64 protein-coding genes, 3 pseudogenes and 1 other annotated feature (1 of these 68 cut by a window edge) are annotated in these 57086 nt (G+C 42.7%); of the genes and pseudogenes, 42 read left to right on the forward strand and 25 right to left on the reverse strand.

All coding sequences use genetic code 11. The features are described from left to right. Window positions 1-192: the end of a UDP-N-acetylmuramate dehydrogenase gene (murB, locus tag Len3610_RS17785; protein ID WP_255259678.1), read on the forward strand. It extends 735 nt beyond the left edge of the window; only the last 192 of its 927 coding nucleotides appear in the window; its start codon lies off the left edge, out of view; the stop codon is at window positions 190-192. A 67-nt stretch (window positions 193-259) separates the two neighbouring features. On the opposite strand, the gene ehuA is transcribed toward murB, so the two are convergent. The 6 genes and pseudogenes from ehuA to Len3610_RS17815 all read right to left on the reverse strand — a co-directional run bounded on the left by ehuA (window position 260) and on the right by Len3610_RS17815 (window position 5815). Next, a complete protein-coding gene (gene ehuA / locus Len3610_RS17790) occupies window positions 260-1030 on the reverse strand; it encodes an ectoine/hydroxyectoine ABC transporter ATP-binding protein EhuA (RefSeq protein ID WP_303699852.1) in 771 nt (256 codons plus the stop codon). Continuing rightward, window positions 1030-1768 (reverse strand): annotated as a pseudogene (ehuD, locus tag Len3610_RS17795) (ectoine/hydroxyectoine ABC transporter permease subunit EhuD). The gene ehuA and the pseudogene ehuD overlap by 1 nt, the downstream one beginning before the upstream one ends. Then, on the reverse strand, window positions 1768-2427 hold the full coding sequence (ehuC, locus tag Len3610_RS17800; protein ID WP_176449738.1) for an ectoine/hydroxyectoine ABC transporter permease subunit EhuC: 660 nt from the start codon (window positions 2425-2427) through the stop codon (window positions 1768-1770). Before ehuC ends, ehuD begins: the two are co-directional and overlap by 1 nt. A 107-nt stretch (window positions 2428-2534) precedes the next feature. Then, complete coding sequence (ehuB, locus tag Len3610_RS17805) at window positions 2535-3452, reverse strand: ectoine/hydroxyectoine ABC transporter substrate-binding protein EhuB (RefSeq protein ID WP_176449125.1); 918 nt, start codon at window positions 3450-3452, stop codon at window positions 2535-2537. A 706-nt stretch (window positions 3453-4158) separates the two neighbouring features. After that, the gene (locus Len3610_RS17810; protein WP_176449126.1) at window positions 4159-5139 is read right to left on the reverse strand and encodes a ring-cleaving dioxygenase; all 981 of its coding nucleotides are present in this window, start codon (window positions 5137-5139) and stop codon (window positions 4159-4161) included. Between the two features lie 106 nt (window positions 5140-5245). After that, on the reverse strand, window positions 5246-5815 hold the full coding sequence (locus Len3610_RS17815; RefSeq protein ID WP_176449127.1) for a M15 family metallopeptidase: 570 nt from the start codon (window positions 5813-5815) through the stop codon (window positions 5246-5248). Window positions 5816-5851: 36 nt separating this feature from the next. Here Len3610_RS17815 and Len3610_RS17820 point away from each other — a divergent pair, with 36 nt between their 5' ends. The 7 genes from Len3610_RS17820 to proS all read left to right on the forward strand — a co-directional run bounded on the left by Len3610_RS17820 (window position 5852) and on the right by proS (window position 11377). Further along, the gene (locus Len3610_RS17820) at window positions 5852-6091 is read left to right on the forward strand and encodes a hypothetical protein (protein WP_176449128.1); all 240 of its coding nucleotides are present in this window, start codon (window positions 5852-5854) and stop codon (window positions 6089-6091) included. 194 nt (window positions 6092-6285) lie between these two features. Beyond that, the gene (locus Len3610_RS17825; protein ID WP_176449739.1) at window positions 6286-6906 is read left to right on the forward strand and encodes a glycerol-3-phosphate acyltransferase; all 621 of its coding nucleotides are present in this window, start codon (window positions 6286-6288) and stop codon (window positions 6904-6906) included. A 15-nt stretch (window positions 6907-6921) separates the two neighbouring features. Then, window positions 6922-7407: a DUF456 domain-containing protein gene (locus Len3610_RS17830; RefSeq protein WP_176449129.1), complete on the forward strand. Its 486-nt coding sequence runs from the start codon at window positions 6922-6924 to the stop codon at window positions 7405-7407. Between the two features lie 21 nt (window positions 7408-7428). Continuing rightward, window positions 7429-8259, forward strand: a complete 831-nt coding sequence (gene thiD / locus Len3610_RS17835) for a bifunctional hydroxymethylpyrimidine kinase/phosphomethylpyrimidine kinase (protein ID WP_176449130.1) — start codon at window positions 7429-7431, stop codon at window positions 8257-8259. A 181-nt stretch (window positions 8260-8440) separates the two neighbouring features. Next, window positions 8441-8992: a cysteine hydrolase family protein gene (locus Len3610_RS17840; RefSeq protein ID WP_176449131.1), complete on the forward strand. Its 552-nt coding sequence runs from the start codon at window positions 8441-8443 to the stop codon at window positions 8990-8992. 97 nt (window positions 8993-9089) lie between these two features. Then, complete coding sequence (locus Len3610_RS17845) at window positions 9090-9623, forward strand: GNAT family N-acetyltransferase (RefSeq protein WP_176449132.1); 534 nt, start codon at window positions 9090-9092, stop codon at window positions 9621-9623. Window positions 9624-9661: 38 nt separating this feature from the next. Next, window positions 9662-9880, forward strand: a binding site (T-box leader). Between the two features lie 99 nt (window positions 9881-9979). Continuing rightward, entirely contained in the window at window positions 9980-11377 is a 1398-nt protein-coding gene (gene proS, locus Len3610_RS17850) for a proline--tRNA ligase (RefSeq protein ID WP_217994070.1), read from the forward strand. Window positions 11378-11823: 446 nt separating this feature from the next. On the opposite strand, the gene Len3610_RS17855 is transcribed toward proS, so the two are convergent. The 5 genes from Len3610_RS17855 to Len3610_RS17880 all read right to left on the reverse strand — a co-directional run bounded on the left by Len3610_RS17855 (window position 11824) and on the right by Len3610_RS17880 (window position 15381). After that, window positions 11824-12150 carry a type II toxin-antitoxin system PemK/MazF family toxin gene (locus Len3610_RS17855; protein ID WP_176449134.1) on the reverse strand — a complete coding sequence of 109 codons (327 nt, stop codon included), beginning with the start codon at window positions 12148-12150 and terminating at the stop codon, window positions 11824-11826. Continuing rightward, window positions 12150-12383, reverse strand: a complete 234-nt coding sequence (locus tag Len3610_RS17860; protein ID WP_176449135.1) for an AbrB/MazE/SpoVT family DNA-binding domain-containing protein — start codon at window positions 12381-12383, stop codon at window positions 12150-12152. The genes Len3610_RS17855 and Len3610_RS17860 overlap by 1 nt, the downstream gene beginning before the upstream one ends. Window positions 12384-12817: 434 nt before the next feature. Continuing rightward, a complete protein-coding gene (locus Len3610_RS17865; RefSeq protein WP_176449740.1) occupies window positions 12818-13297 on the reverse strand; it encodes a glutathione peroxidase in 480 nt (159 codons plus the stop codon). Between the two features lie 635 nt (window positions 13298-13932). Beyond that, the gene (locus tag Len3610_RS17875; protein ID WP_176449137.1) at window positions 13933-14154 is read right to left on the reverse strand and encodes a hypothetical protein; all 222 of its coding nucleotides are present in this window, start codon (window positions 14152-14154) and stop codon (window positions 13933-13935) included. A 240-nt stretch (window positions 14155-14394) separates the two neighbouring features. Then, window positions 14395-15381, reverse strand: a complete 987-nt coding sequence (locus Len3610_RS17880; protein WP_176449138.1) for an oxygen-dependent tRNA uridine(34) hydroxylase TrhO — start codon at window positions 15379-15381, stop codon at window positions 14395-14397. 285 nt (window positions 15382-15666) lie between these two features. Between Len3610_RS17880 and Len3610_RS17885 the strand changes: the two genes are divergently transcribed. The 6 genes from Len3610_RS17885 to Len3610_RS17910 all read left to right on the forward strand — a co-directional run bounded on the left by Len3610_RS17885 (window position 15667) and on the right by Len3610_RS17910 (window position 18491). Then, window positions 15667-15864 carry a cold shock domain-containing protein gene (locus Len3610_RS17885; RefSeq protein WP_303700421.1) on the forward strand — a complete coding sequence of 66 codons (198 nt, stop codon included), beginning with the start codon at window positions 15667-15669 and terminating at the stop codon, window positions 15862-15864. 94 nt (window positions 15865-15958) lie between these two features. Further along, window positions 15959-16648 (forward strand): class I SAM-dependent methyltransferase, encoded by a 690-nt coding sequence (locus tag Len3610_RS17890; RefSeq protein ID WP_176449140.1) that lies wholly within the window; start codon window positions 15959-15961, stop codon window positions 16646-16648. 1 nt (window position 16649) lies between these two features. After that, window positions 16650-16958 carry a hypothetical protein gene (locus tag Len3610_RS17895; RefSeq protein ID WP_176449141.1) on the forward strand — a complete coding sequence of 103 codons (309 nt, stop codon included), beginning with the start codon at window positions 16650-16652 and terminating at the stop codon, window positions 16956-16958. Between the two features lie 61 nt (window positions 16959-17019). Then, window positions 17020-17466 (forward strand): GNAT family N-acetyltransferase, encoded by a 447-nt coding sequence (locus Len3610_RS17900; RefSeq protein WP_176449142.1) that lies wholly within the window; start codon window positions 17020-17022, stop codon window positions 17464-17466. A gap of 70 nt (window positions 17467-17536) precedes the next feature. Continuing rightward, window positions 17537-18199, forward strand: a complete 663-nt coding sequence (locus Len3610_RS17905) for a TraR/DksA C4-type zinc finger protein (RefSeq protein WP_176449143.1) — start codon at window positions 17537-17539, stop codon at window positions 18197-18199. An 85-nt stretch (window positions 18200-18284) separates the two neighbouring features. Then, window positions 18285-18491, forward strand: coding sequence for a zinc ribbon domain-containing protein (locus Len3610_RS17910; RefSeq protein WP_176449144.1), 207 nt, complete (start codon window positions 18285-18287; stop codon window positions 18489-18491). A gap of 369 nt (window positions 18492-18860) precedes the next feature. On the opposite strand, the gene Len3610_RS17915 is transcribed toward Len3610_RS17910, so the two are convergent. Then, a complete protein-coding gene (locus Len3610_RS17915; protein ID WP_176449145.1) occupies window positions 18861-19673 on the reverse strand; it encodes a zinc ribbon domain-containing protein in 813 nt (270 codons plus the stop codon). Between the two features lie 271 nt (window positions 19674-19944). Continuing rightward, complete coding sequence (locus Len3610_RS17920) at window positions 19945-21267, reverse strand: S1C family serine protease (protein WP_176449146.1); 1323 nt, start codon at window positions 21265-21267, stop codon at window positions 19945-19947. A gap of 171 nt (window positions 21268-21438) precedes the next feature. Here Len3610_RS17920 and Len3610_RS17925 point away from each other — a divergent pair, with 171 nt between their 5' ends. From Len3610_RS17925 to Len3610_RS17940, 4 genes are all read left to right on the forward strand, one after another. Further along, window positions 21439-22131, forward strand: coding sequence for a response regulator transcription factor (locus Len3610_RS17925; protein WP_176449147.1), 693 nt, complete (start codon window positions 21439-21441; stop codon window positions 22129-22131). Continuing rightward, complete coding sequence (locus Len3610_RS17930; protein WP_176449148.1) at window positions 22128-23447, forward strand: sensor histidine kinase; 1320 nt, start codon at window positions 22128-22130, stop codon at window positions 23445-23447. The genes Len3610_RS17925 and Len3610_RS17930 overlap by 4 nt, the downstream gene beginning before the upstream one ends. Window positions 23448-23627: 180 nt before the next feature. Next, a complete protein-coding gene (gene typA, locus Len3610_RS17935; protein ID WP_176449149.1) occupies window positions 23628-25562 on the forward strand; it encodes a translational GTPase TypA in 1935 nt (644 codons plus the stop codon). A 232-nt stretch (window positions 25563-25794) separates the two neighbouring features. Continuing rightward, window positions 25795-26070 carry a YkvA family protein gene (locus Len3610_RS17940; RefSeq protein ID WP_176449150.1) on the forward strand — a complete coding sequence of 92 codons (276 nt, stop codon included), beginning with the start codon at window positions 25795-25797 and terminating at the stop codon, window positions 26068-26070. A gap of 112 nt (window positions 26071-26182) precedes the next feature. On the opposite strand, the gene Len3610_RS17945 is transcribed toward Len3610_RS17940, so the two are convergent. The 3 genes from Len3610_RS17945 to Len3610_RS17955 all read right to left on the reverse strand — a co-directional run bounded on the left by Len3610_RS17945 (window position 26183) and on the right by Len3610_RS17955 (window position 28309). Continuing rightward, entirely contained in the window at window positions 26183-26359 is a 177-nt protein-coding gene (locus Len3610_RS17945; protein ID WP_176446157.1) for a hypothetical protein, read from the reverse strand. A 77-nt stretch (window positions 26360-26436) separates the two neighbouring features. After that, window positions 26437-27396 carry an ABC transporter permease gene (locus Len3610_RS17950; protein WP_176449151.1) on the reverse strand — a complete coding sequence of 320 codons (960 nt, stop codon included), beginning with the start codon at window positions 27394-27396 and terminating at the stop codon, window positions 26437-26439. Further along, window positions 27389-28309 (reverse strand): ABC transporter ATP-binding protein, encoded by a 921-nt coding sequence (locus tag Len3610_RS17955; RefSeq protein ID WP_176449152.1) that lies wholly within the window; start codon window positions 28307-28309, stop codon window positions 27389-27391. Before Len3610_RS17955 ends, Len3610_RS17950 begins: the two co-directional genes overlap by 8 nt. Before the next feature lie 187 nt (window positions 28310-28496). On the opposite strand from Len3610_RS17955, the gene Len3610_RS17960 reads away from it, so the two are divergent. Further along, complete coding sequence (locus Len3610_RS17960; RefSeq protein WP_176449153.1) at window positions 28497-29216, forward strand: type II toxin-antitoxin system prevent-host-death family antitoxin; 720 nt, start codon at window positions 28497-28499, stop codon at window positions 29214-29216. A 193-nt stretch (window positions 29217-29409) separates the two neighbouring features. Here Len3610_RS17960 and Len3610_RS17965 read toward each other — a convergent pair whose 3' ends face one another. Continuing rightward, window positions 29410-29568: a YfhE family protein gene (locus Len3610_RS17965; RefSeq protein ID WP_176449154.1), complete on the reverse strand. Its 159-nt coding sequence runs from the start codon at window positions 29566-29568 to the stop codon at window positions 29410-29412. Between the two features lie 262 nt (window positions 29569-29830). Here Len3610_RS17965 and Len3610_RS17970 point away from each other — a divergent pair, with 262 nt between their 5' ends. The 5 genes from Len3610_RS17970 (at window position 29831) to Len3610_RS17990 (ending at window position 35550) form a co-directional block, all read left to right on the forward strand. Beyond that, entirely contained in the window at window positions 29831-30979 is a 1149-nt protein-coding gene (locus Len3610_RS17970) for a thiolase family protein (RefSeq protein ID WP_176449155.1), read from the forward strand. A 184-nt stretch (window positions 30980-31163) separates the two neighbouring features. Beyond that, window positions 31164-32027, forward strand: coding sequence for an SDR family oxidoreductase (locus Len3610_RS17975; RefSeq protein WP_176449156.1), 864 nt, complete (start codon window positions 31164-31166; stop codon window positions 32025-32027). Between the two features lie 175 nt (window positions 32028-32202). Next, entirely contained in the window at window positions 32203-32826 is a 624-nt protein-coding gene (locus Len3610_RS17980; RefSeq protein WP_176449157.1) for an NDxxF motif lipoprotein, read from the forward strand. 153 nt (window positions 32827-32979) lie between these two features. After that, window positions 32980-34266 carry an acyl-CoA thioester hydrolase/BAAT C-terminal domain-containing protein gene (locus tag Len3610_RS17985; RefSeq protein ID WP_176449158.1) on the forward strand — a complete coding sequence of 429 codons (1287 nt, stop codon included), beginning with the start codon at window positions 32980-32982 and terminating at the stop codon, window positions 34264-34266. 102 nt (window positions 34267-34368) lie between these two features. Then, window positions 34369-35550 (forward strand): CapA family protein, encoded by a 1182-nt coding sequence (locus tag Len3610_RS17990; protein ID WP_176449159.1) that lies wholly within the window; start codon window positions 34369-34371, stop codon window positions 35548-35550. A 57-nt stretch (window positions 35551-35607) separates the two neighbouring features. On the opposite strand, the gene Len3610_RS17995 is transcribed toward Len3610_RS17990, so the two are convergent. Both Len3610_RS17995 and Len3610_RS18000 read right to left on the reverse strand, forming a co-directional pair. Then, window positions 35608-36300, reverse strand: a complete 693-nt coding sequence (locus Len3610_RS17995; protein ID WP_176449160.1) for a DUF1129 family protein — start codon at window positions 36298-36300, stop codon at window positions 35608-35610. Beyond that, complete coding sequence (locus Len3610_RS18000) at window positions 36297-36632, reverse strand: PadR family transcriptional regulator (RefSeq protein ID WP_176449161.1); 336 nt, start codon at window positions 36630-36632, stop codon at window positions 36297-36299. Before Len3610_RS18000 ends, Len3610_RS17995 begins: the two co-directional genes overlap by 4 nt. Before the next feature lie 179 nt (window positions 36633-36811). Between Len3610_RS18000 and Len3610_RS18005 the strand changes: the two are divergent. Next, window positions 36812-37595, forward strand: a pseudogene (locus tag Len3610_RS18005) (DUF368 domain-containing protein). A gap of 69 nt (window positions 37596-37664) precedes the next feature. After that, window positions 37665-37985 carry a thioredoxin family protein gene (locus tag Len3610_RS18010; RefSeq protein ID WP_176449162.1) on the forward strand — a complete coding sequence of 107 codons (321 nt, stop codon included), beginning with the start codon at window positions 37665-37667 and terminating at the stop codon, window positions 37983-37985. A gap of 382 nt (window positions 37986-38367) precedes the next feature. Here the strand turns inward: Len3610_RS18010 and Len3610_RS18015 are convergent. From Len3610_RS18015 to Len3610_RS18025, 3 genes and pseudogenes are all read right to left on the reverse strand, one after another. Next, window positions 38368-40438: pseudogene (locus Len3610_RS18015) on the reverse strand (heavy metal translocating P-type ATPase). Beyond that, window positions 40428-40796, reverse strand: coding sequence for an ArsR/SmtB family transcription factor (locus tag Len3610_RS18020; protein WP_176449163.1), 369 nt, complete (start codon window positions 40794-40796; stop codon window positions 40428-40430). Before Len3610_RS18020 ends, Len3610_RS18015 begins: the two are co-directional and overlap by 11 nt. A 249-nt stretch (window positions 40797-41045) precedes the next feature. Next, window positions 41046-41672, reverse strand: a complete 627-nt coding sequence (locus Len3610_RS18025) for a VOC family protein (protein ID WP_176449164.1) — start codon at window positions 41670-41672, stop codon at window positions 41046-41048. Window positions 41673-42020: 348 nt separating this feature from the next. Here Len3610_RS18025 and Len3610_RS18030 point away from each other — a divergent pair, with 348 nt between their 5' ends. From Len3610_RS18030 to Len3610_RS18055, 6 genes are all read left to right on the forward strand, one after another. After that, window positions 42021-42713, forward strand: a complete 693-nt coding sequence (locus Len3610_RS18030) for a response regulator transcription factor (protein ID WP_176449165.1) — start codon at window positions 42021-42023, stop codon at window positions 42711-42713. Next, window positions 42713-44059 carry a HAMP domain-containing sensor histidine kinase gene (locus tag Len3610_RS18035; RefSeq protein ID WP_176449166.1) on the forward strand — a complete coding sequence of 449 codons (1347 nt, stop codon included), beginning with the start codon at window positions 42713-42715 and terminating at the stop codon, window positions 44057-44059. The genes Len3610_RS18030 and Len3610_RS18035 overlap by 1 nt, the downstream gene beginning before the upstream one ends. Before the next feature lie 93 nt (window positions 44060-44152). Beyond that, the gene (locus Len3610_RS18040) at window positions 44153-44896 is read left to right on the forward strand and encodes a PepSY domain-containing protein (RefSeq protein WP_176449167.1); all 744 of its coding nucleotides are present in this window, start codon (window positions 44153-44155) and stop codon (window positions 44894-44896) included. A 377-nt stretch (window positions 44897-45273) separates the two neighbouring features. Continuing rightward, the gene (locus Len3610_RS18045; RefSeq protein ID WP_176449168.1) at window positions 45274-45546 is read left to right on the forward strand and encodes a glutaredoxin family protein; all 273 of its coding nucleotides are present in this window, start codon (window positions 45274-45276) and stop codon (window positions 45544-45546) included. Between the two features lie 83 nt (window positions 45547-45629). Next, window positions 45630-45971 (forward strand): YppG family protein, encoded by a 342-nt coding sequence (locus tag Len3610_RS18050; RefSeq protein ID WP_176449169.1) that lies wholly within the window; start codon window positions 45630-45632, stop codon window positions 45969-45971. An 88-nt stretch (window positions 45972-46059) separates the two neighbouring features. Beyond that, window positions 46060-46770 carry an alpha/beta hydrolase gene (locus Len3610_RS18055; protein WP_176449170.1) on the forward strand — a complete coding sequence of 237 codons (711 nt, stop codon included), beginning with the start codon at window positions 46060-46062 and terminating at the stop codon, window positions 46768-46770. A gap of 98 nt (window positions 46771-46868) precedes the next feature. Here Len3610_RS18055 and Len3610_RS18060 read toward each other — a convergent pair whose 3' ends face one another. Further along, window positions 46869-47726, reverse strand: a complete 858-nt coding sequence (locus tag Len3610_RS18060) for a DegV family protein (RefSeq protein ID WP_176449741.1) — start codon at window positions 47724-47726, stop codon at window positions 46869-46871. Between the two features lie 268 nt (window positions 47727-47994). Beyond that, the gene (locus Len3610_RS18065) at window positions 47995-48900 is read right to left on the reverse strand and encodes a DMT family transporter (RefSeq protein WP_176449171.1); all 906 of its coding nucleotides are present in this window, start codon (window positions 48898-48900) and stop codon (window positions 47995-47997) included. 332 nt (window positions 48901-49232) lie between these two features. On the opposite strand from Len3610_RS18065, the gene Len3610_RS18070 reads away from it, so the two are divergent. The 3 genes from Len3610_RS18070 (at window position 49233) to Len3610_RS18080 (ending at window position 52625) form a co-directional block, all read left to right on the forward strand. Then, window positions 49233-50720 (forward strand): degradosome RNA helicase CshA, encoded by a 1488-nt coding sequence (locus Len3610_RS18070; protein ID WP_176449172.1) that lies wholly within the window; start codon window positions 49233-49235, stop codon window positions 50718-50720. Between the two features lie 191 nt (window positions 50721-50911). Beyond that, window positions 50912-51391 carry a PH domain-containing protein gene (locus tag Len3610_RS18075; RefSeq protein WP_176449173.1) on the forward strand — a complete coding sequence of 160 codons (480 nt, stop codon included), beginning with the start codon at window positions 50912-50914 and terminating at the stop codon, window positions 51389-51391. Beyond that, on the forward strand, window positions 51384-52625 hold the full coding sequence (locus tag Len3610_RS18080; RefSeq protein WP_176449174.1) for a PH domain-containing protein: 1242 nt from the start codon (window positions 51384-51386) through the stop codon (window positions 52623-52625). The genes Len3610_RS18075 and Len3610_RS18080 overlap by 8 nt, the downstream gene beginning before the upstream one ends. Window positions 52626-52811: 186 nt before the next feature. On the opposite strand, the gene Len3610_RS18085 is transcribed toward Len3610_RS18080, so the two are convergent. Next, entirely contained in the window at window positions 52812-53405 is a 594-nt protein-coding gene (locus tag Len3610_RS18085; protein ID WP_176449175.1) for a rhomboid family intramembrane serine protease, read from the reverse strand. A gap of 587 nt (window positions 53406-53992) precedes the next feature. On the opposite strand from Len3610_RS18085, the gene acpS reads away from it, so the two are divergent. The 7 genes from acpS (at window position 53993) to Len3610_RS18120 (ending at window position 57041) form a co-directional block, all read left to right on the forward strand. Beyond that, window positions 53993-54358 (forward strand): holo-ACP synthase, encoded by a 366-nt coding sequence (gene acpS, locus Len3610_RS18090; protein ID WP_176449176.1) that lies wholly within the window; start codon window positions 53993-53995, stop codon window positions 54356-54358. Window positions 54359-54422: 64 nt separating this feature from the next. Next, window positions 54423-54572 (forward strand): hypothetical protein, encoded by a 150-nt coding sequence (locus tag Len3610_RS18095; protein ID WP_176449177.1) that lies wholly within the window; start codon window positions 54423-54425, stop codon window positions 54570-54572. 168 nt (window positions 54573-54740) lie between these two features. After that, window positions 54741-54896 carry an NAD(P)H-hydrate epimerase gene (locus Len3610_RS18100; RefSeq protein WP_176449178.1) on the forward strand — a complete coding sequence of 52 codons (156 nt, stop codon included), beginning with the start codon at window positions 54741-54743 and terminating at the stop codon, window positions 54894-54896. Continuing rightward, the gene (locus Len3610_RS18105; protein ID WP_176449179.1) at window positions 54880-55128 is read left to right on the forward strand and encodes a hypothetical protein; all 249 of its coding nucleotides are present in this window, start codon (window positions 54880-54882) and stop codon (window positions 55126-55128) included. The genes Len3610_RS18100 and Len3610_RS18105 overlap by 17 nt, the downstream gene beginning before the upstream one ends. Before the next feature lie 977 nt (window positions 55129-56105). Next, window positions 56106-56252, forward strand: a complete 147-nt coding sequence (locus tag Len3610_RS18110; RefSeq protein WP_176449180.1) for a hypothetical protein — start codon at window positions 56106-56108, stop codon at window positions 56250-56252. 382 nt (window positions 56253-56634) lie between these two features. Next, window positions 56635-56796, forward strand: a complete 162-nt coding sequence (locus tag Len3610_RS18115) for a hypothetical protein (RefSeq protein ID WP_176449181.1) — start codon at window positions 56635-56637, stop codon at window positions 56794-56796. A gap of 59 nt (window positions 56797-56855) precedes the next feature. Then, window positions 56856-57041 (forward strand): hypothetical protein, encoded by a 186-nt coding sequence (locus Len3610_RS18120; protein ID WP_176449182.1) that lies wholly within the window; start codon window positions 56856-56858, stop codon window positions 57039-57041. Window positions 57042-57086 lie beyond the last annotated feature (45 nt).

Raw genomic sequence — 57086 nt, forward strand, 5'->3', positions numbered from 1 at the left:
CTGCAAGGCAAACAGATCGGTGGTGCACAAGTATCCTTGAAGCATGCAGGTTTTATCGTTAATCTCGATGGTGCATCGGCGACCGAATACATCAATCTGATCCACTATGTTCAGGATACTGTAATGGATAAGTTTGGTGTTACGCTCGAACGTGAAGTGAAAATTATCGGGGAAGAGCCGGTTAATGAATGAAACGGTAATTTTCTAAAACAGCAAAACAGCTGATTCGCCTGTTAAGGTGAATCAGCTGTTTTAATTGCTATGATCTGAAACGGTGCAGGAAGCTTTGCAGCCGTTCATTACTGGAGTTTTCCAATACGTCTGCCGGTGGGCCTTGTTCGGCAATTACACCGTTATCAAGGAATAGAACGCGATCCGCAATATCACGGGCAAATTCCATTTCGTGGGTGACAAGAACCATTGCCATTTCACCTTCTTGTGCGATGTCACGGATAACTTCCAGGACTTCCCCGACCAGTTCAGGGTCAAGCGCCGATGTTACTTCATCAAACAACATGACTTTCGGCCGCATCACCAATGCACGGGCCATTGCCACACGCTGCTTTTGCCCGCCTGACAGCTGACTTGGATAACTATCCAGTTTATCGCCAAGCCCCACTTTCTCCAGCATTTCAATGGAGCGCTGTTTTGCCTCTTTCTTATCCACTTTCTGTACATGTATTGGTGCTGACATACAGTTATCAAGAATTGTCATATGTGGAAACAGGTTAAAATGCTGAAAAACCATTCCAATATCACCGCGCACCTGTCGCAAATGTTTTTCATTAGCCGGTACAAGTTCGCCGTTCTTTTCCATATGCCATAAATTTTTACCGTCGACAATGATGTCACCTGCTGTTGGCTCTTCCAGCGTCATCAGCATGCGAATGATGGTTGTTTTGCCGGATCCGCTGGGCCCGATAACGGCTACTTTTTCAGCCGGTTTGATATCCAGGTCAATCCCTGTCAAAACTTCTGTATCACCAAACGATTTATGCACATCCTGATAACTTACAATGGCTTCAGTCACTATGATACAGCTCCTTCCTTTTCTTCTTCATTGATTTGTTTACTGCCGCTCGGTTCTTTTTTATCAAAACGACGGTTCATTTTACGCTCCAGTTTATTGATCAGTATAGCGGACGGATAACTTAATACAAGGAACAGAATCGCCACAATGGTTAAAGGTTCCAGATATCTGAAGTTTGCAGCACCATACGAGTTTGCCAGATTCAATATGCCGGCAACCCCAATCGTTGATGCCAAAGGAATTTCTTTGAACATGATAATCAAATAATTTCCAAGCATAGGGATGGTCGGTGGAATGGCTTGCGGTAAAATGATTTTGCTCCATTTATGTCCTGTTGAAAAATTAAGTGCCCCGGGCAGCTTCCCACTGCCCTTTGTCCACCGCTTCAATACCGGAGCGATACACCTCACCGATATAGGTGCTGAAATGTATCCCCAGACCAAGAATAGCACTCGTGAATGGATCCAGAGCGAACCCGACAACCGGTACCATTGGCCAGGCATAGAAAATGAAAAATAGCTGTACAAGTGGCGGTGTTGACCGGATAAATTCCATAATCCATCTGAACAGCCACCTTAATGGCTTAATCGGGATGGCACTCAAGAGCGTCCAGACAAAGCCGAATATGAGCGCGAATAAATACGTTGCAACAGTCAGTCCTAACGTGATTCCAAGTCCTTCTAATACCATCGGGAAGGCTTCAAAGAATGTATCCCATTGCCAGTTGCCGCTATTCATCAGCTAGCCACCCCTTTCTTCGACACATCTTCCATTTTCCTGGTCAGCCATATTAATGGCAGTGCCATGATAAAGTAGAATACAAGTACCAGGAAATAGACCGTTGGTGCCAGAGACAGATTACCGCTGCGTAAAATGTCACCATAATATAGAATATCGGTCATACCGATCAGTGAAACAAGCGAAGTCGCTTTAAGCATTTGGATAAGGTAGTTGCCGAATTCCGGAAGCATCATACGTACGGCCTGCGGGAAAACGACCAGCCGCATCCGCTGAAAACTTGACATATTAAGTGCTGTCGCGGCTTCTGTCTGGCCCTTTGCAACAGATAATATTGAGCCCCGTACAATTTCCGACATGTAGGCACCATAGTTCAGGGCAATCGCAAGGACACCAGCGAGGTAATCACTTCCCAAATCAATGCCAAATAGGATCGGCAATGCATAATACAGCCAGAATAATTGTACGATTAAGGATGTCCCACGGAAGACTTCAACATAAAATGTGGTTATAGCCTTAATGATCGGATTTTTTGATAAACGGCAAAAGCCGGCAATGAAAGCCATTAAATATCCGAGAATAATGGAACCAACCAATACCTGGATTGTTATCCCAATTCCTTGCATCAGAACAGGGAATATTTCACTGATTGCGTTAATGTTAATCACTCCTTATTTAAAATAAAAGGGTCAGACCCCCTGGGTGAGGGAGCCGGACCCTATGGAGTCGTTGCAGGGATATTTAAAAGTATATTCTTATGCTTGGCTTAATATTTTTCACCACTGCAGATTTCTTCAGTCGTGATATCTTCCGGTGGTGCGTTATTCTCAGGATCAAAGCCGTTCTGTTCCAGAATTTCAGCCACGGTTCCATCGTCAATCAGCTTTTGCAGTTCTTCATTATATGCTTCACGCAGTTCATCGTTATCCTGATGGAAAGCGGCAGCACCATAGCTTGGGACACCTTCAATATCCGGCTGCTCGAAGTCTTCTACAAATTCGACATCGTCACTGGCTGTTTCCATGGCCATTCGCAATGTCATTTCCGTACCCGTTGTTACGTCAGCACGGCCGGATTGAACGGCTGAAAATGTAGAAGGGATATCGGAAGCTTCCTGTATCTGGTCTTCAGATACACCCATCTCCTGTACATACCCGATTTCAGTTGCACCGGACATGATGGATACGGTGGCACCTGATTCGGCTATATCACTATAGCTTTGCAGATCCATCGGGTTGCCCGCAGGTACAACCAGACCTTCCCCATACGTCATTTCCGGTTCGCCGAAATCTGCGTTTTCACACCGATCCGGATTTATAGCCATTCCCGAAGTAATGACGTCAAAATTACCTGCATTCAGACCCGGAATTAATTGACTGTAGTCTGACAGTTTACTTTCAACATTATCCACTCCCAGTTCTGCAAATACCGCTGCCGTAATCTCCGGTGATGCACCTGTCAGTTCCCCATCTTCCCCCTGATAACCGTATGGTTCTTCATTCGCAAATCCAACTGTAACGGTTCCTGCTTCCTGAATTTCGGCAAGCCTTGAATCGCCGCCTGATTCGCCTTCACTTCCGCCATCTCCATTGTCACTGCCGCTTGCATCATCAGAACCTCCGCCGCACGCAGCAAGCACAACAAGAAAGATACCGAAAATCGAAGTAAGTAATAGTTTTTTCATCTCCTAAATGACCTCCCGTAAATTTTTTAAGTATAAAGGGTTACGTTGACGCTGGGTGAAAAGCCCATATACTTGTTTCTCTTTCCTTAATGAAAATAACCCGTTAGGTAGTAGCTGTGTTCAATATCCGTTAATAAGAAAACGTATGTCCACTACTTTTTTACTAGTTATTGAACAACAAAACTGCGGGGAAAGTTTGTAAAAAAGTTATATTATAATGGTATAAGGTATCGTTCATTGATTCAAATGCGATAAATTTTGATAATTAGGAATTTAACCGCGTAAATTTCGCTCAAACATATAAAAATTGAATATACCGTAATATGCTTTAAAATAGCTTTCATTTCTTGTATATGCTCAAATTTCACAATTATTACAGAAAATTCAAATAAATTTTTGTCGAGATAGAGGCCTACAAATGAATTATGTTTGTAACCAGGAAATATGTCATGTATCGGAAAAACGCTGACGCGTCTTTTCAGATACATGAGGTCAGAAGTCGGATTGGAAGAAATCGGCGAGTTAGCCGATTTCCATATTGAAAACATCATCCGAAATTTTATGTTTTCTTTTCGATTTTTAAAACCGGATTGATTAGACGACATCACCATATCATTTTATCTGTGAATTTCTGTGAAGCTATTAGCCTTGCAAAAGAAACAAAATGCGTGAAGGAACCAATATAATAGTAAAAGACCGCACTTCTTCAGTGCGGTCTGCTTGTATCAAGCGGATTTAATCTGGCTTCAATTTCCTCGCGCCGATCTTCAAAAAAAGGTGGAAGTGCCAGTGATTCACCGAGATGTTCGATCTCTTCATCTGTCGTAAATCCGGGACCATCTGTTGCCAATTCGAACAAGATGCCATTTGGCTCCCTGAAATAAAGCGATTTAAAATAAAAGCGATCCACTAATCCGGAATTGGGAATGCGTTCTGCCTGAATGCGATCCTTCCATTTTGCCAATTCCACTTCATTATCGACACGAAATGCTACATGATGAACACTTCCACGGCCGGGCCGTTCTCTTTCCGGGAGGTCGTCACGCACTTCCAGGTGAATTTCTGCACCTGTTCCGCCCTCGCCAGTTGTGAAAACACGTATGTCAGCCTGGCCGTTGACCGGTGATGGATAGCTTCCGGTTTGGGAGAACGTTAAAAGATCCGTCAGCACCTTGATGGTTGGCTCAGGATCGCGCACTGTCAGTTTTACAGGCCCGAGACCGATGATGCCTTTATCACCTGGGACAGTGCTATCATCCCAAACTTTTCCACCTTTCACCCCTGAGTTTGTTTCATCAGAAATAAGTGTTAATCGCTGGTTTTCAGGGTCGCGGAAATGAATGACGTTGCGCTCACCCTGTTTGGTAATCCCATCATGGTCTACGTTATATTCGTTCAATCGTTTTTCCCAATATGTCAGTGCGTCATCAGTTGGAACACGCAGAGAGGTTCCGGATATGCTGCTGATTCCATGGTAAGTTGTGCCTGCCCGTGGTATTTCAAAAAAAGTTAAATCCGTTCCTGGGTTACCGATCTCATCAGCATAAAAAAGATGATAAACAGATGGATCGTCCTGGTTGATTGTTTTTTTGACCAAGCGCATACCTAAAACATGGGTGTAGAAATGGTAATTATTTGCAGCATTTGCTGTAAGGGCTGATACATGATGGATGCCTTTTAGTTCCATGGAAATGACCTCTTTTCAATTATGAAATTTAGTTTGAATTAAACTAATTTGAATTCAAACTAATTATAGTATAAATCGATTTTGACACCATGTACAGAATGTTGCCTCATTCATCGGATTCTTCATGCTTCGGGCGGAGTCCCCGTTTTAATTGTTCGATGCTTAACCCGAAGTCCATTTGTAAATGCGGATAATCTTTGAAATTTTCCCAGTCTCCACCCCATTCGAATCCCAGTTCTTTTGCCAGATCGGCAACTTCAAACCAGTCCGACTCACCGTTGTTATTGCCATCATAATGAATGTCCCAAATCATGTCGCCATTATTATTGTACAAAGCATAATCGACTGCAAGCCCATAGTTATGGTAAGATTCGCCGCCTTGTGCGTAGGTGACAATATTCCCATCATCTGCTCGGCCTTGCTCATATAATGCATCTTGCTCGTCGATGCTGCGTACGGTTTCTGTAATGGCAACATCAATATCTTTTTCGGCAGCTTGTTCAACCAGCTCCTTTGTTTTTTTGGTGACGACCGGATCAAGGTTTTCCGGGAGTGAAGCATCCTCTCCTTGGTCAAGATATCGGTCTGTTTGGAATTGGTTATATAGGAAGAGCAATGCTATTAAAACTAATATAATAATGATCCATGCAGAGATGTCTTTCCGGTACCGTTTCAAAATTTGCAGTCTCCTTGAGAATAGATTTCCACTGAAATGATAACATATACAGCCAGCAATTATGGGCGTGAATGCAACATGGGCGCGTTAGCAGTCAATATGGGCTTGAAACCAAAAACATGGGCGAGTTGGCAGCTAATATGTGCCCAAAAGCGAAAACATGGGCTGGTTGGCAGTCAATATGGGCCCGAAACCGGAAATATGGGCGCATCGGCAGCCAATATGGGCCGTAGAACGAAAACATGGGCTCATCGCAGTCAACATGGGCCCGAATAACAAAACATGAGTCATCCTTCTCCATCATGGGTTTGAAACACTGCAAAACACGCTAAGAACGAATATCCGGTAATTATCCCTTCTATCATTACAATCGAAAGAAATCGGAAAAAAGGGGCATGATTTTCAAAAATAATTGTCTTGAAGTTACAGATGTCTGAATATAAGATAAGATAAAGGGGAGGGGATATATGGTGTACGTATTGATTGTAAGTTTGATTGGTTACTTGTTTGGCTGTGTTCACGGTTCGCAGCTTGTTGGTAAATATAAAAAAATGGATATTAAGAAGACAGGTGTCAAAAATTCCGGCGCATCCAATACAACGATATTATTGGGCTGGAAATATGGTATTCTGGTTGCGCTTATCGATATTTTTAAGGCGACATTATCAATATTACTGGTATTATATATTCTGGAAAGCCAGGGGATCACCGGGCCGGAACAAACATTATTGGTATATATTAATGCTTTGTTCATCATTATCGGTCATAATTTTCCCGTTACCATGAAGTTCAGCGGCGGCAAAGGTACGGCATCGTTGATCGGTGTGCTGCTTGCTGTTGATTGGCAGATAGCAGTCATTGGAATCGGAATTTTACTTTTATTCACATTGGCAACCGATTATTTGGTTGTTGGCGTTTCATTCATGTATGTTTCATTTTTGGTAACGACTTTTCTGTTCTTTGGAATCGAACCGACGATGGTTGTTGTGCTATTATCGGTCATGAGTATTATGAAACATATGGAGAATTATAAACGTATCATCAATAAGGAAGAAACAAAAATATCAAGTATGTTTCGAAAACAGCCTTAGAACCAGGAGGCCGCAATGCTGGACATTATCGTTTGGATTATTATCGTTGTACTATTTATCGCAAGCTTTGCAGGTGTTATTTTTCCGATTATTCCATCCCCGTTAGTGCTTTGGGTTGGTTTCCTGCTTTATCATTTTGTCATTAATGCCGATGAATTGACTTGGTTTTTTTGGATAGCAATGGCTGTATTAACGGTTATTCTGATCGTATCGGATATCATCGCCAACAGCTATTTTGTCAAAAAATACGGCGGCAGCAAGTGGGGTGAGCGCGGTGCTGCCATTGCTGTCATCATCGGTTCATTTATTATGCCGCCCTTTGGCATTCTGATCATTCCATTTATAACCGTTCTTGTCATTGAATTAACGCAGGCGAAAACATTTGATGAAGCTGTACGTGCTTCCATCGGATCATTAATTGGATTTTTGGGTGGTGCAATCGCCAAGGTCGTTATCCAATTGGTGATGATTGTATGGTTCTTTATCGTTATCATATTCTAACAGCAGAAAGGATTTTTCAGAATGAATCTACCATCACGCGTTATCACAATTGCCGGTTCTGCAGCTGGTGGAAGCGCCGGCATCCAGGCAGATCTGAAGACATTCCAGGAATTGGACGTTTACGGGATGAGTGTTGTGACAGCTATTGTTGCGCGGCATCCTGAAACAGATAAAAACGTTCACTTGCAAACACTGGAAGCTATCGAGGCACAATTTGCCACAGCGATGAAGCAGGTTGGTGCTGATGCACTCAAAACAGGCATGTTGTTTTCCAGGGAAATTATTGAAAAAGCAGCAGATTTGATTGCCGCTTCAGATAAGAAAACAGTGGTAGTCGATCCGGTCATGGTGGGGAAACTTGATTCGAAATTGCTCGCAGATGATGCCATTGATGTTTTGAAGTCACGATTGGTGCCAATGGCTGATGTTATTACACCAAATGTACCTGAAGCATCGTATCTGTTGGATGGACGGAACTTAAAAACAGTTGATGATATGAAACAAGCCGCCATCGATTTGTACGATCTGGGACCACAATATGTACTGGTTAAGGGCGGCAGGTTGAAAGGTGAAGCGGTTGATGTCCTGTACGATGGTGAGACACTGACCGCATTTGAAGCACCGCGGGTTGATACGGAAAACACGAGTGGGGCAGGCTGTTCGTATTCGGCGGCGATTACAGCCTATATGACAAAAGGTTATTCGATGCCGGAAGCGGTTCGTCTGGCGAAAAGCTTTGTCACGACGGCGATTGAATATGGTTTCACTTATACTGATATGGTAGGGCCGACGTATCATGCGGCAGAGCGCATGAAAGGTGAAGCACATAAGATTAAAGTGGAAAAGCTTTGATTGAATTAACTGTTCCGAGTACTTGTGAGCGAAGTGCCTAAGCGTGCGATGGGTCCCAAACCGTGCGAGGAGCTGCTGAAACGTTCGGGATGGAATCAAAATTGTGCGGGGAGCATCACTGACGCGTGCAAGAGAAATATCAAAACAGTACAGCAAAAATTGATAAAGGGGAGAGGGATGGATGGGAAAGCGAGCGTTAGTCAATGTGGATTATACGGTTGATTTTGTGGCGGATGAAGGACGGTTAACGTGTGGTAAACCGGGACAGGCTATTGAGGAAAATATCGTTTCGATTACGAGGGATTTTATTCATGCAGGGGATTTTGTCGTTTTTGCAATTGATGCACATGAGGAAGGTGACACCTTACATCCTGAGACAGAACTGTTCCCGCCGCACAATATTATTGGTACAGAGGGACAGGAGCTGTATGGATCGCTAGCATCCGTTTATGCGGAACATAAGGACAAAAGCAATGTCTATTACTTCGACAAAACACGCTACAGTGCTTTCGCCGGTACCGATCTGGAGATTAAACTTCGTGAACGGGGAATTGAGGAAATCCATCTCGTCGGTGTTTGTACTGATATTTGTGTGTTGCATACCGCCATCGATGCGTACAATAAGGGCTTTAACATTGTCGTGCATAAGGATGCTGTTGCAAGCTTTAACGCGGTGGGGCATGACTGGGCACTCGGCCATTTTACAGATACATTGGGTGCGAAAGTGGTATAAGGTTAAGGAGAAGCCAGGCGACGTGAAGCCTGGCTTTTCCGGTTGATAAATCCATCTTCCTTTCAAATAATTACATGTTGTAAATGGGGGATTACTGATGGGATCAGTTTTTAAAAGCAAGTACTTTAACAATTTTACAGTCAGACAGGCTGACGAAAGCGATGCACATTCCATCATCAGAATTCTGCGTGATGCGGCCGGCTGGCTGATTGAGAAAGGCATTCATCAGTGGGATGTTTATTTGACGGATGAAGCAGCTGCGGAGATCAACAAAGACATCACAAAAGGGACAACCTATATTGTAGAAGATAGTCAGTTCAATGCCATTGCGACATTCAATCTTTCAAAAGAACAGAACGATCTGGACAAAAGCGTATGGGGAAACCGTGACGATAACGCCCTTTATTTGCACCGGTTGGCTATTGATAAACACTATCGTCACCTGAATTTAGGCAGGGAGTTATTAAATTGGATTTTAGCTAATGCTGCGGGCAGCGTGCTTCGTTTGGACTGTATTGCAGACAATCCGCGACTGAATCAATTTTATCGTGATACAGGTTTCACGTTTGTAGGCTATGCCGAGGCAAAGTCGATCATGTTTTCCAAATATGAAAAACCTGTTAATGCTTGACTTTGCAAGGGTATCCTTTTATATTTAAACATATAATATATGAAACGTTGATGAGGATAAGTCAGCTTGTATGTCTTTGACAGAGAGGAAATGGCTGGTGTGAATTTCCAAGACATAACTGGAACCTGCCTCTGAGTTCGCCGTCAGGATGGCTTTTGCCAAAAGATGTGCGCGGTTTAAACCGTTATGTCATGAAGTGTGCAGTACGTTTGGTCGGCTGCAAACAAGGGTGGTACCACCAGGCCTCGGTCCCTTATTTCAGGACGGAGGATTTTTTAACATAGAAATTCCACATATTTTTTGAAGGAGTGTCTTAGTTGGCTAAAAACAAACAATTTGTTGAAAAAATTACCGCGATGGAAGACGATTTCGCGCAGTGGTATACAGACGTTGTCAAACAGGCGGAATTGGTGGACTATGGAACAGTACGCGGAACGATGATTATTAAGCCATACGGTTTTGGCATCTGGGAAAATATCCGTGATGAACTGGACAGGAAGTTTAAGGAAACCGGCCATTCCAATGTATACTTCCCATTGTTCATTCCGGAAAGCTTGCTGCAAAAGGAAAAAGACCACATTGAAGGGTTTGCTCCCGAAGTTGCCTGGGTAACCCATGGCGGCGATGAAGAGCTGGCGGAGCGGATTTGTGTCCGGCCGACATCTGAAGTACTGTTCGGCGAATATTACTCGAAAAACATCCATTCCTATCGTGACTTGCCGAAATTGTACAACCAGTGGAGCAATGTCGTCCGCTGGGAAAAAACAACCCGTCCTTTCCTGCGTTCGCTTGAATTTTTATGGCAGGAAGGGCATACAGCGCACGCGACACGTGAAGATGCAGAAGAGGAAACAGCGCGCATGCTGCAGATTTACGCGGATGTTGCTGAGGATTATCTGGCTATACCTGTTTTGCACGGTAAAAAGACCGAAAATGAGAAATTTGCCGGCGCGAATTATACCTTAACAATTGAAAGCCTGATGCACGACGGCAAAGCGTTACAGTCCGGGACGTCGCATTATTTTGGAACAGGTTTTGCTGAAGCGTTCGATATTAACTATCTCGATGAAAATGGTGATCAAAAACCGATCCATCAGACATCATGGGGCATGTCCACACGTATTATGGGCGCACTCATAATGGTGCATGGCGATAACCGCGGCCTGGTGATTCCGCCCCGGATTGCACCGACTCAAGCAATGGTTGTGCCGGTTGCCCAGCATAAAGAAGGTGTTCTGGACAAGGCGTATGACTTGCGTGACCGTCTGCAAAATCTTGTCCGTGTTGATATCGATGGCAGTGATAAGAAGCCGGGCTGGAAATTCAATGAGTATGAAATGAAAGGAATCCCGGTCCGGATTGAGATGGGGCCGAAAGACATTGAAAACGACCAAGTGGTGCTGGTCCGCCGTGATACTGGTGAAAAGGAATTTGTTCCACTAGCTGAACTGGAAGAGCGGCTGCCTGCTCTCTTGGAAGAAGTGCAGCGGAACTTGTACAATCAAGCGCTGGAACACCGTGAAGAAGCAACCACGACGGCTGTTACTATGGATGAATTCAAAAAAGCTTTGGAAGAGAATCCAGGCTTTATCAAGGCGATGTGGTGCGGCGATGCGGAATGTGAGGAAAAAGTTAAGGAAGAAACGTCTGCCACATCCCGCTGTATTCCGTTTGAACAGGAGGAAGTTTCGGATTCCTGTGTATGCTGCGGAAGAGAGGCAAAAGAGATGGTTTATTGGGCAAGAGCTTATTAAGCAGTTGGTGTTTGAAGCTTAAATGCATATGACCACACAAAATAGCATGTGAAAACCTTATGTGGTTTCACATGCTATTAATTATTTCGCTGTTTAAAAGACATTATTCCTCTAAGAGCAGGTTTGCTAATTTTTGTTTACTCTCTTTATCAAATTCTGAAGTGCAAATAACGTATTAATATTAAAACAAATAAAGATGAAACATAAACAATAGAAGCGTAATCAAATGAATCTCTTAAAAAGAAAACAAAAACAGTGAGTGGTATGGATACTGCTAACCTTAACCCAAGCATGTATTTAATACGCTTTGTATGTAACAACTGTCATACTTCCTGGAGTTGATTTGATACGCTGAAAAAGTCATTTACTTTAAATAATGTTGTTAAGTGCCCGTATTGTGAAGAAAAACAATTCATTATATGAATATACTTTATTTTTGACCTTCTTCATATATAAGTATGTATCACCTTAACAACTCTATTGACAAGGTTGTTAGGTGCTTGTCCTGCGATTCGTGCATTCCTCGTTCTCCAATCCAAGTTTTTCATTTGATCGGCAATGACTACTCCCCCGACTACCGCATCATCTGGAATCTGGATATGGAAACCCCATTTTCTATCTGTTCGGCTGACCGGACAAACCGTTGCGTAGCCTGTGACCTCATTAAAACGCTTTGGTGAAAGCACAATTGCGAGTCTGTGTCCTGCTTGCTCTGTTCCTGCTTGGGGGTCAAAATCTAAAAAGATGAAATCCCCTCGGTCTGGACATTGCATTAAATTTCTTCCCTCCCCATTGGTCTGCTGAAAAATTCTTCGTGGGGATTACCCCCTTCACATTGCGCCAAAAGATCTTCAAGCGTTGGCTCATCATCGGCTGGCTCAATAAAGATCCCTTTTTCGTCAGCTTTTACATTCACTTTGGAGCCGTCCTGCACACCGAAACGATCTGCTATTGACTTAGGAATGCGTACCCCAAGACTGCCGCCCCATTTTTGAACAGTCGTCATGTGATTGACCCCCTTATTTCCTTTTGATACCATTATATCACCTCGAGAAACTTTTGTATATATCATTATATATATCTTTCGCTGAATTTATGCAAAAATACTGTTTATTGAAAGGAATTTCCTGAACGTTCATAGAGAATGCAACGCGAAAAAACAAAAATCATGAGTGGCTTCTCATGCTTAAATGTGATCGATTTCTGCTTTTAACTGGAGCGCTGATCTCTTGAATGATCCTGCTTGAACAGGAGAAAGTTTCGAATTCTTTCGTATGCTGCATCAGAGAGGCAACAGAACCGGTTTACTGGGCACGAGCTTATTAAAGCATGAAAAAATCAAGCGCTGTTTGCAGCCGCCCGATTTTTTTCATGTTCCGGAAACTCAAACATGTTCCGGACACGAAAATGCTGTCCCGGTCAAATGGTGGGACAGCATTTTCAACTTTGCAGTGCTTCTTCAATATCCTGTTGAAGGGTTTCCGGCTTTGTTTGTGGTGCATAGCGGCTTATAACGTCACCATTTCGATTAATCAGGAATTTGGTAAAGTTCCATTTTATTTGTCTGGTCATCATACCTTTTGCCTGTTGTGTCAGGTACACAAATAATGGATGTGCATGTTCGCCTTTGACATCAATTTTGCTGAACATGGGGAAGGTGACGCCGTAGTTGCTTTGGCAAAAGTCAAGAATATCCGCATCATCCCCTGGGTCCTGGCTGTTAAATTGATTACACGGAAAGCCCAGAATAACCAGACCCTCATCTTTATACGTATCATAAAGCTTTTGTAGACCGTCAAATTGCGGGGTAAACCCGCATTCACTGGCAGTGTTGACAATTAGGAGTACTTGTCCTTTATAGTCAGCCAGTGACTTTTCCTCCCTATCCATTGTTTTTGCTGAGAATTCATAAACACTAATGGAAAACGCCCCCTTTTTTGTAAAGAATAACAAGGTGGTCCAATTGTTGTCAAAAAATTGGATCAATAGTATTTGTGTCTTTATTCCGCGTGTAACAGATAGTAAACCGCCAAAGAACAGTGGCAACTAACTTTCTTTAAATGTCCGATTTTGTTCGGGACTACACGATGCAGATTGCAGGAGGACCCCGCACAGGACAAGGAAAACTTCGGCGATACATCTTTGAAAGTAAAAGTGGTTTCCTTTTTCGAGGACGTTGCGTCTTTAGCCATTGTTCCTCTTCAATCAGTATGGAAAAATGACCCACTTGATTGAAGTTTCAGGTATGGGGAGGCCATTAGAAAATACATCCGCCGAGACTAATATCTTTTATTTTGGCGTTGATGCTGAAACGCGACGATTAAGTAAATTTCTTTGTTCGGATAATACTTGTAGGAAATGATATTAGGTTTTACTTTAACATAATTTCTGTTTTTATAGTTTCGGGAAGGAAATAAACACCCTGTTTGGAGGATTGTTTTTTCGATCTCCAGGATGAGTTGTACTTTATATTCTGCGGTTTCCTGTTCGCTGTAGAGTTCGCTTTTAATTTCGGAGAGTTTATTTGAAGCTGTTTCGGTCCATTCAACTTTCATCTAAATTTTACCATTTCTAACCTTTTCGATAACTTCTTTTGTAGATAGCACTTTACCCTGCTCTATATCCTGTTCTGAACACGCAGTCATTTTTCTTATTTTAGAATCTGCTTCAAACTGCTGAATTTCAGTCTCACTTATAGAAGAACCGTGTTTGTTTTTTTCTTCTAATAAATTAAGCACTGATTCCAATTCATAATTGACGCCATTATAGCCTACCACAGCTTTTTCATCATTGCTTTTCCGTCCTTAACCTTTAATTTATACATATACGGCACCTCCTTCTTCAATTATAATACATAAAGCCTTCAGTCGAAAGTTTTTGTTATTTTATGCGAATTTATTTTTTCTAATTCTTCAAGCTGAACGGGGGTGGGGAAATTATTAAAAGCAGTCAACCTTAATAACATTTAAAAAAGGCCATCCAAACGTGTTGCAGATGGATGGCCTTTTCCTGTTTGCTTAGTAAGCTTCCTGTTTTTCTTGTTTTTCTTCTTCAATGATTGCAAGTTTACGGTCAATTTCTTCCTGAGATAAATTGTTTTCCCGGACATACAGGTTATCCCGGCTTACCCGGCATTCATGGGTACAGCCGCGCATATATTTATGCTCGTTTTCTTCCGAGCAGATGATTTGTTTGTTGCATGAAGGATTGGCGCAGTTGACATAGCGTTCGCAAGGCTCTCCGTCAAAATAATCCCGTCCAACAACGACGTGCTCGTTTTGGTTGATTGGCACCGAGATACGCTGATCGAAGACGTAACATTTGCCGTCCCAGAGCTTACCTTGCACTTCCGAATCTTTACCGTACGAAACAATGCCGCCGTCGAGCTGATTAACGTCTTCAATGCCTTCATCCATCAGCCAGCCGGAGAATTTTTCACAGCGTATACCGCCGGTGCAATAGGTCAGCACCTTTTTATCCTTCAACTGATCTTTATTTTCGCGAATCCAGTCAGGCAGTTCGCGGAATGCTTCAATGTCCGGCCGGATTGCCCCGCGAAAGTGTCCAAGGTCATATTCATAATCGTTGCGTGCATCCAGAATAACTGTCTCTTCATCCTGCATCGCTTCATAAAATTCTTTCGGTGAGAGGAATTTAGCTGTTTTTTCCAGCGGGTTGACATCCTCTTCATCGTTTAATTTCAAACTGACAATTTCCTGACGATGGCGGACGTGCATCTTTTTAAAGGTATGCCGATCATGTTTATCAATTTTGAAGGTCATGTCAGCAAAGCGCGAATCCTGATGCATGGCTTCCATATATTTCTGCGTTTGTTCGACCGTACCGGATACCGTTCCGTTCAGACCCTCATGTGCCACGAGAATCCGTCCTTTGAGTCCGAGGTCCTGACAGAAGGCCAGGTGCTCTTCCGAAAAGGTCACCGGGTCATCAATCGGGACGAATTTATAATAGAGCAGTACCCGATAATCCTGATTATTTTCCATTTTTACCACCTACCATTTATATTTGCAAGATACAAATGCAGTGGATAACTTATTATAATCTTGCAGAGAAATATTTTATCACGTTTAAACGTTTTTTGCCAGAAGCAGAAATTTCCCGAACTAATTTTCAAAAACACTTGCATTTTCCTGCGATAAGTAGTAAAGTAGCAATAAGCAAACGGAATTGAAATTAGTAATACTTTACGATCTCTTTAACAAGTGGTGTAAAAGTATTTAAGGTTCAATTACTTTGCACATATTTGTATAAGGAGGTCATTTAATATGATGACTGGAACAGTAAAATGGTTCAACGCTGAAAAAGGATTCGGTTTCATTGAGCGCGAAGAGGGAGACGATGTATTCGTTCACTTCTCAGCAATCAATCAAGAGGGCTTCAAAACACTTGAAGACGGTGAGAATGTTGAATTCGAAATCGTTGAAGGCAACCGTGGCCCACAAGCAGCAAACGTAACGCGTCGTTAATAATGACGATTCAATAAAAGGTTTATCTCTTTGTGAGGTAAGCCTTTTTTGTTTAGGATAAATAATGAACGACTTGACCGATTGGAGGGATTGTATGGCAGATGAGCGCCATTGGCATAAGGAGGCTGAGTTTCAGTGGGATAATCGAGCAGACTTCTGGAACCAGCGTAGTGTGGAAATGTGGGACAACGGCAGCCGGAAAAATATCACACCATTTATTGAAGAGCATTTGCAGCCAGAAAGCAGCATTATCGATGTAGGCTGTGGTGATGGATATGGTTCCTTTAAGCTGTATCAGTCAGGCTATCATGTGACGGGAGTGGATATATCCGGTGAAATGATCAGGCTTGCCAAAAAACGGCTTCATCAGGAAGACATTTTCTTTTCTCAAGGGGACGTAATCGATTTACCCATACAAGATAACGGTATAGATAGTGTCATGGCTATTAATGTGATTGAGTGGACAGAATCGCCTGTAGATGTCTTAAAGGAATTTGACCGTGTTTTGACAACGAACGGAATACTATTTGCCGGGATCTTAGGACCGACAGCAGGGCCGAGAATGAACAGCTATTCGAGGCTTCGCGGGGAAAGGACGATTTGCAATACCATGATGCCATGGGAATTTCAGCAGCTTGCCCTGGAAATTGGCTTTGACTATGCAGATGGATTTGGCGTATTTAAAAATGGTGTCAGCGAACATCATTACAGGGATTTGCCGCTGGATTTGCAACAAGCACTGTCATTTATGTGGGTTTTTATGCTGCGAAAGGTGGGCAAATGATATGGACAGAAATGACATCGAGCAAAGAGTAATTGAAAGCTATCAACAGGATGAAAAGATGATGATTCTCGTTTTCGCGCAGTGGTGCATCAATCATGATGTTGACCCCGAAGTGTTATATGAACGCGCCTATCCAGATCAAAAGGACAACCAAGCTTTGAAGGAAGCAATGGATCTGACGGTCACCAAGCAGGAATCAGAGGAAATTGCTGATCAGACACTGCTTAATATACTACAGGTTTTCGAAAACGGTGATTTGGCATTTGTAATACAGGAGATAATGGCTGATAAAACCAGTAAAAAGCGCTGAATGAATGAAACGTGCTGATGATTAAAGACAAATTGACAGATACAAGGGGAGAGGGACGTTCGTGGACTGGTACATAAAAGCTTTTCAGAAGCTGACAAATGATGACTTATACGCCATTTTGAAACTCCGGATGGATATTTTTGTTGTCGAGCAGGAATGCCATTATCCGGAACTCGATAATCATGATCAGGAGGCTATTCATTATTTTTTGAAAGATGGTCATGATATTGTTGCTAACGCACGTATTTTACCAAAAAATACCATGTCCCAGGAGGCATCCATTGGCAGGGTTGCCGTTGCTGAAAAGTACCGCAGTCGTAACTATGGCCGTCTGATCATGCAAAAAGCGATTGATTATATTTCCGGTCAATGGAATGAATCAGTTATCAAAATCGAAGCTCAGGCGCATTTAAAAAAATTCTATGCAGATCTTGGGTTCCGGCAAGTTTCTGAACCATATCTTGATGATGGGATTCCTCACGTTGACATGATATGGAAGCGAAATTAAAGTATCATTCATTTGTATTGACACATAGTATGATTAGCAATGCATTTTTAGAAAATGGAGGCTGTCAGCTATGATTACGAATGATCAGCTTAAACAATGCAAAAACATACTATTGGAACGACAGAATGCGTTAATCCCCCAGGTGAAGGATCATTTCGGAACGTCGCTGGAATTGACGAAACAATCAATGGATGAATTATCCAGTTATGATAACCACCCCGGAGATATGGGAACGGAGATGTTTGAGCGTGAAAAGGATATCGCTCTGAATGAACATGCGGAACAGGAATTGAAAGAGATCAATGCAGCCCTTCATGCGATAGCGGATGGCACATATGGCATCTGCAAAGAATGCGGAGCGGATATTCCATTTGAGCGGCTGGAGGCTGTCCCTACAGCAGACCGCTGTTTTGAGCATGCTGAACATAATAATAATGCTCCGGTTGACCGTCCTGTAGAAGAAGGCGTATTTAGCCCGAATATAAATCCGGATGAAATAACCGCTGAGGAACAAACAGGATACGATGCGGAAGATGCATGGCAGGAAGTAAGCCGGTATGGCACATCGGAAACAGCATCGGATTTTTATGGCGACCGTGATCATTATGATGAAATGTATCCAAATAGTGATGAGAATGTCGGAAGTGTCACCGATGAGGAAAGCTTTTTGGCAGCTGATCAGGACGGGAATTTCACGGGTGTTACACCAAATCATGACAAGTATGAAGAATAGGTAATGGCAATGCTGCCGCAAAATTTGGCGAAGATGAAACAATCATAACTTCCAATTCGTATAGTATCATAAGGAGTTGATAAGAATGGAAGATAATCGCGGATGTATCAAATGCGGCAGCACGGATGCTGAGCAGAATGAAGCAGCCATGACCGGGACAGGCTTATCCAAGATGTTTGATGTACAGAAAAATCAGTTCATCGTTGTATCATGCAAAAACTGTGGCTATTCGGAGTTCTACAATAAGAATAGTTCGACCGGCAGTAATATTTTTGATTTCTTCTTTGGATGAAAAAAAGCTCCTGATCAGGGAGCTTTTTTAAAAGAAAATATAAAACCCATGGCTGCACAGCTCTGCTGCTGTGGTATTTTTATGGGAACATTAGCGCGATATGGCACGTCCGGCAAAAGTGCTGATTCGCGCGAAAAGGGGGAAATATCGCGCAACAATCATCCGATTTCGCGCGGCGCAGCCCCAATTCCGCGCGACAACTGCGTGATTTCGCGCAGCACCCTTTCGACTTCGCGCATCGACCCCTGATTTGACGCACCACCGCCCCGAAACTGTGCGACATCAAACAATTCAGTGTCATCCTATCATGATTTCACACGACACAGCTGCGAATTAGCAGTTACTGAAAACTGCAGTCAAAATACCTTCTTAAAAACCGCCGAACATCGAGTCCATTAGGCTGCCAAGAATCGCACTGAGAAAGGACTGGGTGAAAAAGCCAAATGCCAGGATTGTGATTATGTATAAAACCAGTAATACATAAACCCGGTCAAAACCCTCTGCCGGCTGTTCCAATAAAATAAAGGTAGGTATGAACAGAACTAATCCGAGAATACTAATCAGAATCAGTATCACGGCAAGCGCCGATATCCCAATTAATGAAAAAATAATTCCTGCTGCGAATAAAAGAACGAATGGAATTAAATAGGCACCGTACTTGGCTATGACATCAGGAAATGTAACCGTCTGTACGGATAACTTTGCACCGGCAAACGTTAATCCCGCAATCAGGAATTCCAACAGAACAAAGATTATAATCGGCAGGATAAAACTGTCAAAAAACGAAATACTTCTGAAGAATCCTGCTGGAATAGCGTTGAGTACAAAGTGGTAGCTTGCCGCTAACAATAAAGCTGATAAAACAATTATGATGATTCCGGAAATCACGTCTGTATGGTTTGCTTTTTTCGCTTCGCTTGGGTTTTTAACCAGGGTGACAAAGAAATGACCAAAGTCACTGCCGATCGTTTGCAGTTTGTCCATTGCCTCATTGTTTTTCGCTGAATATTCCTGGTCCTCTGTTGAATTTTCTTGTTCTTCTGTAAAATGGTCACCCGCAGAATCATGGTCGGTTTCTGTGCTTGTTTCCTTATCATGCATCTGCTCAACGTCCAATTGTGCTCCGCAATTAGTGCAAAACTTTCCTTCAGCCGTTTGTTCACCACATGAAGGGCATTGCATTTTATCACTTCCTTTTTAAATAGGTACCTAAAGTATAATGGTTATTGCTGTATTTTTCATTATATAACGGTTTCGGGATAGTTGAGAAGAATTTAAATATGCTGATTCTCTTTTTGAGATGCCGGGGATCAGACGCCGGGCTGGGGAGAAATCGGTGGCGCTTCACTGATGCCTGTACGGAAGGCGTTATCGGAATTTCTATGTTTTCTTTTCAAATAAAATAAACCTGCAGCTGATTCAACTGCAGGTTCTTAAAAGGAGAAAGAATCTATCATTGTTGTTCTTGCTGACGCTCAGCCAAATCCATTGAAACGGTTTGTGCCTCACCATTTCGATAGAACTCAAGTTCAACTGTTTCCCCAATTTCCGCTTCATTGTACAGAAATGTACGTAAATCCACGATTGAGGTTATCTGATTACCATTGATTTGCGTGATTACATCGAATTGCTGCAGGCTTGCCTCATCTGCAGGTGATCCGTTTTCTACTTGGGCAACGACCATACCACCTTCAACATCTTCCGGAACCTGGATTTGGTCACGGTATTGTGGTGGTACTGTATTAATAGGGGCTGAACTGATGCCAATGTATGGCCGTGCCACTTGTCCCTCTGTTTCAAGCTGTTCGATGATTGGTGTCGCGGTGTCAATCGGAATAGCAAACCCAATACCTTCAACGGCTGTTTGTGCGATTTTCATTGAATTGATTCCGATTACTTCACCATCACTGTTGACAAGTGCACCACCACTGTTTCCCGGATTAATGGCAGCATCTGTTTGAATAACTTCAGTAATCCAATCCGGTTGACCATCGCCGTTTGTATCCATATTAACGGAACGATCCAGACCGCTGATGATACCTCTTGTCAATGTATTGGCGAATTCCATTCCAAGTGGGTTGCCAATTGCAATGACTGTTTCCCCAACTTCTGCGTCATTTGATGAACCAAGGTTTGCAACGGTATCGATTTGGGATCCATCAACTCTCAGAACGGCAAGGTCGCTTAATTGATCCGTACCAAGAACTTCTGCCTCTATACGTTCATCATTGTTAAGGGCTACTTCGACTTCCTGTGCATCTGCAACAACATGCTGGTTCGTGACGACATAGGCATTACCGTCTTCTTTTTTATAGAGGATGCCTGAACCTGTGCCGGATTCTTCACTCGGTTCCCAAATATTTGTCTGTTGCATTCGGGTGACACCTACAACAGCTTCTGATGCTTCCTCCATATTTGTGGCGGTTTCCTCATTATCTGAAGCAATTGTTTCGGTAACTTCCGGTGATGATTCGTCTGATTGATTATTTTCCGTGGCAGCATCTGAATTATTACCGTCATCATTATTTGGTATAATATTGGTAGTAAATAATAGTACGACCACAATGGCTGAGACGACACCGCCAATGATTCCGCTCAGAAAATTGCCTGATTTATTCCGTTTCGGCTTTTTATCCTGATTCGCTTTGGCATTTTGTCTGGCTGATTGTGCGATACCGCCGTTTGCATCCGGATCCGATTGGTGGACCGGTTCATTATCCGGATGCTCCTGATTATCTCTATTTTCATTATTATGTTGATGATTGTTAAAATCCATGAATATATCACCTCTTTACGTTATCATGAAGTCAACTCTTATTATAATCATCACATTTGGTAGGATTTTGGTGCAAATATGGCAAAAGTGTGTAAATGATAGTTTCAATATTGACATTCCCGTTATTCAGTGAAAATAATCATAACAAATCAATGATGGAGGCGTCCTTTTATGAGTCATCATATCGGAGTAGTGGAAGATGATGCAAATATCCAAAACATTGTATCGGCCTATTTAAAAAAAGAAGGCTTTCATGTAACAGTCATGGAATCTGCTGAGGCTGCCTGGGACCTCTGGGAAACACAGCGGCCGGATATGTGGATACTGGATATAATGCTGCCTGGCATGGATGGTTACGAATTCTGTAAAAAAATTCGCCAGGAAAGTGATGTACCGATTATAATCATTTCGGCTAAAGATGATGAAGTTGATAAAATACTCGGGCTTGAACTTGGGGGCGATGATTATTTAACCAAGCCATTCAGCCCCCGGGAACTATTGGCGCGTGTTAAGCGTGTATTCAAACGTGCTGACCATTCTACCGGGAGCAGTCAAGAATCCCATGACCGGATTAAAGTTGATAATTTATTGATTCATGAGAATGATCGCCGGATTTTTTGGAATGGTGAAGAGAAAGATATGACCACAAAGGAATTTGATATGCTTTTGCTATTGGCGAAAAATATCAATAGAGCCTTTTCCCGGGAGGAATTACTGATCAGGATTTGGGGGGAAGACTACTTCGGCAGTGATCGTGCCGTTGATGACCTCGTTAAACGAATACGTAAAAAACTGCCCGACATTCAACTGGAGACGGTATGGGGTTATGGTTATCGGCTGCGAAGTGAAGAGGAATCGTTATGAAACTGCAATCCCAGTTAAATTTAGCTTTTACTGCCCTCATGCTGGTTATCCTTGGCGTTACAGGGTATGTGATTTATTCCATGATACTTGGGATGCTGATTGACAATGAGCGGACGGAGCTGCAGCAAAAAGGGGAATTACTTATTCAGGTTTTGAATGAACAAGGCCAGGGACAGGGAAGTATTGAGGATTTCAGCAACTTTTTGCGGGAACAGGATCTGCAGTTATTCCTTTATGACCGTGCTCAGGATCAGGTACTGATGTCAACGATGCCCGAGCAATATGTCAGGGGGTTCTCAGCTAATAATTACTTTGCGGATGAACGGGAAGAATTATGGGAAGCAGGCAATAATAAATTTGTCACGTCGCGCATTCTGATTTATCCGGATCGAACGACACTGGAATTGGTTTTATTGACCCCATTGACGGATCTGCAGACAGTGCAGCAGGATTTTTTCAGGCGGATGGTTATCGTGTTCATCATCGGTACTATGGCGGCGGTTCTGCTCAGTTATTTATTAACCAATAAATTAGTAACGCCTTTAACAAAGTTGAAAAAACAACTGAAAAAAATCGAAAAACGAAAATTTGATGATATCGAACGCATAAAAGCAACAGGTGAAATTAAAGAAGTCGAACAAGGGCTGTACGATATGGCTACGGAGCTTGAGCGGTATATGAAGTCACAGCAGGCGTTTTTCCAAAATGCGAGCCACGAGCTGAAAACACCGCTCATGACCATACAAGGTTACGCGGAAGGTATTCGTGATGGTGTCTTTAATGAAAAAGATAAGGAAAAAGGACTGGAAATGATGGTGACAGAGGTTAGCCGGTTGAAGACCATCATTAATGAAATGATACTTCTGGCAAAATTGGACAGTGAGCAAGCTGAGTACAAAGATGAGCAAATAAGGGCGACTGAGCTGATCGACCAGGTATTGGACCGGGCATTGCCATTAGTCAGTGAGAAAGACATCACGCTGAATCATTCTGTGGACAACGAAAGTACCTTTATGGCCGATCAGGAAAAATTACTGCGGGCTTTGTTGAATATTACCGTTAATGCCATTCGTCATGCTCATTCACGTGTTAATGTCACGGTTGAGGAAAAGACGATTATAATTGAAGATGACGGGGAAGGTATAGCAAAAGAGCTCATTCCGCATATTTTCCACAGGTTCGTTAAAGGTAAAACTGGAGAGACCGGGCTTGGGCTGGCGATTGCACGGGCGATTGTAGAGCAGTCCGGCGGCAAAATCATGGTGCGGGATTCAGAGCTTGGTGGAGCAAAATTCGTGATTGCTTTTCCTGAGTGAGAATATATCCCGCATCTAATGGTCAGTAAGCCGCCAAAAAACGGCGGCCAACTGACCCTAAATGCCCGATTCTGTTCAACTAACATGCAGTAGGAAAAACCGCCCTACTGCATGAAGTTTCACTTTATGTTACAATAGGATAGTTTTGAACCACTCTGTAATGATTAGGAGCGTACGTTTATGCAATTAAGAGAAGATATTCGTAACATTGCAATTATCGCACACGTTGATCATGGCAAGACAACACTTGTTGATCAGATGCTGAAATACTCGGGCACTTTTCGTGAAAATGAACAAGTGGATGAACGTGCTATGGACACGAACGATATTGAGCGTGAACGCGGGATTACGATTTTATCCAAGAACACAGCAATTAAATATGAAGATACAACCATCAATATTCTTGATACCCCGGGCCATGCCGACTTTGGCGGCGAAGTGGAACGGATTATGAAAATGGTTGATGGTGTCTTGTTAGTTGTTGATGCTTATGAGGGTTGTATGCCGCAGACGCGTTTTGTTTTGAAGAAAGCATTGGACCAAAAGCTGACACCGATTGTTGTTTTGAATAAAATAGATCGGCCGAATGCCCGTCCGAATGAAGTGATTGATGAGGTATTGGATTTGTTCATTGAACTTGGAGCGGATGATGAACAATTGGAATTCCCGGTCGTTTATGCATCTGCAATTAACGGGACATCAGGTGAAGAGCCGGATGAGCAGATGGAAACAATGGACCCTGTTTTTAAGCCAATTTTGAGTCATATTCCTGCACCAGATGATACACAGGAGGAGCCGCTGCAATTCCAGGTTACGCTGCTTGATTATAATGACTATGTAGGCCGGATTGGTGTCGGTCGTGTTGTCCGTGGCACCATCAGTGTCGGTCAGCAGGTTGTTGTATTGAAGAAAGACGGGACAGAAAAGCCATTTCGTATCAGTAAATTATTCGGATTCATTGGCTTAAAACGGATTGAAATCCAGGAGGCAAAAGCCGGAGATATTGTAGCGATAGCTGGTATGGATGATATCAATATCGGCGAAACAATCTGCTCACCGGAAAAACCCGAGGGCCTGCCATGGCTCCGTATTGATGAGCCGACGCTGGAGATGACATTTGTGACGAATAATAGCCCATTTGCCGGACGTGAGGGTAAATATATTACATCCAGGCAAATTGAGGAACGCTTGATGAAGCAGCTGGAAACAGATGTCAGTTTGCGTGTGAATCCAACTGAAACACCGGATGCCTGGACCGTTTCAGGGCGCGGGGAACTCCATCTTTCCATTTTGATTGAAAACATGCGCCGTGAAGGGTTTGAGCTGCAATTGTCGAAACCCCAGGTCATTATTAAAGAAATTGATGGGGTTAAATGTGAACCGGTAGAGCATGTCCAGGTGGATGTACCAGAAGAATATACAGGTCCGGTGATGGAAACCTTGGGTGAACGAAAAGGCGAAATGCTTGATATGGTAAACCAGGGAAATGGACAGGTGCGTATTGAATTTAAAGTGCCATCCCGTGGGTTGATTGGTTATGCAACGGAATTTATGTCACTCACACGCGGTTATGGCATGCTGAACCATACGTTTGATAGCTATGAGCCGGTTGCGAAAGGCCAGGTTGGTGAACGTCGTGAGGGTGTACTTGTTGCCATGGAAAATGGTAAAACGTCGACTTACGGCATTATGCAACTGGAGGACCGCGGTGTGATATTTGTTGAACCAGGAACCGACGTTTATGCCGGTATGATTGTTGGGGAGCACAACCGTGAGAATGATTTGACGGTCAACATCACGAAAGAAAAACATTTAACCAATGTTCGCTCAGCAACAAAAGACCAGACAGCAACTATCAGGAAAACACGTGATATGTCCCTTGAGGAAGCTATTCAATATTTAAATGATGATGAATACTGTGAAGTAACACCTGAAACAATCCGCCTTCGCAAAAAGTTATTAAATCAAAATGACGTGAAAAAGCAGCAAAAAAATCGAAATCGGGGTAAAGTGAAACTTCATTCAGTGGGACGCTTTTCTCCGCTGATGAAAAGGAACAATAATCCGATAGATCCGGCGATGGCATTGGAAGCTGTTGCCGGTTTTTTGCTGTGATTGGGTGGTAATCAGCAGAAAGCGGGAAATATCGTCAGAACAGGAAAATTATCAATCAGTATCGCTTTTGTTAAAATGAAACAAAACCGTTAACGGGGTGAAAATGTTGACTGATTGCTATTCATACCGAACAGCCAATCAGATTGGGAGTATGTATGCTATGCCTATGCGGGTCTTAAACACTAAAGCTGACTATTCCGCTGTGAAGCATTAATTAAAGCAGGTGATGCAATTGAGAAAGGTTCTAAAACGACTTGGCTTCTTATTAAAATTCCACAAATCAATACCGTTCATAGTGGATTTTTTTCGTTCACACGAGGTAAAGGGGAAGACGAAATTATTATATGTCGTCGTGATTATCGGCTATATCATATTTCCGTTCGACCTTATTCCGGATTTTTTCTATATATTTGGATTCTTTGATGATATAACGGTCGCTGCCTTTCTATTGCAGCAAATGGTAAAAGTTGCACCGGAATCATTGAAGGAAAAACATGATTTTAAATGAAGGGGGTCTGTCCCTCATCACGTTAACGCATTAGCGTGATAGGGGACAGTCCCCTTTTTAGGTTCCGTAAAGAAAATTGAGTAAGACGGGGACTACATGATCCCCGTCTTACTCACTGCTTATCATTATCATTTGGTATATATTTAGTGAAGTATACGGCAAAAATCAAACAAATAAATGCTATCCCCCATGCTGCAATCCCGCTCCAGTACAGGTCCACACCCAAGCCGATAATGAGCACGATACCACTTATACCGATAAAAATAGCAGTTAAATAACGTTTCATCATTCCACACCTCGGATATTCGGGTATATAATCTTAATTCAATTATAATATATGTTTCAATAATATGCTGGCAAAAACTTTTAGTGACCTGCGACATCCCGTTTGGTGAAGAACAACCATGATACGGCAAGAAAAATCACATAGTAAACAGCTAATACAGTTATGGAAAATCCTAAAGTCATACCCTCAAACATTGGGGATCCATTTACATACTGACCCATGTTGGTATTGGCAAACAGGATATATTTTGCCCAGTTGTAATCGGCGAAAAAGGTTACAATCGCATTGCCTGAAAGCATAAGGAAAATGGCGATACCGATAGCCAGTGAACTTTGCCGGAAAATCGCGGAAATCATGAAGGCAAACGTAGCCATCATCACAAGTGTCACAAGCTGTAATCCATAACCTTCAACGATTTGTCCGATAACGGAAACATATGCATAGCCTTCACTTTGATTCATAACGATATGCGGATCCATTCCATTAACACCGAAGAATAACGCTCCCGTAATCCATGAAAACAGCAACACAAATAAAAGCGTAAACAGCGCAAATAAAAGGACTGATAAATATTTGGATGCCAGTATTTTAGTTCGTGTAATCGGACGAATCAATAATAATTTTATGGTACCCCACTTAAATTCATTGGCGATAATACCTGCTGCGACAATGATGGTGAACAAGCTTACTAATGAAAGCAGCATTTCATTTTCCATGACAAATTGCCAGGCGTCGTATGATGCAGGCTGGATGTCATTTTCAAGGTAATAATTATTTCTTTCAATTTGGCTTGTATACACCCCTTGCATCATCTCACCCTGTTCCATTTCCTGCTGCATTTCCGCGTTATCATCCTGCAATGTCTGCCGCCAATTGTCATCTTCTGCTGCCTGATATAACACCGTATTTCCCGCAGCGAAGTTTGCAAGCAAAGCCAATCCCAAAATAAGTACGGCGGTTAAAATGTACATAATCCATGTAGACTTTCGTATGTATAATTTAAATTGTTCATTAATTAACAGTTGAAAAAAATTACTCAATCGTATTCTCCCCAATCAAATCAAAGAATTTATCCTCAAGTGATGATTTTGACATGGTCACCTGGTATACCTTTATATCGTGACTGACGAATGACTGGATAATGTTTGGTATCATGTCGCGTTCAGCACGAATGGTTACCATTTCCTTGGCAGTTGTTGCATTGAGGTCAAAATCCTCTTTTAAAACCTCAATTGCCTGCTGTGTTGGTGTTACGTCCATTTGAATTTCAACGGCAGTTGTTTGTTCGGTTGCTGCGTTGACATCCTGGGTGGCAATAATTTCACCATTTTTGATCAGACCGATCCGATCACACATTTGCTCGATTTCAGACAGTAAATGACTCGAAATGATAACAGCAACATTCTCTTCCTCAGCTAATTGTCGTATGTATTGACGAATTTCGCGAATACCGGCCGGATCCAACCCATTAGTAGGCTCGTCCAAGATAAGCACGGATGGTTTATGCAGGAGTGCCTGGGCGATTCCGAGCCGCTGCCGCATCCCTAAAGAATATTTTCCGGCCTTTTCGTTAATCGGTTTTTCCAATCCTACAATTTTAATGACTTCCTCAATACGCTCTTGGGTGACGCCAGGCATCATCCGGGCGTAGTGTCTTAAATTCTGCCTTCCCGTCATGAAGGGGTACATTTCCGGATTTTCAACAATCGCCCCGACTTCCCGGATGGCATCTTTATACTCTGATTTAATGCTGTTTCCCAGTATCCGAACATCACCGTCTGATAAACCCATCAATCCAACCATCATGCGAATGGTAGTCGTTTTACCGGCACCATTGGGCCCGATAAATCCGAATACTTCTCCCTTATGGATTTCAAATGATAATCCCTTAATAATTTCTTTGCTGCCAATTGTCTTTTTGACATCGATTAATTCCATGGCTGTTTCAGTCATGTTATATTCCCCCAATTTATGTAACTGTTTTGTAGTACGAAAAAAATCATGGAAAAGTTTCATTGATTTCAGGTACTATTTTAATTCCTACTATTTTAATTTAGCTAGTAACATAAGATTTGATTGAAAAATAGCTAAAAATATGTACAATATAAGTAAATTAGCTAACAAGGAGATGTGTCGAAAAATGAGAGTGTCTTCAACCAAAGCACAAAATAATTTCGGAAAATACTTGAAATTCGTGGAAGCAGGTGAGGAAGTCATTGTAACGAAAAGTGGAAAAGATGCTGCCAAAATCCTGCCCTGTCATGATGCAGCCGCTGTTAAAGAAGAACAATCAGACTATCAATCGTCGAGTAGTTGGGTGAGTTATGAAGAATTTCTGGAACTAACGGAGGAATCGGAACAACGATTTGAATTAATTGACGGTGTCATCTACAACCTTGCTTCCCCTTCTTACAAGCACCAGCATGCGGTTGGCGAACTCTTCGGTGCATTTTATAACTGGTTTAAAGGGAAAAAATGTGTGCCGCTGACATCCCCGTTTGATGTGACGTTCTTTAAGGAGGAAAATAACATCTGTGTGGTCCAGCCGGATATTGTGGTCATCTGTGACAAGGACAATCTGGACGAGAAAGGTAAATATAAAGGGACGCCAACGCTGGTGGTCGAAGTGTTATCACCCTCCACGAGAAGTAAAGATATGTTGAAGAAACTCGAGTTATACAAACAATGTGGTGTCAAAGCATACTGGATTGTCGACCCAATCAATGAACATATTTTGATTTACGTGCTGGAGGACAATGACATTGTAAACAGCAAAACCTATTCAAAAAATGCTCACGATGCGGTTCACTCCGAAGTATTTGAAGGATTGGCAGCAGACTTGCAGGATGTCTTTGCTTGATTCGTTGATTAGAAGAACGTGGCTTTCGCAGCTGCCTTCAACCCCACTGTATTGAAAAAGCCGCATTTGGCATCGGAAACATGCGGCTTTGTAGCGTTAAACTGTAATGGCTCTATTCAGTGCTTTCTATCATTATTTCATGAAAATATACTGCTCTGTCTAAGACTATCCTGTGCACCGTAAATCCGAAAACCTATCTTTTTAATTCGGGATTCTCACGTTTTGCTTCTCTGACGTTTGGTCCGCGGTATCCGCCCGCAATGTCCGCCTGCTTAAAACCTTTGGCAAAATGGACTTCCTGGGCATCTGTCAGTTGCTTGTCCTTTGTCGGCTGATATTGTGCTTTTCGCATAAACGGATGTCCTTTCTGTTATAGAGTCTATTACGCTTTTCCCTGTTTGGATCGTGTTAAACATACCATTCCGGATTATTTGCCATCTCTTTCATAACTATAATCGTACCGAACCCTGAAAAAAGGGGCATTCAAAAATATTTTTTACGGCGCCCCCTTTTTGGCCTTTCGTTTCGATTATTAGGATAGAAGGAAGGGATTCCGATTTTTCAAAAAATCAGCTATAATAGGGCCAGAAGTTCATGCGAAGGGGGAAGCGTATATGCGGGAAGTTGTCATCGTGGACGGCTGCCGGACAGCAGTTGGCCGGAGAAAGGGAAGTTTTAAGGGTTACCGGTCAGATGAATTGGCGGCCGTTGTGCTGGAGGATTTGGTGAATCGTTCAAAAATTGATAAAGAAGCGATTGAAGATGTGATTTTAGGTTGTGTGACCCAAGTGAGTGAACAAGGCGGGAATATTGCCCGGACCGCAGCATTGATTGCCGGGTTTCCAACGCATGTGCCTGGTGTGACGATTGACCGGCAATGCGGCTCGAGTCAGCAGGCGGTCCATTTCGGTGCACAGGCGATTCTCTCCGGTGATATGGACATCGTGATTGCAGGTGGTGTAGAAAACATGACCCGGGCGCCAATGTTTTCGAATATGCAGGGCGTGAAGCCGAGTGAAAAACTGACGGCCAATTATGAAATCGTCAATCAGGGGATATCCGCGGAGAAAATTGCGCAAAAATGGGCCTTCACACGTGAGGAATTGGATGTGTTTTCATATGAAAGTCACCAGCGCGCATTGGCGGCCATTGAAAAGGGATACTTTGAACAGGAAATTGTACCAGTCGAAACCCGGGATGAAAATGGGGAATTAAAGATAGTTGAAACAGATGAAGGGCCGCGCGTTGATACGACGATGAACGCACTGGCAAATTTGAATCCGGTATTTCAGGAAGATGGTAAAATTACAGCCGGCAACGCAAGCCAGATGAGTGACGGGGCGAGTGCAGTGCTGTTGATGTCCCGGGAAAAAGCTGAAGTGTTAGGGTTACAGCCAAAAGCGAGAATCATAGCCCGGACAGTGGTTGGCTCAGATCCGACATTGATGCTGACAGGCCCGATCGAGGCGACAAAACGGGTGCTGGCTAAAGCTGGCCTCGGGATTGAGCAAATCGACCGGTATGAAGTGAATGAAGCATTTGCACCAGTGCCGCTCGCCTGGCTGAGCGAAACAAATGCCGATCCGGAAAAACTGAATGTCAACGGCGGCGCAATTGCCCTCGGTCATCCATTGGGCGCAACCGGTACAAAGCTGTTCGTCTCGTTAGTTAATGAATTGGAGCGTTCTAACAGCAGGTACGGGCTGTTGGCAATTTGTGAGGGAATGGGCATGGCGAATGCAACGGTGATTGAACGGCTCTAAGATGATTGGAACGCGGTATTGGGGAACATATTAACAGAGTGGTGCTGGGTGACAATGAAGATGTTGAATCCGCCATTTCTGTTATTCAAGAAGGGCCAGATTGTTGAACAGTTTCTGGTAGATGTCATTCAAATTCGGGTATAAACTGTATAGCAATTGATTATTTATGGGGAGGAAAGATGACATGATTTTGGTTACAGGAGCCACAGGGCAAATTGGCAGTAAAGTTGTTCAAAACCTTTTAAAAATGGGTGTACCTGTTCGAGCATTTGTTAGGGACGAGAAAACCTTCGACGATTTTGAGGATTCATCATTAGAAGTGGTAACAGGAACATTTGAAGATACGCAATCCATTGAAAGAGCAGTTGAGGGAGTGGATCAGCTTTTCTTGGCTGCACGGGATAATCCTAATCAAGTAGCACAACATGAGAACGTGATAAAGGTAGCGGAACGGTGTGGTGTTAAGCATGCAGTAAAATTATCAGCATTCGGCTCCTCTAAAAATTCACCAATCGCTTTGATGCGTTGGCATGCCGAAACAGAAGGGCAATTGAGAAATTCAAAGCTGAGCTGGACATTCCTTCGACCATTTTTATTTATGCAAAATTTATTGCGATCCGGGAAATCGGTTGCTACAAGGGACACCTTCTCAGCCCCTATGGGTTCAGACAAATTTGCTTTAGTTGATATACGTGATATTGCAGAAGTAGCCGCAAAAGTTTTAAAAGATGGCAATCATTCTTCAAAAGTGTATACATTAACTGGTCCTAGTGCAGTTTCTTATTACGAAGCCGCGGAATATTTATCGAGTATTCTTAAACGCTCAATTAAATATAAACCAGTTTCCCAAGAGGAATTTTATCAAAAGCTATTGTCAGAAGGGACACCATCTTGGCGGGCGCATGATCTCGCTTATATTGTACAGGCTTATCCTGATGATAAGAAAAATCTGGTCACAAATGATATTAACCTTTTACTAAATCGCTCTGCTCGAAGCATTCAAACCTTTCTAAGTGATTATCAAACGAACTATCAGGGTGAGAATTAAGCGTATGGGGATATAGCAAAAGTCTTCCGTAATACGATTGGGCGCGATAACCGAATAAATATGTGCCATAATACGATCGGGCCATTTTTTTGAACAATGTATCTTACGAATGGGGGGGCCGAATTAAATTAATTTTTTAATATAATGCACCAATCCAAAAGGAGAGGGGATTCTTATGAGAAGGATTTTTGTTGGCTTCTTAATTATATTTATATTAAGCGCATGTTCCCAAGGAAAAGATTTTGATACTACTGAAGAGGAAGATGATGAAATTATTGATACGGAGGATGTAGAGGTTCCTGGTGAAATATTCACATCTGAAAAGCAAAATTATGAAATTGACGAAGAAGAAATGAAATTAAGCATAAAAACATATCTGGACAGCCATAACGAACTAGATGAGGCTAGTTATCCATTTCAAGATGCTATGTATGAAGAGAAAGAATTAAATAAAAATGAATTCGAAAAGTTAGCTAGAATTACCGAACTCACTAAAGAAAATGACGTGAATTTTTCTAACTATATCTCAAATAACACTTTGCCTGAAGGTTATCAAGGCGAGTCTGAAAGAATTAGCCAGTACATTACAGCCTACAATGCGCTTCTTTATGAGGTAGATGAAATGTTTAATAATCTGATGGATGACGCAAATAAAGGGGAAGTTCCGAAAATAAACATTAAATCAATAATGAGTAAAACTGACGTGGTGAATGGCAGAGAACAAAACAAAATAGAAGCATTCCTCGATAAGAAAAATATTAAGACAAAGGCGTTTGGACTGGGAGCTTCAGAAGAATAAGAATGAATTACTGGAATATCTAATTTTGTTCCAGAACAGGGCGTGAATCCGGAATAAAGGCAAAAAGAAAAGTGTCATATCTGGAATGAGCAGGATGTTTCGGTGCTTCATTAAGAACTCATATATGGTAATTGAAGGGAGCTGGTTTTCCCAGTGAAAAAAAGACCTGCAATCATTATTCAAAAACTTCATACTTATATCGATGAGGAAATTGATATAAAAGTAATTAACAGTGAGCCAAATGAGATGATTACGCTCAAAGCGAAAATGAGCGATGATAGTGAAAAAATCTTTGAATCGAAAGCAACTTTTAAAGCAAATAAAGATGGTTTCATTTCACTTTCCCACGTAAAACCAGTAGAGGGTTCGTACAATGAAATTGACAGTTCTGGATTATTTTGGTCCATGGAAGACTCACAATCGAGACATGGTGATTTTTTTGTCAAAGAAAATTCAAACTCGGTTACGGTGGATATTTATTTGGAAATATCAGGAGAAACGCTCGATACAGTTACAATAACTCGCCAATTTTATAATGAGGATATTAATAAAGAAGTCGTGAAATCGAATGAATTCACAGGGGTTTTGTATCATCCGGTGAAAGAAGTTTCATATCCGGGCATATTGCTTTTAGGTGGATCAGATGGCGGTTATTTGGATCCAGCCGCAGCACTGCTCGCTTCCTATGGATATACGGTATTGGCATTAGCTTATTTTGGTATGGAGAACGTTCCGGATAACTTGGAAAGTATTCCTTTAGAGTATTTTGAAAAGGCTACCCATTGGTTAAAAGAGCATCCTTCTGTAAATAAACAAGTATCACTTATCGGATTCTCAAGGGGAGGAGAACTAGCCCTCCTGTTAGGTGCTACTTATAATGACTATACATCTGTGATTGCAGTTTCTCCAAGCAGTTATGTCACATCAGGAATGAAGAATAGCATATTTGCGCCAATACCGTCCTGGACGTCGGGTGGGCAGGCTTTGCCTTATATGAAGTTTTCTTATCCACCATCTATGATTTTCTCTACGTTTCGCAACTGGATATTCAAGCGTCCGTCTTCTTTCTTAGCCATTTGGAATCGTACGATGAGGAAAGAAGAGAAAATTGAAAATGCACGGATTCGTGTAGAGAATATCAATGCTCCTGTTATGACAATATCCGGAAGTGATGATCAACTGTGGCCATCTAAGAAATTTGTCAAAATGATGGAGAAGTCTTTATCGGATCATCTTTATCAGCATAAACATCTTTTTTACGAAGGTGCCGGTCATTTCCTGGCTTTTCCATATAGTTTTCCTTCGATTCCAAGTAACATTGTCATGCAGTTGACGGGTGGAATGGCGATGACTTTTGGTGGCTCAAAATCAGCAAATGCCCGGGCCACAACAGATTCATGGAAAAAAATAAAGGAATTCCTTAATACAGTCCATGCATGAGTAAAAGTTTGATTGCAAATATCATACATTATTCTATTTTTATGTCGTTATGTGTTCTTCATCATGTTATGCTTGGAACAAAACGATGAAGGAGCAAGATGTATGGAACGGGGTCAATGCGTCCGGTTAATCGTGGTGCTATTTATGATCGCTGTAATGGCGGCATGTACAAATGAACAGCCGGTACAGGCACCGGCACCGGACAACGAAACAGAGGAGCAGGAAACGTCGGAAACTGCAGGAGCAGAAGTGCAAGAGCCAGAAGTCGTTGAACAGGAAATTACGGTTTCTGCCATTGGTGATATGCTGATCCATGATACCGTTTATGAAGATGCACGGACAGCTGATGGTACGTATGATTTCAGACCAATGCTTGAGCGGGTCAAGCCCTTTTTAAATGATACGACAATCACGTTTGCCAATCAGGAAACAATGCTCGGTGGTGAAGAGCTGGGCTTGTCAAGCTATCCGGCATTCAACAGTCCGTATGCCGTCGGGGATGCTTTGAAGGATACCGGTGTTAATGTTGTGTCACTTGCCAATAACCATACATTGGATCGTGGTGAAGATGCGATCATGAATGCAATTAACCATTGGGAAAATATTGACATGATGTACACAGGGGCCTATAAAAATGAGGCGGACAGCGAGAATATACGTGTTTATGATACGGATGAAGGCATTTCGATAGCATTTTTGGCGTTTACATATGGAACAAATGGCATTCCGGTCCCGGATGGCAAAGATCATCTGGTGAATTTAATTGATAGAGAGGTTATGGCTGAACGGATTCGAAAAGCAAAACAGCAGGCAGATGCCATCGTCTTAAGTCTGCATTACGGGAATGAGTATGAGCGGATGCCAAGTGAGGAACAAAAGGATCTTGTCCAGTTTGCTGCAGATGAGGGCGTTGATGTTGTTTTGGGCCATCATCCGCATGTGCTGCAGCCGGTTGACTGGGTCCGAGGCCAAGGTGGACACGAGACGCTTGTTGCTTATTCACTGGGGAACTTTTTGTCCGGCCAGGATGAGTTTTACCGCCGGATCGGTGGTGTTTTTCAATTTGCCATTCAGAAAACGACTGAAGGTGACGAGGAAACGATAGAGGTTAAGGCACCGAAATTCATGCCGACATTTGTTAAATTCGAAAATTGGGCGAACTATGAGGTGGCACCAATGTATCAGCTTACGGAAGATGAACTGGCAAATGCTGGGGAACATTATCAGGAGATGAAGGAACACATGTCACAGTGGGTTCCGGAATTGGAATTTATCGAGGAGTAACCGGGACAACGGGACAGACCCCGTGTCCCACTGCAAGCGGAACAGGACGGTTAATTTTTAGCTGATTAGCCGCATCTTTTTGTTCATGACAAACGAAATAATGTAAAGAACAGCCCCGAATAATATAAAAACCGGGAACGAAATGTGAAAGACAGAACCAAAATCAGGCATGAATCTTAGTACAATCAATGTCAGACTGATGAAAAGCGTGCATAATAACCACAACTGGAGAAATTCCACCCATTTTTTGGGCTGCTTTTCTTTGAATGTTGAGCTTTTGATCCATTTAGAAAGGATGAATAGAAACAGCCCCAGCAATAGTAAATCGATAAGTACGATCAAAGTTCCGGATACAACAGGAAATGAAATATTCCCGCTGCCGAGGTCGAAAAAATAATACAAGGCAAAACCAACGATTCCGGCCGTTAAACCAACAATACTAATGAGCCTCATCATGATAAATAATATAAATGGAAGGCGGTTTGTCTTTTTCTCTGACGGGATTTCCTCGATAATATCTTGGCAGTATGTTTTTGGATCCTCCCCAAACACGTCCCTGGCCGTTTTGCCTTCAGCTTGTGCCTGCAGTAGATGCTCCAGCATTTCCAGCAGGACTTCTTCAGTATAGCGTTCGGATTTGTTTAAATTCATTCGGATATACACGAGCATATCACCGTAGTATTTCTCATTCTCTTCGGTTAATTGTTCCCGCTTTTCATTGTTAAGCTGAATGAGGTCTTTTGTGTTCATCTTATTTTGCCCCCTTTGCCGATGATGTTATCCACCGGCTGCTTGATCGTTGTCCAATGATGGATAAATTGCTCTAATGCCTCGTGCCCTTCATTGGTTAAATAATAATATTTCCGCTTCGGTCCGGAATCAGATTGTTTCATTTCACCCTGGATTAAATTTTCTTTTTGCAGCCGCAACAAAATCGGATAGATGGACCCTTCGCTGACATTAGCCAGTCCGAATTCCTGCAGTTTTACAGAAAGTTCATAGCCGTATGTCGGTTGCTGCTGGATGATGGATAGAATACAGCCTTCCAGAATACCTTTTAATAATTGACTTCTCAGAGACATGCTTTTAACCTGCCTTGTGATACAAGATACTGGGCCTTTAAATAACTATCTTGCATTGCAAAATAGTTATAATAAAAGTGTATAAAATTTTCAAGTGAATTTCTTATGATTCTTATGAATGATGGAACGGAAGGGAGCTTTTTAATAAATTGGAATGGAAAAATATATCTGGCTTGTAATTGGGAGCAAGCAGATAGGATCCCGGAGTGAGCGGGGGAACGATTGCAGTTCTGCTCGGAATCTATGAGCGGTTGATTGCAGCCATCAATGGGCTTATGAGTAAGGATTGGAAAAAACAATTAGGCTTTTTGATTCCGCTGGGCATTGGAATTTTAACGGCTATATTTTTACTGGCAAATGTGATTGATTGGCTGTTTGAGAATTATCCTGGACCGACAAAATTTTTCTTTTTGGGGCTGATTTTAGGTGTGCTGCCCTATTTGTTCCATAAAGCTGATGCCAAAAATAAATTTAAGGCTAACCATATTGTGGTATTATTAATAGGCGCTGTACTTTGTGGGTTCCATGGCATTTCTGCAGGCCAGTGAGGGACCCGCTATTGAAAATTTGACGACTTCTACTTATATTCTTCTATTTTTTTCCGGATTCATTGCCAGCAGTGCACTGGTTCTGCCAGGTATCAGCGGCTCACTAATGCTTATGATTATGGGTGTGTTCACAACGGTCATCAGCGCAGTCAGTAATCTGCAGCTTGATATTATTGCCGTCGTCGGTGTTGGAATCGTTCTCGGTATTGTTTTCATGAGTAAAATTGTTAACTTCTTTTTAAATAACTATTATACCGGAACATTTGCCGTTATTATCGGCATGGTGATCGGTTCTGTTTTCGTTGTCTTTCCGGGCTGGCCGGCAGAGGGATTGCTGGTGTTAGTGAGCATTGTGACGTTTGCATCGGGGCTGGCTGCAGCTTATTTGCTTGGAAAGGTTGAATATGAATCGTAAGCTAACTAAAAGACATGCGGTTACAAAACAGGTACAATGCAGATAGACATATTAAGGGGGGTTTTTGAAATGAAACATATCGATACAGAAGAACAATTCAACGACATCATTCAGTCGGACGAACCGGTTATCGTGAAGTTTTTCGCTGATTGGTGTCCTGACTGCAAACGCATGGATATGTTCATCGGGGATGTCATGGATGAATTCAATAACTATGACTGGTATGAAATCAATAGCGATGAAGTCAAAGGTATGGCTGAAAAATATGAAGTGATGGGCATTCCGAGCATTTTGATTTTTAAAGATGGGGAAAAGCTTGCCCATCAGCACAGCGCTGATACGAAAACACCGGAATCGGTCAGCGAGTTTTTGCATCAGCAATTGGCTTAAGTATCAATCACCCTTGATTCGAGGGTGATTATTTTTTTGTCTTTAAGGGAAATAAGGATGCCATAAGGGGATATGCATAATGGGAAAAATATTTTCACAGTTTGTTCAGCCGTATGGCATGATTGGTAAGCTGGTTGGCTGGTTTATCAGGCATTTCAGAGGTTAAACAAACGTTTGATCAATGGGCAGATAAGACTGATAGAGGGGACTGCAGAGGAACGGCCGGTTTTGCAGTAAAAGATTGATAAGGTGCTTGCGATCAATAATGTGACAATTGACCGCATTGCTGACACGCTGGGTTTAACGATATCGTGTTTTTTATCAAACCAACATACAGTATGTGCGCTGGGAATAAAGTAAGCTGATCACCCGTGTCGGATGATCAGCTTATTTTCATCAGCCGTAACGCATTGAGCGTCACCAGCAATGTCGCTCCCATATCAGCAAAAATGGCAATCCAGAGTGTCAACCAGCCGGGGATGACGAGCAAAAGGGCGAGGGCTTTAATGCCGATTGCAAAGCTGATATTTTGCTTGATAATGCCCAGTGCTTTACGGCTCAGCTTGACAGTGTACGGCAGTTTATTCAAATCGTCCCCCATTAAGGCAACATCGGCTGTCTCCAGTGCGCTGTCTGTGCCGGCTGAACCCATGGCAATACCAACTTTTGATGCTGCCAGTGCCGGGGTGTCATTGATGCCGTCACCGATCATGGCTATATTGCCGTGCTCCTGCGCTTTGATGAATTGCAGTTTATCTTCGGGTAAAAGACCTGCTTTAACATCGGTTAGCGCCAAGTCATCTTTTAATGCTTTTGCTGTCTGTTCATGGTCGCCGGTAAGCATGAATGTCTGCCTGATACCGAGATCATGCAATTTTTGGACGACACTTCTGCTTTCGGTACGTGGTTCATCGCGCAGTGCAATGGCCAGAAGCAACTCATCTTCTGTCCCGCATAACATAACCGTTTTGCCGGCTTCCTGGTATTGCGTGATTCGACTGTCCGGTGTGTTTTTGAAGTAATCCGGTGATCCGGCGTAAACAGTCACACCATCGATTTCACCACGGATGCCTTTTCCGTGAACCGTGGTGAAGGACTGTACGTTGGCTGCTTGAATAGCCGGTTGCTCATTGTTCATGTAGTCTACAATCGCTTTGGCCAGCGGGTGGTTTGATTTGACTTCCAATCCTTTCAGGTAACGGAGTGCCTTATTGCGTTCGTCTGTGAAAAAGTGGATGTCCGTAACCTTAGGTGTGCCGTTAGTCAGTGTCCCTGTTTTGTCAAAAGCAATTTTCCTGATTTCCCCAATTTGTTCAAGGTGAATGCCGCCTTTAATCAATACGCCATTGCGTGCGGCATTGCCAATTGCCGTTACGATGGCGACCGGGGTTGATACAACAAGTGCGCATGGACAGCCGACAACGAGTACTGCAAGCCCCTGATAAATCCATGTGCCCCATGCACCGCCAAAGAGGGGTGGAACGATTGCGACTAAAAAGGCAATGATTATAATGGCCGGTGTGTAATAGGCGGCAAACCGGTCAACGAATGCTTGAGCCGGTGCCCGTTCCTCTTGCGCTTCTTCAACCATATGAATGATTTTAGCGATGGTTGTGTCTTCTGCTTTTTTGGTTACTTCGATTTCAAGGAATCCGTCCTGATTAATGGTGCCTGCGAATACGTCATCGTTTGCTGTTTTCTCGGCAGGTATTGATTCACCAGTAATGGATGCCTGATTAATAGATGAGAATCCATCTAAAATCGTACCATCCATGGCGATCTGTTGACCTGGTTTGACAAGCATGACGTCTCCAACAGCAACATCTTCAACGGTTATTGTTTGTTCCTCGCCGTTTCGCCTAATTCGTGCTTCCTCAGGTGAAATGCTCATTAAGGAATGGATGGATGAGCGTGCTTTGTCCATCGAATAGGATTCCAACGCTTCACTAATGGCAAATAAAATGACGACTACAGCGGCTTCACGCCATTCACCGATGATGGCAGCTCCGATAACGGCAATCGTCATCAGTGTTTTCATATCGAAGCGGAATTTTGTCAGATTGATCAGGCCGGCTTTAAAAAGGCTTAAGCCGCCAACCCAGTGCTCCCAGTCCATAGAGCACATTCGGCAGGTAATGAGAAGTGCCGAATGTGGCATTAGCGATGAAACCAAAAACAATTAGTAACGAAGCGAGCAGGACTTTATCATGCCGCACCCAGAATGGTTCTTTTTCAGGTTCCGTATTTTCTCGGATGACTTTAATATTTTCAAATGATCCGGCTTTTTCAATATCAGCAATTGACGTTTCACCGACAACATCAATTTTTGACGTGGCGAAATGGACGTTTGCATCCTTCACGCCATCGATTTCTTTCACATTGTTTTCAAAGGTCTGGGCACAATTGGCACATGATATCCCGTTAAGCCGGTATGTTTGTTGCTCAGCCGACATAGGCGCTCTCCTCCTCTCTATGAAGGAAGCCTTGTTTGATTACTTGTTTCATATGAGCATCCGACAATGAATAGTAGGCAAGTTTTCCCTCTTTGCGGAACGTGGCAATACCGGCCTTGTGCAGTTTCCGCAAGTGGTGGGATGTTGTGGCAGTTGTTGCGCCGATAATATTGGCAAGGTCACAGACGCATAGTTCCTTTTCGATTAACAATGCGTACGCTATCTGCAGTCTGTTCCGGTCTGCCAAGAGCTTATATAAGCTTATCACTTTATCAGTAGGCTGGTTATTGAGTTCCTGTTTAACATGATTGACCTTATCTTCGTTGATACAGGTTACATCACAAACGTCATTTGGCATGGTTTACACCTCATTCAAATGAATATTTGATTATATTATATTCAAATATTCATTTGAATGTCAAAAGAAAAAGCTGGCATTTCCCTCATTTTTGCTGAGTGTAAATGCCGGGATGGGGACGGGACGAAGATAGTATTTGGTGTGAAGTCAAGTAACGGCATGAGTTGGGTATTTCCCGCACAAGTCAGGTTGCTCTTACACGTGACCAGGTTCCGCATAATTTGGACTTGTTCCTGCCTAATTCAACGTTTATTCAATCGAAAAATGTAATTGATCAGAAAGTTTTAATTCTGCATTTTCCAGCCGGGCCTTCTGACTTGCCATATTCAATTGATAAATGGAGGCGAACTTCTCAGGATCTGTAACGACCATTGAAACTGAATCTATCGCCTTGTCATTAATCAGTTTGGAATCCTGCGGGGTATTTTTCCCCTCACCCCATTCAATCAAGAAGGGCAGTACTTCCCCTTTTATTTCAGGGAAAAGCATCCGCCATTCCAAAAGGCTGCTGTCCGGACGTTTCCGGCTGCCGGGTACAGGGCCGGTGAATGGTATGTTAAGTTCCTGGAGATTTTTAATATTATCATCCATATGATTTGTTCTGAGTGCAATTTGAATAGGACCTTCATGACCTTCCGCCAGTTCACGGAAGAGCAGGTGAATGAGCGGGTTACTCGATCTGGCTGCAGTTGTTTCATCAAAAATGCCAATCCACTCGATATAGCAGTCATTGCGGAAGAAGGCAAGGTAATTGTTTGTACCCCAGCTGGCGTGCTGACCGCCTTTTGTAACGGCAACACCATGTTCCTGTCCAAAGTCGTTTGCTGCTTTTTCGGGATTTTTAGCGGCGATGACAATATGGTCGATAGAAAGCATAATGATCCCCTCCTAATGCCATCTTACTTTTTAAAGGCTTGTATGGAAAGCATTTACACTTGTCTGCAAACCGGTTTTGGCTTAAGTTATCACAAATTTGGCTTAAATGTTCACAGTTTTTTGGCCCAAGTTGTCACAAATTCGGCTCAAGTTCACAATTTTCCGGCTTAAGTTGTCACAAAATCGGGTGCGACCACATGGAATATCCCGATGTTCATCTCAAAAACTCCGAAGTTCACAACGACAACAACGAAATTCACAAAATCCCGAGGGTGATCGCTAGCTGTCCACTTTTTCACTAATATTTGATATAGTAACTTAAAGAGTTAATTGAAGCAGGTGATTAAAATGGATAAACCGAGAATTCTGATTGTTGAAGATGAGGAAAAACTGAGCCGGGTACTGGAGCTTGAGCTGGGGTATGAGGATTACAGCACGACTGTTGCGGCAGATGGAAGCACAGCGTTGGATCTTTTAACTGACGAGGGATGGGATCTTGTACTTCTCGATATTATGCTTCCGGAGCTGAGTGGGATGGAGGTGCTGCGCCGGGTGAGACGGTTTGATGATATGACACCTATTATTCTGCTGACAGCGCGTGATGAGGTTTATGATAAGGTGAACGGACTTGATCAGGGTGCCAATGACTATATTACAAAGCCGTTTCAAATTGAGGAACTGCTGGCGCGGATCAGGGCGCAACTCCGCCAGCCGCGCAAAGCCAAAGCCGAGCAGCATGAAGAATTTGGGGTCGGTGATCTCGTCGTTGATGTCGATGCCCGGGAAGTACGGCGTGCTAAACAGCCAATTGAGCTTACCCCAAGGGAATTCGATCTACTGGTTTATTTGCTGCAAAATAAAAATGTCGTGCTCACCAGGGATCAATTGATTGAACATGTTTGGGGTTTTGACTATTTCGGGGACACCAATGTCGTTGACGTTTACATCCGGTATTTGCGCCAGAAAATTGATAAGCCATTTGATCACCCTTATATTCAGACCGTCCGTGGTGTCGGTTATACAATAAAGGAACATGACTGATGAAGCTTGCTGTAAAAATTCGTCTGTTTTCCAGTTTGTTCATGCTTGTCCTGGTTTTGCTGGTTAACATGTCCATTTACTATTTGTTTCATACGATGTCGTTGGACAGGGAACTGGATGATTTAAACATGCAAATGAACGAAATGGTCGAAACGCTGAATGACAATCCGAGTATTTCACAAAATGAGATGCTGGATGCTTTCTTGCCGACAGAAGGTATGATACGGGTCATCGATGAAGATGGTTCTTATGTTATCCAAGTGATGAACGCTAATTATACAGAGCTGCCGGCAAATTATGTGACCTCAGAAACAAGTTCGATTATCGCTCAGAGTGATCAGCCCGACTTTGCTACCGTCGCTAAACCAATCATCTGGGAAAATGGTGACGTTGTGACGTTGCAGGTTTATAAACAATTGACGAGTCATACATCGACAATGGAAACATTATTTTATGTCCTCGTTGTCGCATCTTTGATTATGCTGATTCCAACCATTGTGGCAGGTATCTTTTTATCCCGGTTTATCACAAAGCCTGTCCAGGAGCTGACCGCTGCCATGAAAGAAAACACCGCTTATGGTAACTGGAAGAAAATCAATGCAGCCGATCAATCAAAAGATGAACTGTATGAAATGAAAGTCACGTTTAACCGAATGATTGATTATTTGAGGGAGAATTTTGAAAAACAGGAGATGTTTGTATCCGATGCTTCCCATGAACTGAAAACACCGATATCCATTGTCAAAAGCTACTCCCAGCTGATGAAACGCCGCGGAGCTGAAAAGCCGGAACTAATACAGGAATCATCCGAAGCAATTGAATCACAGGCAGACCGGATGCAGAAACTCGTGGAGCAAATGCTGCTTCTCGCCAAAAACAAAGACAGAGAAGTGTATGAGCCATTTAATATTGTTGAACTTTGCCGGTCTGCAGCGGAAACATTTAAAGGTGCCTATGACAGAGAGATTTTGTTCAATACAACTGCGGAAATGATCCAAGTTAATGGGAGTTATGACCAACTGCAGCAGGTTGTTTACATTTTGATGGATAATGCTGTTAAATATAGTGAGGACGCTGTAGCATTGTCTGTTTTGAAAAACGAACGCAGCGTTGAAGTGAAAGTAGCGGACAATGGTCATGGCATCCCTGAGGTGGAACAGGAAAAAATATTCGACCGGTTTTACCGGATTGATAAATCGCGAAGCAGGGAAACGGGCGGTACCGGTCTCGGTTTATCCATCGCCAAAGTGATAATTGAAGCACACGGCGGCACCATCCATGTATCAAGCACAACGGGAAAAGGTTCCACATTCACGCTCAAACTCCCGATCTCTCAGGAACATTAATGTTTTTCTAATCAAATTTTAATCTGGAGCACAGTGTTCTTTCATTTGCAGGGGATATGATATAGTCAGAAAACAAATGAGGAGGCACTAATAATGAAAAAGAAAATTGGGCTTGTGTTAACGGTGATTCTTGGTATTTCGGCACTGGGGCTGGGCATGTTTCAGTCGAGTGCATCTGAGGCTTCACCCAGCATGGATCGGCAGGAAATCGAGGATGTGATTAATGCTCAGTATCCGGGGGAGATCACGGAGCTGGAATTAGATAAAAAAGGAAGCAGATCAGTATACGAGGCTGAAATTCAAGATGGTAATACAGAATACGAGATAAAATTGGATGGTAATACAGGTGACGTTTTAGAGCTGGAAGAGAAATTTGTTGCCAAAGACAATCATAAACAGAACGGACAAAGCAGTGCTGACAGTAATGACGAAAAGTCCGGCCAAACAGATAATGACCAAAATAAATCGAATCAAAATAACGGTGAAAATGCACGCAATAACGATAATGCTGATGCCAATAACAGTTTAGACAACGACAATACGGACCGGATGGAATTAAACAGGCAGGGTAACAGTGATGATAACAAAGAGAGCGGTAATCAAGCTGTCATTAGTACAGCAGAGGCAGAAGAAATTGCACTGAATGAATTTTCCGGAACGATTACTGAAATGGAATTGGATGAAGATGACGGTCGTTTATATTATGAAATCGAAATGAAATCCGAAAACAAAGAAGCCGAATTAGAGATTGATGCTTATACAAGTGAGATTCTTGTCATGGAAATCGATAGCGAAGATGATGACGACGATGACGATGATGATCGTTATGATGATTAATTAAACCCCCAATATAAAAGGATGAAAAATTCAGCCGATGTGTGACATATATCATAGTGGCATCACATGAAATGCCTTATGATTGGAGTGGAGGCAGGGGGAGCCTCTGCTCTTTAAATTAAAAAAGAAGTAAACCTTTTTGCTGCAGGGTTTGCTTCTTTTTTTATTGGATAGGAAAGTATAAAATTCAGGGCTGTTTTAATCAAAGAAATTGGCTCTCGCGCCGATTTCACCCAATCCGATCCCTTACTTCCGGCTTTTGGAAAGACGAGGGTGGGCCTGACTTTTCCTTATGTAATGGTTTTGTAAAAAACATGTTTAATTTGTTAGATTAGGGGTATACCATTCACGTGTATGCAAAGACGAGGGGGTTCAAAATGAGCGAGCAGGAAGTAGTTGTCTACATCAGTGAAAATAGTATGCAGTGCGAGAAGCTGCTGGAAAAACTCAATCAATGGGATATCAATTTTAAAAAAAGAAACGTCACACAAAACCGGGAATACTTGGATGAGCTTCAGGAAGAGGGTATATTTGGTACACCTGCGACATTTGTAGACGAAAAAGTAGTCCTGGGAACGCAAGTCAATAAAATTAAATATGCGCTTGGTATGATGGATTCTTATCAATCGCATAATTCGTTTGGCAAATGATTATGGCTTGGATGGGCTGTTTCACACATTTTTCCGCTGCTTTTCATATAATGCTGAAGAACATTTGGAAAGAGGTGTGTGTTATGCGAAGATCCTATCCTTTTTGGCCAGCTGATCGTGATTATCAAGTATACAGCCCCTATATAACTAATCCAGTAAATACGAACTATAATACCTATTACCAAACGCCTTTTGAAGCGTTTGCTAAACCGAAACAGCCAATGAACTGGCAGCCGCATCCTCAGTATGATGAATCATTTTCCCAGTCTGCAAATCCAAATAATCTGCTGTATTACTTTCAGGATAATAATGGTGAACTTGATCTCGATAAGATGTTGTCAACAGCCGGGCAGGTAGCAAACACGGTTCAGCAGATTTCGCCGGTGGTCAAACAGGTCGGAAATCTCATGAATCAGATCAGATGATTTATTAAGATTGTCCGGTTTCTTTGTTGTGCATGAATAACGCCGGATAAGGGAAAAAGAAGATATATGAATAACAAGGAGAATTCGCATGATAGGATGTTTGATGATACATGGCTATACCGGTAGTCCGTATGAAGTTGGCCCATTGGCGGATTATCTGAGGGAACATACAGATTGGTTTGTGGATGTACCAACATTGCCTGGGCATGGCAGCGAACTTCATTTGGAAAATGTTTCACATAAAAGTTGGCTGACAGCAGCAGAGAATTCGTTAAAGGAATTAAAGGAGAAAACGGACAAAATTTACCTGATCGGTTTTTCAATGGGTGGGATGATTGCTGCTTACCTGGCTTCCAAGCATAATATTGATAAGTTAGTGTTACTGGCTCCATCGGGAAAATATTTATCATTCCGGCAAATTGCAAGGGACTTCAAAGGTGTTATTGCTGACGGATTTAAAGGCAAGCTGAAAGAGAATAATCTGTATTTGCATTATAAACAAAAATGGGGAACTGTACCATTTAAAGCCAATATTGAATTTCTTAAATTAGTCAGATTCACCAGACGATACTTAAATAAGGTGAAATCACCTGTTATGATCGCTCACGGGCAACAGGATATGGTGGTGCCATATAAAACAGGTTATTATCTTGATAAAGAAATGACCTCTGAGCAAAAAGAAGTAGTGTTCTTTGAACGTTCCGGGCATCTGATTTGCCTGGGGGATGACAATGTAACATTAAACAGGCTGATTTATGAATTTCTAACTGAAGAGAAAGAGGGGAATGCAGTCACGTGACCATTCGCCTCTTTTTTTACGTACACAGAAATCGGCTGTCTCGCCGATTTCATCCAATCCGACCTCTCGAATCCGGTATTTGAAAAGAGCGTTTTTTCTTATTTGTCTTTGAAAAAGGAAATGACAAGACCGCCCTCACCGGCATAAGTAGCTATTAACGGTCCCATTTCTGCCAAATAGGCATCTTTGAACGGATATTTATTCTTAATTTCTGAGAGTACTTTGCTGGCACGGCTTTCCGCATTACAATGAGACATGGCAATGATTTTATCCTCAAAGTCTTTTGTATATTCCCCGATTTGTTCAATAAAGCGTCTAATGGATTTTTTATCGCCGCGTACCTTTTCCGTTACTTCAATGGTCCCTTCATCACTTCCACGCATAAGCGGCTTAATGTTCAGTGTTTTGGCTATGGTCCCTTTGACACGGTCAAGACGGCCGCCACGAATCAGATTTTCCAGTGTTTTCAGGACAAACAATGAACTGGTTTGTTCAACACGTTCGTGTAAATGTTCTACAAGCTGTTGGTATGAATAATTTTCCTCTATCTTTGATTTAGCTTCGTGTAACAGCAGAGCCAATCCGCATGAAGCAGTTTTTGAGTTGATGACTTCAATTTGTCTCTCTGGTTCTTCTTCAAGCACCATGTTTTTCCCGAGTACGGCATTTTCATACGTGACGCTTAAGCCTTCCGATAAGCTCAGCATAATAATCGGCGTATTCGGATCGACTTGTTTATAGGCATCATAAAAGTCATTCGGGCTCGGGGATGAGGACCGCGGTAATTCATCCGATTCAGTCATTTTTTGATAGAAAGTTTCCAAATCAATGGTCACGCCAGCTCTGTATTCCTGATTCTGGAAATACAAATAGAGTGGAACGACTTTGACGTTCAATAGATCGCTTAAACGTTTTGGAATATCCGCACCGCCATCGGTCATTAGTTGTATATGCATCATTTCACCCAATTCACTTTTGTGTGTTGCTTTCATTATATCAGTTTATGCCGGTCGTTGATATGATAAACGCCAAAGTTCAGGGTAAAAAAACGCCAATGTAAAGAGGAATCGCCAAAGTTCAGGGTAAAAACGCCAAACAATAAACAGGAAACGCCAAACGTCGACAAGGAATCGCCGAAATTCAGTGCAAAAACGCCCACCGCAGCTTGTACCGTGCGTTTTTGCTCATTTCAGCGTCTTCTCTTATGAAACTCCATAATGCAAATCATTTCGGCTCCGATATGGTGACTTTGCGTTTCTTGGTCGTACTCATGATGAAGAGGAATAATCCGAACAGAACAACTGAGCCGCCAAGCAATTGAGACCATGTGATCATTTCACCCAATATCAAGTAAGCAAGGATGGACGCGCCTATCGGTTCAAACACGATAGCCATCGAAATGGTTGCTGTGCTCAGCCACTTCAATGCCCAATTAAACAATGTATGGCCGAAGAATGTCGGGAATATCGCCAACGCGAGAAATATGAGCCAGTGATCAGCAGAGTATCCTAAAAAGTCATTGCCGCCGATCAGGTTATACAAAATCAGTGTTACAGAACTGATGCCATAAACGACGAATGTGTATGTGATTAGTGACAGGCGTTTTCTGACTTGCTGGCCCATCAGGAAATAGGCTGTTATAAAAATGGCTCCCAGGAGTGCGAGTATATCACCGAACAACGCCATGCCGCTTATTTGAAAGTCGCCCCAGCTAATAATCACACTCCCTGACAGAGCGATGATCATGCTGATGATGGCGCCGTATGAAAATCGTTCCTGGAAAAAGAAATAGGTTCCTAAAAAGGCAAAGATCGGCTGCAGTGTAACAAGGACTACTGAGCTTGCCACCGATGTATAATTTAAAGATTCAAACCAGACAATAAAGTGAAATGCAAGAAAGATACCTGCCAGTGCAGATAAGATCCAATCTTTTTTTTGAATGAAACTGAATTCATGCCTCGTTTTTAATAGAACATATGGTGCCATAATCAGGACAGCCAGCAACAGGCGGTAATTAGCAATGATTGCTGCCGGTGCCTGATCCGCAAGTTTAACCAGCACTGCTGATGTTGAAACGGATAGAACACCAATGACAACCGCAATATATGGATTAAACGGAGGGATTCGCATAAACAACAACCTCCTCGTCTTGAATTCTGTAATCGTGAATCTTGTATATTTTATCATGCTGCAAACGAAAAATCATATAGGAAGTAGTGGATATTAGTCAAAATCCTGTGTTATGATAAAATGACTGTTATTTTGGATGAAAGATTTCATGTGCAGGAGGCCTTTTTCCATTATTGGGAGAAGCCTCTTTTTACAACGTCAGCAAGTATAAAGTATGGTTGACCTTATAAAAACTTCGGCACCCCGCTTTAAGACGGGGCTATGCCTGAGTTTTTCAACAGCCATCATACGTTAAATACTATGTTGAATTAAAGAAGGAGTAGAGTTATACGGTGACAACATTTAATGAACTGAATATTTCACAGCCGATTATGAAAGCTTTGCAGGAGATGGGCTTTGAAGAAGCAACCCCGATCCAGGCGGAAACGATACCGCTTGCTTTACAGGGAAATGACGTGATCGGACAAGCACAGACAGGAACAGGAAAGACTGCTGCATTTGGTATTCCAATGATTGAACACATCGATCCGAAACAACGGAAAATTCAAGGACTGGTCGTGGCACCTACCAGAGAATTGGCCATTCAGGTGGCTGAGGAAGTCAATCGGCTTGGCAAAATAAAAGGCGTACGCGCAATGTCGGTTTACGGCGGGCAGCAAATGGGGCGGCAAATCCGCGCATTGAAAGATGGGCCGCATATTGTTGTGGCAACACCGGGAAGGTTACTTGATCACATGCGGCGTAAAACAATCAGAACGTCAGATGTACAGACGACAGTTCTTGATGAAGCTGATGAAATGCTGAATATGGGATTCATTGAAGATATTCGTGACATTTTGAAAAATATTCCGGAAGAACGGCAGACATTGCTATTTTCCGCAACAATGCCAAAGGAAATCCGTGATATTGCCACGAACCTGATGAAAAACCCTAAAGAAGTCAAAATGAAAGCAAAAAAAATGACGGTTGAGAATATCGATCAATTTTTTATTGAGATCCCTGAGAAACAAAAATTCGATACGTTGACAAATCATTTGGATTTTTATGCTCCGGGACTTGCAATCGTCTTCAGCCGGACGAAAAAGCGGGTGGATGAAATCACCGACGGGCTTCAGGCACGCGGGTTTCGTGCAGAAGGTATTCACGGGGACCTGACTCAAGGGAAGCGGATGTCGGTTCTGAATAAATTTAAAAACAATCGTGTTGATGTACTGGTGGCGACTGATGTAGCGGCACGGGGACTTGATATTTCAGGTGTGACACATGTTTATAATTTCGATATACCACAGGATCCGGAAAGTTATGTACACCGGATTGGCCGTACAGGAAGAGCAGGACGCACCGGAGAAGCGATATCATTCATTACACCACGGGAGACCGCACATTTAAATTTGATTGAAAAAGTGACAAAAAGTAAAATGAAGCGGATGGCGCCTCCGACTTATCAGGAAGCGAAACGCGGCCAGCAGCAGGCAGCAGCAGATAAACTGCGGAAAAAGATTGATCAGCAGGATTTGCAGGACTATCAGGAAACTGCCAGTGAGCTTCTGGAGGATTATGATTCGATGACAGTTGTTGCAGCTGCCCTTAAAATGATGACGAAAGAGCGGCGTAATGCACCTGTCAAAATCTCGTCCGTTCAACCGATCAGCGTGAAAAAAGCGCAGGGCGGCAAGAAGCATCATAAAGGCAGACCGCAAAATAAGAAATTTTACGGAAACCGGGGGCAAAGCGGACGCAAGCAAGGAGGCCGCAATCAAGGCGGACGTAATCGCCAGGGAAATTATCAGAAGCGGCGCAACCACAACTCGAATAACTAAACGATGATGACAGACTCGGGTGGTATTCCGGGTCTTTTTAGTTTGTTTTGACGACCTTTACAATGTCAACGCGCAGAAAAGGCCATGCGTATGATTGCGCGATAAACATTACCTATCAAAAACGCCGAAACTTTGGTAACATAAATTCGTAGATAATAGTATGACTATCATTATTTGGAGGAAGTGACATTATGCGACAGCCACCGGTTAACCGGATTGCCCGGGATGCCATCAAAGCATGGAAAATAGCGGCTGCTATTGTGGTCGGGGTGTTCTGGTTAATAACCATTGCATTTTTAATATTGGCTTATATGTTTGAATTTTCCTATTGGTTTGGAACAGTGGCCATTGTCATCAGCGGGTTAAGTACATTTTTCTTTGTGTTTTTGCTGCCGAAACTGCGCTGGAGAAGATGGCGCTATGAAGTGTTCGAGCAGGAGATTTATATTCAGCATGGGATATTGATTGTATCACGTACACTTGTGCCAATGATCCGTGTGCAGCATGTCGATACAAAACAAGGCCCCATTTTGAAAAAATACAAGCTGGCGAGTGTGGAAATTTCCACTGCAGCGACCACTCACGAGATCCCTGCTCTCGTCGAGGAAGACGCATCGGATCTGAGAGACAGGATTTCGGCACTGGCAAGGGTGGATGAAGACGATGTTTGAAGCAAAACGTTTGCATCCGGCAGCTATTCTATTCAACTTGATTAAAACAGTACGTGAATTTTTATTTGCTATCGTCTTAGGTTTTATTACGTTCCGGGATGAATCACTGCTGTATTTTGTACTGATTGTAGCAGCTTTATTGATCATTTTCATTGCAGGAAGTGTGCTGACATGGTACCGCTATACTTATCGGATTGAAGATGATGAACTGCGAATCGAGTATGGCGTATTCATCCGCAAAAAACGCTATATATCCAAAAATCGTATTCAATCAATTGATTTGACATCAGGTGTTATTCACCGGATTCTTAAACTCACGAAGGTGCAGATTGAAACGGCAGGAACGGGAACAGGTGCTGAAGCATCGCTTAGTGCGGTTAAACTTGATGAAGGGGAAGCGTTACGGAAAGAGCTGAAATCGAAGGCAACACAGTCTGCTGATGATGCAGCGGATATGTCAGAAGAACCTGCAGAACAACCGGGTCCATCCCGAAAAATCAGTTTTAAACGGTTATTCATTGCAGGTACGACATCAGGTGGTGTAGGTGTTATCCTCGCATTGGCAGTAGCCGCTTTTTCGGAACTGGAGCAATTCATACCCGATCGTTTTTTCGATGACACGATTGAATGGGTCGTTGGCTTAAGCGTGCTTATACTGATTGTGATCGGGATTTTCATGCTAATCCTTCTCTGGCTGCTGGGAATTGCCGGAACAATGATTAAATACGGAAATTTTACCATTACGAAAAATGATGATGAATTATTTATTACCCGTGGCCTGTTGGAAAAGAAACAAGTGACGATTCCATTGAAACGAATCCAGGCAATCGGCATTCAGGAAAGTATTATCCGTCAGCCGCTCGGATATGTTACGGTGTTCGCGGAGATCGCCGGGGGTTCAATGGATAAAGGCGAGGATTTTTCATCAATCCTTTTCCCGATTATGAAGCGGTATGAATTGGATAAATTTCTCGAAACATTTCTACCGGATTATGCCGGAATTCAGCGGGAACTGACCCCTTTGCCCAAACGAGCACTAAAATTTTATATATTGCGTGCTTCGGTGCTGTTTTTGCTGATTTTAGCAGCGGTTGCCATTTTCATTCCGACATTTATTTGGATACCATTGATATTGCTGCTTGTCGGCGGTCTGCTCCTGGGATGGCTTTCGGGTATAAAGATGCCGGCTTTAATATCCAGGGCAGGCCGATTAACGATACGGCACCGTTTCTGAGCCGAAATACCATCATGATGTAATCATAAGCGCATCCAGGCATTTGAGAAAAAACAACATAAAGTCCAGAAACTGCAAAATTTGGCCACTGCCCAATTTTCGATTGTCGGGACCATGGGAGCAGGTAAACATTTCATGATTAAGGATTTGGAAGTCTCCCATACTGATGAAATGTCAGATTGGTATTCACGCAGAAGTGAAGGTCAAAGTGGGGAGAATCAGACAATTTACGGACAGTTTGTCCCAGGGGATTATCTGGAAAGGAAATCGCGGCGCTAAGACCGATTCCTTTAAAATATCCGGCTGAAACAAAAGCCGAGTATAATCAGGAACTCCAGGAATATCCATAGGCCGTTTTTTGAAAATCTTTTTGTTCCGCTGCTTTTTTTTTGCCCAGCGGTTCGGATCAAATTGAATAGAGCCGTCATCAACGGATCGTCGCCTCACCCATGGCATATATGGGCGTACATTATTCAAGACAAGTGGTGCAAGTGCAAAACCGCCAATGAAGCCAAACACATGGGAATACACATTAATACCCGAGCGCATAAAGGTCATGATCAGCCCGATAACCAATATAATGGTAATAATCTGTGAGCTTGATTGGTCAATCAGGTGTTTACGGAAGGCAACCATGAATACATAGATCCCAAAGAGTCCGTAAATAGCACCGGACCGGCCAACATGGCGTAAATGGCCGGCCGAGCAAAAGGGTGGCAAATATTCCCGGCAAGGCCGGCGGCCAAGATAGGCCAGCCGTGAACTTTTATTTACCAGCATTTGCTCCAGGGGCCGGACGAATAACAACTAAATGCAAATGATTAAATAATACATGCATGAGATCGGGCATGAAGGAAAAATAGACGTCAGCAAACGCCAGTATTCCCCTGGCTGATATAGAGGTTAACACCCCTTCCCCAGGAATTCAATAAATGTACCAAGCGGCGTCTGCAAAAATCCCGGTTAGAAACCAAGTACAAATGGATAATAATCAGCCAGAAGACAACAGGGTAAAGTTCCTGAATTCCTTAATACTGGCGCTCATTTCGTATAAACATTCGTACCCTCCTTTTTTTTATTATTATACCCGCCTACGGAAAATTATACTCCGCTAAAGCAGTGTATTGTTCGTCTTAGGAATGGTTATTTTAATTATCTCCTTGTCTTTAAATTAGAACCAAGAAAAGTATAAGAGACTCCCCCTAATGAAATCACAAGACAGTTTCATTTACATATCATACCTGTTTTCGGCTTTATAGTCAGATGCAGCCGAGTATGATACATGATAGGATTGTATTATAGTATGATGATTACAATCTTACGAGTCTAATGATATACAATTTCCTGCAGAGAGGAAAGCGATTTTTATGATAAAAGGTATTGGAATTGACATAATTGAACTGAACCGCATTCACGATAGCATACAGCGACATGATAAACGACTGGCTGATAGAATTTTAACACATGCTGAAAAAGCGTGTTTTGAAACGTTAACGAATGAACGGAGAAGGGTTGAATATCTGGCAGGAAGGTTTGCGGCTAAGGAAGCATTTTCCAAGGCAGCCGGTAGTGGCATTGGCAAATTAAGTTTTAAAAATATGGAAATCATGTCAGATACGTATGGTGCTCCAAAAATGAATGTTGCCGGTTACGAAGACAGACGTATTTTTATATCGATTACGCACAGTAAAGATTATGCCGTGGCACAGGTTGTTTTGGAGGAAAAGAACTGACGGGTGTTTTTGCATAATTGGATAGGTTGTCTCATATATTCTAGTGCGGGCAGGAGGGAATAGTGTGTATATTGTCACCGCAGAAGAAATGTACGGAATGGAATATGAAGCCATTAATGAAATAGGCATTGAAGGAAAGTTATTAATGGAGAATGCAGGGCGAGCCATGTCGGACAGGATTGAAAGGCGTATAAGCAGAAACAGATCGGATTAAAATTTTCGCCGGGAGCGGTATAATGGCGGCGATGTTTCGTGAATTGCCAGGACATTTGCTTGATAACGGATACGAATGCATCTGTTGTGCAAGTGTCGGATGAAAAAGTGTCAGGTGATGCATTTTATCAACAATTATTTAATCAAATGTGGCGGGGATGTCCACGTTATGCGGCAAATCCCGGAGATTGAAGTGCTTATCCGGGAGACGGATGTGATGGTTGATGCTATCTTGGGCATCGGCACGACAGGGATGCTTCGTCAGCCGCTGAACGAGATTGTGACGCGTATCAATCAGGCTGATGCTTATGTCATTTTCAATTGATATACCCGCCGGTTGCCGGCAAATGAAAGGTGTAAAGCACTTTCAAGCGGTAACAGCCAATGAGACGGTTATTGCAGGTTTCCCAAAAATGAGCGCGTTTCTGGAACATACAGCATCCTATTATGGAATGTGGGATACCATTTTATTTGGGCTTCCGGCCAACACCTGTAAATCAATGGCGCATTCGGCGTGTCTGGAACAGAAGAAGATTTTCCGCCAAAAGCATGCCTGAACGGAAGCGTTAATGCCATAGGTGATCATGGACGGGGGTAGTTATCGCGGCATGCGGAAATGCCGGGTTCGATTGCGATGACCACGAATGCTGCATTACGACAGGCGCTGGTCTGGTTACGGCTGCCACAGCAAAGACGTCATACCGACAGTCGCGCCAACAGTGTACGAAGCAACATACCTGAACCTGGGATGACACAGGACGGGTTATGAATGGGCATACAATCATACCTTTGACCCGTTTATGATGCAGCAGTTCTTGGTATGGGGAATGGGACGTCAAGTGGAAACCTTTTGAATTGGTCAAGCAAGCAGTGGAGGCTGCGTGTCCGCTGATTGTGGATGCGATGGGTTATACATCTGAAACCGGCTGCTCAATGAGCTAAACATCGTACAGAGCCTGCTGTCCTGACACCATCCGGGTGAAAATGGCTATGCTATTGGATATTTTCCCGTTCAGAAACTGTTGCAATCACCATTTTCCCTATACGAAAGTTCGCCGAAATATCAAGGTATACACGTCATACTTAAAGGGATGTTACAATCATCACAAGCCGGAGGCAAACAAACAGTCAGCACTGCCGGAAATCAGGGCTTGCTAAAGGCGGAACCGGAGATGTTCTTTATCCGGGAATAACTTTAGCCATGGTTATGCAACAGCAGCCGCTCACGATGCATTATGCAATGCCTGCTTTGTTCATGGCAAAGCTGCCGATCTCCTGACTGAAACTACGCATTCTGTCTTATGATCTGACGGCTTCAAGATGTCATCCGGCATCACAAATGTTTACGTACATTTTCAGCCAAAAAGTGACAATGACCTTTTCCCTTCGTCAACACGACGGCTCGCAATTGTGTGAAATGTGACAAGGGAGACATGTCCATGAAAAAATTGTTAGGTACGTGGGTTGTCATCGTTGTGGGCCTTACCCTTAATACTATCTGCCTGGTGTGAACCAGTCCTCAGGAAGATGTTGTTTGCTGATTTGGACGAATCTCGAATCCATGGATGGGTATATAAAGCCAAATGCCGAAATGACGATGAATACCGGACAGGAAGATCAGACGTATAATATAGAACATCTGGCACAAGAAAGAGGATTTACCCGTGTGGAAACTGAGTAATGATCAGGAATGAAGAAGGCAACCAATTATTCTGAAAAATGAAGATGGCGTATTTGTCCTGTCACCTGAAACTGACAAAAGCTTCAAATTTCAGGAAGAGTGGCCGGAAAACGGCAGTCAGCCATACCTTTACCAATCACTTGTCAACGATATCATGAAAGATACGGAAGCTGAATTCGACACAAGTGAAGATCATTACGTTTTTGAAACGAAAACAAATTATCAAAGCAACAATAATTTGGCCATAATCAGGATGTTACTTTGATAAAAAACAATTATACACCGGCTATGGTAAAAGTTTCTGGACAAAGACCGGAATGCTTTGGTTGAAGTGATTTCTTCTGAATTTAATACAGACCCCACTTTTGAAGACGATTTTACAATGGAGAAAACATGGCAAGTGCAGAATCTGAAGACTGTGTTTCGGGTGAGTGAAACAGAAGCAGACACGTTCACTGTCATGCATCCGCAACATATGGCAGGATCAGAACTTGTCGAGGAAAACAGAGGTAGACAACAGAAAATGGCAAGCGGGTCATCATGACTTTTTCCGGCGATAAAGATTTCACCCTGGTTTGAGGAAAAGCAGGACGTGTAACAACCATGTCATCACGCAAAATGGTTGACGTGAAGATTGTGAACTGGGCCACTCGATTGGTGCGTGCACTGTCCGATAACACGATTGAGTGGACTAATAACGGGATGAGCTTTGTCCTGGCAAGTGAAGAGCTGACCAGAGAAGAAATGATTGAAGTTGCACAATCTGTACAAGGTCAAGATGTGAAGTAAATGAAGTGCCGCAAGCAGACTCATCAGAGAGGGGGTCTGCTTTTT

The sequence above is a fragment of the Lentibacillus sp. CBA3610 genome (assembly GCF_013373365.1).
In the GTDB taxonomy this organism is placed as follows: domain Bacteria; phylum Bacillota; class Bacilli; order Bacillales; family Amphibacillaceae; genus Lentibacillus.

Coding starts and splice junctions, on each gene's coding strand:
- Len3610_RS18080 (WP_176449174.1), top strand. CDS start 51,384: ATGTTTGAAGCAAAACGTTTGCATCCGGCAGCTATTCTATTCAACTTG.
- Len3610_RS18035 (WP_176449166.1), top strand. CDS start 42,713: ATGAAGCTTGCTGTAAAAATTCGTCTGTTTTCCAGTTTGTTCATGCTT.
- Len3610_RS17960 (WP_176449153.1), top strand. CDS start 28,497: ATGAGAGTGTCTTCAACCAAAGCACAAAATAATTTCGGAAAATACTTG.
- Len3610_RS17820 (WP_176449128.1), top strand. CDS start 5,852: ATGATAACATATACAGCCAGCAATTATGGGCGTGAATGCAACATGGGC.
- Len3610_RS17920 (WP_176449146.1), bottom strand. CDS start 21,267: ATGGATTTTAACAATCATCAACATAATAATGAAAATAGAGATAATCAG.
- Len3610_RS18060 (WP_176449741.1), bottom strand. CDS start 47,726: ATGCATATACAACTAATGACCGATGGCGGTGCGGATATTCCAAAACGT.
- Len3610_RS17905 (WP_176449143.1), top strand. CDS start 17,537: ATGATTACGAATGATCAGCTTAAACAATGCAAAAACATACTATTGGAA.
- Len3610_RS17965 (WP_176449154.1), bottom strand. CDS start 29,568: ATGCGAAAAGCACAATATCAGCCGACAAAGGACAAGCAACTGACAGAT.
- acpS (WP_176449176.1), top strand. CDS start 53,993: ATGATAAAAGGTATTGGAATTGACATAATTGAACTGAACCGCATTCAC.
- Len3610_RS18055 (WP_176449170.1), top strand. CDS start 46,060: ATGATAGGATGTTTGATGATACATGGCTATACCGGTAGTCCGTATGAA.
- Len3610_RS17915 (WP_176449145.1), bottom strand. CDS start 19,673: ATGCAATGCCCTTCATGTGGTGAACAAACGGCTGAAGGAAAGTTTTGC.
- Len3610_RS18025 (WP_176449164.1), bottom strand. CDS start 41,672: ATGCTTTCTATCGACCATATTGTCATCGCCGCTAAAAATCCCGAAAAA.
- Len3610_RS18050 (WP_176449169.1), top strand. CDS start 45,630: ATGCGAAGATCCTATCCTTTTTGGCCAGCTGATCGTGATTATCAAGTA.
- Len3610_RS17980 (WP_176449157.1), top strand. CDS start 32,203: ATGAGAAGGATTTTTGTTGGCTTCTTAATTATATTTATATTAAGCGCA.
- Len3610_RS18105 (WP_176449179.1), top strand. CDS start 54,880: ATGTCATTTTCAATTGATATACCCGCCGGTTGCCGGCAAATGAAAGGT.
- Len3610_RS17810 (WP_176449126.1), bottom strand. CDS start 5,139: ATGGAACTAAAAGGCATCCATCATGTATCAGCCCTTACAGCAAATGCT.
- proS (WP_217994070.1), top strand. CDS start 9,980: ATGGAAGACGATTTCGCGCAGTGGTATACAGACGTTGTCAAACAGGCG.
- Len3610_RS17925 (WP_176449147.1), top strand. CDS start 21,439: ATGAGTCATCATATCGGAGTAGTGGAAGATGATGCAAATATCCAAAAC.
- Len3610_RS17895 (WP_176449141.1), top strand. CDS start 16,650: ATGGACAGAAATGACATCGAGCAAAGAGTAATTGAAAGCTATCAACAG.
- Len3610_RS18065 (WP_176449171.1), bottom strand. CDS start 48,900: ATGCGAATCCCTCCGTTTAATCCATATATTGCGGTTGTCATTGGTGTT.
- Len3610_RS18100 (WP_176449178.1), top strand. CDS start 54,741: ATGCGGCAAATCCCGGAGATTGAAGTGCTTATCCGGGAGACGGATGTG.
- Len3610_RS17840 (WP_176449131.1), top strand. CDS start 8,441: ATGGGAAAGCGAGCGTTAGTCAATGTGGATTATACGGTTGATTTTGTG.
- Len3610_RS18115 (WP_176449181.1), top strand. CDS start 56,635: ATGGAGAAAACATGGCAAGTGCAGAATCTGAAGACTGTGTTTCGGGTG.
- Len3610_RS17970 (WP_176449155.1), top strand. CDS start 29,831: ATGCGGGAAGTTGTCATCGTGGACGGCTGCCGGACAGCAGTTGGCCGG.
- Len3610_RS17890 (WP_176449140.1), top strand. CDS start 15,959: ATGGCAGATGAGCGCCATTGGCATAAGGAGGCTGAGTTTCAGTGGGAT.
- Len3610_RS17880 (WP_176449138.1), bottom strand. CDS start 15,381: ATGGAAAATAATCAGGATTATCGGGTACTGCTCTATTATAAATTCGTC.
- Len3610_RS18000 (WP_176449161.1), bottom strand. CDS start 36,632: ATGTCTCTGAGAAGTCAATTATTAAAAGGTATTCTGGAAGGCTGTATT.
- thiD (WP_176449130.1), top strand. CDS start 7,429: ATGAATCTACCATCACGCGTTATCACAATTGCCGGTTCTGCAGCTGGT.
- Len3610_RS17945 (WP_176446157.1), bottom strand. CDS start 26,359: ATGATGAAACGTTATTTAACTGCTATTTTTATCGGTATAAGTGGTATC.
- Len3610_RS17930 (WP_176449148.1), top strand. CDS start 22,128: ATGAAACTGCAATCCCAGTTAAATTTAGCTTTTACTGCCCTCATGCTG.
- Len3610_RS18075 (WP_176449173.1), top strand. CDS start 50,912: ATGCGACAGCCACCGGTTAACCGGATTGCCCGGGATGCCATCAAAGCA.
- Len3610_RS17910 (WP_176449144.1), top strand. CDS start 18,285: ATGGAAGATAATCGCGGATGTATCAAATGCGGCAGCACGGATGCTGAG.
- Len3610_RS18120 (WP_176449182.1), top strand. CDS start 56,856: ATGTCATCACGCAAAATGGTTGACGTGAAGATTGTGAACTGGGCCACT.
- Len3610_RS17975 (WP_176449156.1), top strand. CDS start 31,164: ATGATTTTGGTTACAGGAGCCACAGGGCAAATTGGCAGTAAAGTTGTT.
- Len3610_RS17860 (WP_176449135.1), bottom strand. CDS start 12,383: ATGACGACTGTTCAAAAATGGGGCGGCAGTCTTGGGGTACGCATTCCT.
- Len3610_RS18085 (WP_176449175.1), bottom strand. CDS start 53,405: ATGCTGGTAAATAAAAGTTCACGGCTGGCCTATCTTGGCCGCCGGCCT.
- Len3610_RS18010 (WP_176449162.1), top strand. CDS start 37,665: ATGAAACATATCGATACAGAAGAACAATTCAACGACATCATTCAGTCG.
- Len3610_RS18040 (WP_176449167.1), top strand. CDS start 44,153: ATGAAAAAGAAAATTGGGCTTGTGTTAACGGTGATTCTTGGTATTTCG.
- Len3610_RS17845 (WP_176449132.1), top strand. CDS start 9,090: ATGGGATCAGTTTTTAAAAGCAAGTACTTTAACAATTTTACAGTCAGA.
- Len3610_RS18030 (WP_176449165.1), top strand. CDS start 42,021: ATGGATAAACCGAGAATTCTGATTGTTGAAGATGAGGAAAAACTGAGC.
- Len3610_RS17885 (WP_303700421.1), top strand. CDS start 15,667: ATGACTGGAACAGTAAAATGGTTCAACGCTGAAAAAGGATTCGGTTTC.
- Len3610_RS18020 (WP_176449163.1), bottom strand. CDS start 40,796: ATGCCAAATGACGTTTGTGATGTAACCTGTATCAACGAAGATAAGGTC.
- Len3610_RS18045 (WP_176449168.1), top strand. CDS start 45,274: ATGAGCGAGCAGGAAGTAGTTGTCTACATCAGTGAAAATAGTATGCAG.
- Len3610_RS17955 (WP_176449152.1), bottom strand. CDS start 28,309: ATGACTGAAACAGCCATGGAATTAATCGATGTCAAAAAGACAATTGGC.
- Len3610_RS17990 (WP_176449159.1), top strand. CDS start 34,369: ATGGAACGGGGTCAATGCGTCCGGTTAATCGTGGTGCTATTTATGATC.
- Len3610_RS17995 (WP_176449160.1), bottom strand. CDS start 36,300: ATGAACACAAAAGACCTCATTCAGCTTAACAATGAAAAGCGGGAACAA.
- typA (WP_176449149.1), top strand. CDS start 23,628: ATGCAATTAAGAGAAGATATTCGTAACATTGCAATTATCGCACACGTT.
- Len3610_RS17830 (WP_176449129.1), top strand. CDS start 6,922: ATGCTGGACATTATCGTTTGGATTATTATCGTTGTACTATTTATCGCA.
- Len3610_RS17855 (WP_176449134.1), bottom strand. CDS start 12,150: ATGCAATGTCCAGACCGAGGGGATTTCATCTTTTTAGATTTTGACCCC.
- ehuB (WP_176449125.1), bottom strand. CDS start 3,452: ATGAAAAAACTATTACTTACTTCGATTTTCGGTATCTTTCTTGTTGTG.